Raw genomic sequence first — 56,731 nt, 5'->3', positions numbered from 1 at the left:
TGTCGATGAGTGCGGCGCCGAACACCTTGTTGCCGTTGGCGACGCCGACTCGTGTCAAGGGCAGGATGTGGCGTTCGATCGTTCGCAGCAGAGCATCGATGAGGCGTTCCTGGTGTCTCTCGGCCATGCCTGAATTCCCTTCCGCTTGCTCTCTCGGACGATCATCGCCGGTCCTTTGGGGAATGTGCAAGACCCCCGATATTTCTCAAACGACGGCAACGCGTCCGAATCGCAATCCGTGAATCGGTCGTCAGCTTCCGAAGACTTCCATCCCTATAATCGCCGAGGTCAATTGAGTTATCACGCCGCCGGACCGCGCAAAACCGGCGCAAGGCCTCAAATGTTTGACTTAGTTGGAAGTGGCTGGGGTGGCAGGATTCGAACCTACGGATGGCGGAATCAAAATCCGCTGCCTTACCACTTGGCGACACCCCATCCGGCGGCCTCGGCCGCGGTTCGCACGATATAGCCGCAACATGAGCCGACTGCAACAACGCTGCTACGACTTATCACGAGGACGAAGTCTGTCACATGCTGGCAATATCGCAGCGCTGGCGGCGGTTTTGCGAAGGGATCGGGGACGCGCAAAACCCCTGATCCACAAGTGTGATTTTGGGGCTTGCGGAGGCGGGGAGGGGAGGCTATACACCGCCCCACCAACGGTACGGAGTGTAGCGCAGCCTGGTAGCGCACCTGCTTCGGGAGCAGGGGGTCGCGTGTTCGAATCACGCCACTCCGACCATCTTTCCCGCAAATTCAAAGAGTTGCCAGCCGCTTTGCGCGGAGCTTCAGTAAGCCGCCTATCGGCGCGTGAATGCTTTGCCACGTTGCCAAGCAGGCTTGGTTGTGGGGGTAAGGGAAATCGTATCGCAATAACGATGTCTCACCTTGCTGCGAGCGCGGGCTCAGCGGTCGTCATGTTGGTGAAGGTGCGCATGGCATCGATGCTGCGGCGGGCAAAGCGATCGAAATCCGAGGGATTGTCGTGCTCGGCGACGAGCAGCGACGCACCAGTTGCGATCGCCGCTTTCCACAGCTTGGGCCAAGGCACAATGCCCGTCCCGACATCTGCCCAGCCGTCTTCATTGATGCGGCTGCCGCGTGGCGCGACATCCTTGACGTGGACGGCGGCGATGCGGCCGGCGTAGCCCTCGAGCCACGGTTGTGGATCAATGCCGGCAAGAGCCACCCAGGCGACGTCGACTTCGAGGTGCACGGCCGGATCGGCGGCAATGTGCTGGATCGGCATCGACCCGTCTCGAAGTGGCCGAAACTCGTAGTCGTGATTGTGCCAGGCAAAATCGAAGCCACGGGAGCGCAGCAGCCGGGCAATGCCGGCCAGGCGATCGCCGAAGTGCCGCCATTCATCGGTGATGGTTGGACGCACGTCTACTGGCACGAAGGGGCAGACGATCAGTCGCATGCCCAGCGTTTCGGCGATACGGCAGGCGGTGTCCGGGGCATCCTCCAACAGGTGCAGCGAAAAATGTCCGCTTAGGGCCGTAAGATCGCTTTCATCAAGGGATTCGCGGAGCGCCGCCGGATCTTCGTAGAGAATGTCTGTCGGTTCGACATTGGTATAGCCGAGCGCGGCGAGGCGCGGCAGATGATCCGTCACGGGTGGAAACAGCCGCGCCGAATGCAGCTGGATCGAAAACGGCAGGTCTCGCGCCACATTGTCCTCCCTGACCGGCCTTATCGGCAACGGTCGGCATCTCGACTCATGACATTGCGAAAGCCTCCCCTTCCACAATGCCCGACGTGCAATCGAAACGTTGCGAAGATTTCAGTGAAATACGAGGACGTCTGAATACCCAGCTCAACCGCGGGGATCGACCTTCGTTTTTCAAACTTCCAACCGTCTTCAGCAATCGATTTCATAGATGCTAACTTGGGCCATCCCACCGTGGCAAGCTATTCTTTATAGGGGTCGAAAAAACGGCGGAGTACATCCGGACGGCAGGGCGGCGCGCGAATCGGCGGTCAGCTGGCAGCTCGTAGCAGCCCCTGCGGCCGGCCGCCAACGTACACCTCGTGCACATTCCGCTCGCCGCCGAGCGTCATGAGGACGAACAGCTCTTCCTCCAGATCGCAGTTGCCCGCCGCGAGGCGATGCGCCATCGCCGGCGTGGCCGAGCTGTCGAGCACCACGAGATCGGCGTGCGCCCCGGGAGCTATGCGGCCTAGGTCCGGTTCGCCGAGCGCATCGGCGTTGCCGCGCGTCATCAGGTGAAAGGCCTCGATGGCCGAAAGCTTCTGTCCCTTGAGCTGCATCACCTTGTAGGCCTCTGCCGCCGTTGCCAGCATCGAGTAGCTGGTGCCGCCACCAACGTCGGTGGCCAGCGCGATCCGTACGGGATGGGAGCCGCCCTCAAGGCCCTTGTAGTCGAACAGACCAGAGCCGATGAAGAGGTTCGAGGTCGGGCAAAACACGGCGACGGCGCCGCTTTCCGACATGCGCAGGATCTCGCGGGACGTCAGATGGATTGCGTGCCCCATCAAGCTATTAGCGCCGACGAGGCCGTAGTGATCATAGACGTCGAGATAGTCGGCGCGGTCCGGGAACAGGCGCCGCACCGTGGCGATTTCCTCAAGATTTTCCGATAGGTGAGTCTGCACCAGACATTCCGGATGAGCCCGAGCAAGGCTGCCCAACGCTTCCAGTTGTTCCGGTGTCGAGGTGATGGCGAACCTGGGTGTGATGACCACCTTCTGGCGGCCGTGCCCATGCCAAGCAGCAATCAGCGCGGCCGTATCGTCATACGCCGATTGGGCGCTATCGAGCAGATCCGGCGGCGCATTTCGGTCCATAGCCGTCTTGCCGACGAACATCGCGGTACCCCGGCGTTCGCTCTCGGCGAGCAGCGCCTCGGCTGAGCCTTTATGGACTGAGCCGTAGCAGACCGCCGTTGTGGTGCCGTTGCGCAGGAGTTCGTCGATGAAGAAGCTGGCTTGAGCCGCCGCGAAATCCGGATCTCCGTAGCGCGACTCGGCGGGAAAGGTGTACCTCGTCAGCCATTCGAGTAGTTGTTCGCCGTAGGAGGCGATCACCTGCGTCTGAGGGAAGTGAATATGGGTGTCGATGAAGCCCGGCAGGATCAGCTTGCCGGAAAAATCGTGCAGGACGACGCCCTTGCCCCCTACGCGCCCAATCTCGTCGGCGTCGACAACATCGGTCACCCTTCCCCCGTCAATGACGATGACACCATCTTCAAGATAGGTATAGGCGTCCGCGTCGCCGGCCCCTTGCGGGCGCCGCTTGAAGCTCAACACACGACCACGTACCAGAGTGCGGTCAGAAGGAAGTCGATCGGAGAGTGTCAACGGGGGCTCCGTGAGGGAGGGGGAGGGCTAATGCCCATCTCACGGCTCAGAAGAGACGAGATATCCTACCGAGACAATAGAAAAGTCCGATCCGGCTACCTCTTTTCACTTATCGTCCCTGCCGGAAACCATGAGTGCGCCCATGCTTGACGACATCCAGATCGCCCGCGCCGCCCGTCTCAAGCCGATTCAGGAGGTGGCGGATCGGTTAGGCATCCCTGGAGACGCACTGATCCCCTACGGCCGCCATATCGCCAAGATCGAGCATGGTTTCGTGTCCGAGGCCCGCCAGCGGCCGCGCGGCAAGCTGGTACTGGTCACCGCCATAACGCCGACCGCCGCCGGCGAGGGCAAGACGACCACCACCGTCGGCCTTGGCGATGCGCTCTCCCGGCTCGGACGCAAGGCGAGCATTTGCCTGCGTGAGCCATCACTCGGTCCCTGCTTCGGCGTCAAAGGCGGGGCGGCGGGCGGTGGTCATTCACAGGTCGTGCCGATGGAGGCGATCAACCTTCATTTCACCGGCGATTTTCACGCGATCACCGCGGCACATAATCTCCTGTCCGCGCTGATCGACAATCATATCTACTGGGGCAGTGAGCCGCGACTCGACGGCCGACGCATGACCTGGCGGCGCGTCCTCGACATGAACGACCGCATGCTGCGCCATCAGGTCAATGGCCTGGGCGGCAGCGCCAATGGTTTTCCGCGCGAGGACGGCTTCGATATCACCGTCGCCTCGGAAGTGATGGCGATCTTCTGCCTGGCCACCGACCTTGCCGATTTGGAGCGCCGCCTCAAGCGCATCGTTATCGGCGAGCTCGACGCCCGCTCTTATGCCACGGCTGACCTTGTGAGCGCCGCCGGTGCCATGGCGGTGCTGCTGAAGGATGCGCTGCAGCCCAACCTCGTTCAGACGCTGGAGGGCACGCCAGCTTTTGTCCACGGCGGGCCTTTTGCCAATATCGCCCACGGCTGCAACTCGGTGATCGCCACGGAAACGGCGCTCGGTCTTTCCGATGTGGTGGTGACCGAGGCCGGTTTCGGCGCTGATCTCGGCGCCGAAAAATTCCTCGATATCAAGTGCCGCAAAGCGGGCCTGCAGCCCGACGCCGCCGTGTTGGTCGCCACCATTCGCGCGCTGAAGATGCATGGTGGCGTTGCCAAGGAAGATCTCAACGTCGAGAACGTCGCGGCGATGGAAGCTGGCTTTGCCAATCTGGCACGTCATCTGCAAAACCTGCACAAGTTCGGCCTCGACGTGATTGTGGCCATCAACCGCTTCGGCAGTGATACTGACGCCGAGGTCGCCCGTCTCAAGGCGTTATGCGCCGAAGTGGGGGCGCCGGTGGCGCTGGCCACTCATTTCGCCGACGGTGGCCGTGGCGCTGAGGATCTGGCGCAGGCCGTTCTCAAAATCCTTGACGCGCCTCGCCGCCAACCGTTTGCCCTTCTTTATCCGGACGACCTGCCGCTCGCAGCCAAGATCGAGACAGTGGCCCGCGAAATCTATGGCGCCGCGTCCGTCGAATACGACAGCCGTGCCGCTCGCAAGCTCGCCGAGTATGAGGAGCGCGGCTTCGGGGCCTTCCCTGTCTGCATCGCCAAGACGCAGTCGTCGTTCAGTGCCGACCCGCAACGCAAGGGCGCGCCGGTCGGTCATATCCTGCCGGTTCGTGACGTACGCCTTGCCGCCGGCGCAGAATTCATCGTCGCCATCTGCGGGTCGATCATGACCATGCCGGGGTTGCCGCGAGTGCCGGCAGCCAACCGCATTGGCCTTGACGGCGAGGGAAAGGTGGTGGGTCTCAGCTAGGTCATCAAGCACGCTCTTGTGATGTCCGGGCCTGCGGTTTGCGCTTTCGCACCGGGGGCAATGACCCTATTTCATGGGGGCAACGGTATGCTTTTCGAGCGTGATTTGGAGAGTACGATGTCTTTCGACCTAGGGCTTGAGCCACTTGCCGCATCGGGCCGCCTTAACTGCTCGGTCGAGCTGCAGGAGTATCTTTCAGTCGTTCAGCGCGGTCTCAAGGCCATTACCGGCAAGTGGAAGGGCGAGATCATGTGCCTTCTGTCGGAAGGCCCCAAGCGCTTCAACGAGCTGCGACGTGGTATTCCCGGCATCACCCAGCATATGCTGGCCGCGCAACTGCGCGACCTTGAAAAGTCCGGCCTCATCGTTCGTCACGATTATGAGCAGGCGCCGCCACGCGTCGAATACGAGATGTCGGAAGCCGGCAAGGCCCTGCGCACGGTTGGCGATGCTTTGCATGATTGGGCGAAAGCCTACGCGCCAGCCTCTGAGACCAGCGAGCACTAAGCCAAACCGGCGCCGCGCTACATGAAACGGAAGCGGGCGTGCCGGGGGTCGTGGCTCTCATGAATATAGATGGGCTCGCCTGTGAACTGCAGGCCGAGCTCATTTTCGCGTCTCCACATCACTTCGGCCCGGCGTAAGGATTGTTCCGTCGGGTCGAAAATGAAGAAGTCTTGCGGAATCTCGCGAGAATGCTCACAGCGCACGCGCATGCCACCGGAACTGGTGTCCCGCACGACGCAGTCGACGATATAGCGATAGTCGCCATAGACGATCTTCGCTGCCCGGAGCGTCCGCCGCCTTACCCCGTTTCGCTGCTCAACCGACATCACACATGTCCCACCTTGCGGGGAATGTTGGCAGTCACTGGTTAAGATTTGACGAAGCCAGCCTCCGGCTAGCGCCACTACCCGGGCCTCAAAGGCCGTTATCCCTGAAGTTCGGCTCGCCACGGCGGGTTGGCACCGGCCCGCGAACAGGTAATGGCAGCGCAACGCGTGCCGAAGGCGAGGGCGGCGGCGAGTTCGTCGCGGCTGATCGCTTCCAGCGCCGGTCGTGCGATCCGTCCCGCCTCCTTGAGCGCTACCAGGAAGGAGCCCTGGAACGTGTCGCCCGCGCCGATGGTGTCGACGACCTTGGTGACAGGCGCGGGGACCTCGACCCGACCGGCCGTCGGGTGCCAAGCAATAACGCCGTCACCACCACGGGTGACGATGAACAGCGCCGCTCCACCGGCCAGGATTTCCTTGGCCTTGCCCTCGAAGTCGTTGCCGCCGAACAGGAAGTCGAAGTCCATATCGGACATGCGGACGATATCGGCGGTCTTGGCGAACTCGGCCATGCGCGCCGTATAGGCAGCCTTGTCGCGCGTCAGCGTCGGGCGGCAGTTGGGATCGAACGACAGCGTCGTCTTACCCTTCGCCGCCTTGAACAGGGCGAGATACTGCGAAGCGACAGGTTCGTTGATCAGCGTGGTGGAGCCGACATGCAGCGCCTCGATGGCCGGGAAGGGGATGCTGTCGGGACGATAAGTCCACAAGCGCGCGGCGGTCGTCTCGTCGTAGAAGGCGTAATGCGGTTCGTTGTTCACGAAACGGACGAAGGCCAGTGTGGTCTCGTCGTCGGAATGGCGGACGTAGCGTAGCGATACGCCGGAGACCTTGAGGTGATCGGCGATCATCGCACCGAACATGTCGTTGGAAACGCCGCCGACGAAGCCGGTGAGCGCGCCGAGGCGCGACATGGCGACGGCGATGTTGAGGCAGGAGCCGCCGACCGCCGGCACGTAGGCATCCCGGCCGTCGGCCGACTTCACAGGCACGAAATCGATCAGCGCGTCGCCGCAGGCCAGTAACATGTGATTCCCCCGGGTTGCTGGGCACTCCGGTTTCAGTGCTAGCCAATCATCGAAGCGGCTTCAATCTCTCCGATTGGCATGGGGACTACTTCTGATCTGGTTGTGGTGTCCGGCAGGTCAGTAGCGGTCGATGGACAGGTCTCCCGTTTCGATGTCCGGCTTGCGACCGGAAATCAGGTCGGAGAGCGCCCGAGCCGAACCGCAAGACATCGTCCAGCCAAGCGTGCCATGGCCGGTGTTGAGCGAGAGGTTGCCATAGCGCGTAGCGCCGATGATTGGTGTGCCATCCGGTGTCATCGGCCGCAAACCCGACCAGTATTCCGCAGCCTTGAGATCGCCGCAGGGAAAAAGGCTGCTGGCGACGTATTCAAGCGTGTCGCGCCGGGTCGACGGCAGGTCGGTGCTATAGCCGCCAATTTCGGCCATGCCCCCGACACGGAGGCGGCTACCGAGCCGGGTGAGGGCCACCTTGTAGGTTTCGTCGAGCACGGTGGATATCGGAGCGTGCGTCTCGTCGGTGATGTCGGCGGTGAGCGAATAGCCCTTTACCGGATAAACCGGCAGCTTGAGGCCGATGGCCCGGCTGAGGATGGGCGACCAGGAGCCAAGAGCCAGCACGTAGTGATCGGCACTGATCCTGCCCTCAGAGGTGAGAATCGCGCTCACCGCGCCCCCAGAGGTCTCGATGCTGGAGATTGATACGCCATAGCGAAAGCGGACGCCCAACCCCTCGGCGATCTTCGCCAGTGCATTGGTGAAGAGATAGCAGTCTCCCGTCTCGTCAAGCGGCAGACGCAGACCGCCAACGAAGCTGTCCTTCACGGCGGCGAGCGCCGGCTCGGCACTGGCGACACCTTCCCGATCGAGGATTTCGAACGGCACGCCGTCCGCTGCGAGCACCTCTGTGTCGCGGCCCGCATGATCAAACTGCTTCTGTGTACGGAACAGCTGCACTGTGCCTTGCGAACGGTGGTCATAGGCGATGCCGGTTTCCTCGCGCAGCGCGATCAGACATTCGCGCGAGTAGCCGGCGATACGCAGCATGCGCCCTTTGTTGCGGACGTAGGCCGCCGAGGTGCAGTTCATCAGAAGCGACAGCATCCAGGGCAGCACGTGCGGATCGAGCGTCGGCCGGAGAATAAGCGGTGCATGCTGCATGAACAGCCATTTCATGGCCTTGAGCGGAATGCCTGGCGCTGCCCAGGGTGTCGAATAGCCTGGCGAGATCTCACCGGCATTGGCGAAACTGGTTTCGAGCGCCGGGCCGGTCTGACGGTCGTAGACGGTGACCTCATGCCCTGCCTTGGCGAGATAATAGGCGGTGGTGGTGCCGATGACGCCGGCGCCGAGAACGGCAATCCTCATGTGAATAATCCCTGCTTCACAAGTCCCCATGCGGCGAGTGGCCGGCGAAACCACCGTCTTCCGCGGCGTCTCTGGCATCGCGGAGGTCGACTACCGCATGTTTCCGAACTCTAGGAAGCTGGCCGGACCGGGTCCACAGCAAAAAGACCGCGGCTGGCGCTTGGGAGGGTTGCAGGATTCCGAGGTTCCTATCTGCAGACCGTTGTGCTTCTCCCTTCGCTTCATTCGAGAGGGCGCCTGTGCTATCGAAGGGTATGACTCGCATTCGTACCCTCCTGCGCCTGTCCGGCGTGCTGATGTCGGCGGCTCTTGTGGGCTGCTCTCTGCTCGGTTCCGACTCGGACTTCACGCCGCCGCCGCCGCGCGCCGCCACCTTCCGCATCACGGCTGCTGGCGTGCCGGGACTGCCTCCGGACACCGCCTTTTCAAAGAAGGCGATCGAGGCGCTGGAGCCTGGCTATGTCGTCTCGTCGGTGACTATGGCGACCGAGCAGAGCGAGAGCGTATCCGCCCTGGCACTGTTCCGAGAGGGATTGCAGGTACTGCAGGTATTGCCCGGCTCGGGTGGGCGTATCGGTGCGGTCCATGGCGTATCGGAAAGCCTGGTCGGTCCCAATGGCGAACGCATCGGCATGACCTTCCGCGAGACGCGCATGGATCGTGCGTCCTGTCGCGAGGGGCAGGGCAATTGGCTCGCCATGCCGATTTGCACGGCGCATGGTGCCCCCAATGTCACTTTCGTATTTGCCATTCCCGGCTATATTTCGGCCGGTGGCCTGCCCGACGATGCTACGTTGGCCGGTGCCACGTTGCAGCGCATCATCTGGGTGCCACCGGTGGGGTGATCCGCCTTCGCCATCGCGCAGCGGCTGATTTGTCCATGCCGGCGGACGGAGCTTACTCTGCCACGCTCGCTGGTGCGGGCGCCATGGTCTGATCGTTTGCCGCTTGGGCTGGATCAAACGGCTTTAGCTCGGCGAGATCGCCGATGATATCCGGAAACTGCGCGGCGATCGTCTTGCCCACATAGGCCTGCGGGTTGGAATGGGTTTGGGACTTTGCTTCCCAACCCCATACGAGGTCTCGCGCCCTGACGAACGCCCCTATCAGATTGTGCTTTTCAGCAAGTCCGTGCTGAAAAAATGCGCTTCCGAAATAGGTCCATCTGTTGGTGTCGTTGCAGCCAAATGAGACGTTTTCCGCCGACGCCGCGGTAAACACCGCCGAACGGTCATCCGAGAATAGCGGAACGAAGATGCCCGAGTGGCAGGCGGAAACAATGATGATGCGGTTCTTGATGCCGGCCCGATCCAGGGCGAACCTCAAGTCGAGCGGCCGGATCAAGCTTTGATGCGCATGCGGTCCATTCAGCGAAACGCCAATGGAGTTGCCGTGTGACGTGATGAACAGCACCAAGGCATCGCGCTCGGAATTCATGCGCGCGCCGACGGCATCAATGGCTCGCGAGAGTGTTTCGAGTGTCGCCACCGGCGTATTGAAGGTTTCTTCGCCGTTGACCAACCGGATAGCGTGTGGCCCCACCTGAAATAATCTGTCGAGAATGCCGGCCGCTGAGCCACTCTCACGATCAAACACCGCCTGCGGCATACCGCCCACCGAGATGGAAAATAGGGTCGGCTTGTCGGGATCCGCCGGGGCGATTTGAGCAAGGCTGCGGGTTGTCACCGAGGCCAGTTCCCATTCTGACCGATACCAGGTTTCTTCCGCCGCTTGCGCGGTCTCCGGATCGACATCCTCGGCCTCCTCATCGGAGGACAAGAGGTCGTCAAGTCGCGCCCAGATCGTGCGAGGCGCTGCGTTGGCGTAGGCCTCGGAGTAGAACACTGGCTCGAAGTGGATGACGAAAGGCGTGGCGGCGCTTACGGCGAAAAGGCCCAACGTCACGAGAATAGGGCGGCGCCAGTGGAACGGATCATAGGAGCGGACGACAATAACGGGGACGAGCAGTAGCCAGATGATTGGCAATTGTGTGATCGCGATGAAACCCAAGTAGGCAATCGAGCTACCATTGCTTCCAGTCCATCCGACAATTTTCAGGAAAAGATAGAGAACTATTGAGAGTGCGATCTGGACAACGGTTAGTCCCCACGCCGTAACGGCCGTCATGGGAAGAGAGTTGGGGCTGGCGAAAAACGCCAAGGCAGCCAGAACGTAGAGAGCATTGCTCGCGATCAGAACAACGAGCCCGTATTCACTGAAGCTCCAGTTCGCCTGCGAAATCAAATACTGGGCGGGCAGATCGGTTGCGACAAGCGCGAAGAATCCCAGGACGACCGGGATCGTCCCTATCGGAGCGTCATAAGGATCAAACCTGCGAAAAGACAGACAACGCAGGGCTGCACGCAAGAAAGCCATGTTCGCCCAGCCTCCGATCCTTCAGTTGCAACGAAATAGATGGCTTTGGCGACTTTGTGCAACCAATAGTATTTTCTATAGTAAACACAGTGGTTCATGCGCGCCGCTTCCCCGTAAATCGTGGAGGGGCGGCGCATTGGTGTGTCGTGACGGCAGTCAGAAAAAAGCGGCCGGGCTTTGCAGCCCGACCGCTTCGCTTTTCGAATAAGATCGCCAATCAGCAGAACTGGTTGACGATTGCTTCCAGCTGTTCCTGCTTGCCGCTCTTCGGCTCGGGATTGATGTTGTTCTTGGCAACATAATCCGTGAGGTCTTCAAGCGAACGCTTGCCGGCGAGAATGGCCTGGCCCTCGGCACCCTTCCAGCCCGCATAGCGCGCCTCAAGGTTCTTGGCGAGACGTCCGTCCTCAATGATGGCGGCGGCGTTGAGCAGGGCCTTCGCAGCGGCGTCCATCGAAGCGGCGTGAGCGATGACCAGATCCTCCGGATCGATCGACTGGCGGCGGACCTTGGCGTCGAAGTTGAGGCCGCCGGTGGTGAAGCCGCCCGCCTTGATGATCTCAAGCATGGCCAGCGTCAGCTCGGGGACGTTCATGCCGAACTGGTCCGTATCCCAGCCGAGACGGTCGTCGCCGCGGTTGAGATCGACCGAGCCGAAGATGCCGAGAGCACTGGCGAGCGCCAGCTCGTGCTCGAAGCTATGACCGGCCAGGATGGCGTGGTTCTGCTCGATGTTGACCTGGACTTCCTTCTCGAGGCCGTAGGCCTTGAGGAAGGAGAACACCGTGGCGACGTCAAAGTCGTACTGGTGCTTGGTCGGCTCCTTCGGCTTCGGCTCGATCAGGATGGCGCCCTTGAAGCCGATCTTGTGCTTGTAATCGACGACCATGGTCAGGAAGCGACCGAGCTGGTCCTGCTCCTGCTTGAGGTCGGTGTTGAGCAGCGTCTCGTAGCCCTCGCGGCCACCCCACAGCACGTAGTTCTGGCCGCCGAGTTCCTTGGTGATGTCGAAGACGTTCTTCACCTGCGCCGCCGAGTAGGCGAACACGTCCGGATCGGGGTTGGAAGCAGCGCCGCCCATGAAGCGACGGTTGGAGAACAGGTTGGCGGTGCCCCACAGGAGCTTGATGCCCGTCTCTTCCTGCTTCCTGGCGAAGATGTCGGCGATGGCGCGGACATTCTTGTTGGACTCGGCGAGAGTCTTGCCTTCCGGCGCCACATCGCGGTCATGGAAGCAGTAGAAGGGCACACCGAGCAGCTGGAACAGGTCGAAGGCGACGTCAGCCTTCACCTTGGCCAGCTCCAGTTCGTCGGAACCGTTGAACCACGGACGCAGGAAGGTGCCGTTGCCGAACGGGTCACCGCCGCCCCAGGCGAAGGAGTGCCAGTAAGCAACGGCGAAGCGCAGATGATCCTCCATGCGCTTGCCGAGCACGACCTGGTCCTTATTGTAGTAACGGAAGGCGAGCAGGTTGCGGCTTTCCGGGCCTTCGTATTTGACTGGCTTGATATTGCCCCAGAACGGATGGGTCATCGTCTTTCCTCTTTTTTGAACTCTGTCACCGATGAAAAATCACGCAAGCGCATTCCGTATGGCGGGATAGAGCGCGCGATACTTGGCGTAGCAGTCGGCATAGGCGGCAACGAGCGCCTTGTCCGGCTCGACGGTGCGGGCGATCGGCGGCGGCGTCAGCGTCTCAAAAGGATCGTCGCCGGTGGCGGCGATGCGGCCCAGACGGGCGGCACCGAAACCGCCGCCGTAATCGCCTTCGGCGGTGATGTCGAGCGGCCGGTCGAGCACCGCCGCCATGATTTGCAGCCAAGCTTCCGAGCGCGAGCCGCCACCGACCGCAAAGGCCCGGTCGATGTCGGTGCCGGCGTCGTTGAGCACGCGCAGACAGTCGCGGAAGGCGAAGGCGACGCCCTCGAGCACGGCTTGCGTCAGCTCGGCACGGCCGGAGGTGTGGCTCAAGCCGACGAATACGCCACGAGCGGCGGCATCGTTGTGTGGTGTGCGCTCACCGGACAGGTAGGGCAGGAAGGTGACCGGCGACGGCTTGGCCGGCTTCGGGTCGAGCCCCTTGGTCAGCTCCGGCGCCGGTGTTTCCAGCAGGTGCGACAGCCACTGCAGACTGTCGGTCGCCGACAGGATGACGCCCATCTGGTGCCAGGTGCCGGGAACGGCGTGGCAGAAGGCGTGCACGGCACCCTCGGTGTTGGGCGAGAACGAGGCGTTGGAGACGAACAGCACGCCCGACGTGCCAAGCGAAGCGAAGGCGGCGCCAGGCTTGACGGCGCCCATGCCCACGGCGCTCGCCGCGTTATCGCCGCCGCCGCCGGCCACCACCGGCGCCTTGGAAATACCCCAGCGGGAGACCAGCTCGGCGCGCAGCGCACCCGAGGACTCCGTACCCTCGACAAGGCGCGGCATATGATCGAGCGAAAGGTCGGTCGCGGCCAGCAACTCCTTCGACCAGGCGCGCTTGCCGACATCGAGCCATAGCGTGCCGGCGGCGTCCGACATGTCGGATACGTAGTCGCCAGTCAGCCAGAGCCGGACATAGTCTTTCGGCAGCAAGACCTTGGCTGTCTTAGCGAAAATCTCTGGCTCGTGCTTCTTCACCCAGGCAAGCTTGGGCGCGGTGAAGCCGGGCATGGCGATATTGCCGGCGATGGCGCGCAATTCGGGGCAGCGGGCCTCGAGCTCGCCGCACTCGGCGGCCGACCGCACGTCGTTCCAGAGGATGGCCGGGCGGAGCGGCTTGTCGGCCTTGTCGAGAAGCGTCGCGCCGTGCATCTGGCCGGAAAGGCCGATGCCTGCGACGGCCGAGAGTTCCTTTGGATGGCTTGCCTTCAACTGGTCGATGGCCTCTCGCGTCGCGGTAATCCAGCTGTCGCCGTCCTGTTCGGACCAGCCGGCATGCGGTCGTGACACTTCGAGTGAAGCCGAGGCCGTGGCGATGATTTTCTCGCCGTCGCCGACGAGGACAGCCTTCACCGACGATGTGCCGATGTCGAGGCCGAGATAGGTGGTCATGGGCTCCTCCCAGTTTTGTTTCAGGTCCGGCGCTACAGGAGATTGTCGCGCAGGAAGATGTCGATGCGAATCCGCTCCTGCTCGTCGATGATCTGCCAGTCCGACGTCAGCGACAGCAGCACGCGGGCCGCCGAACGCACTTCGTGACCGGGATCCTGGTTGATCACCGCGTCGATGGTCCCTCTCACCAGCGCTTCGCGGTTTTCCTCGATGAGCTCATGGGCGATGTAAACGATCTCGCGTGCCCGGCCGCTTGCCTCGAGCGCCGAGATGACACCGGCATTGCCGGCGCCGGCGTTATAGATGCCGGCGAGGTCGGTGTGCTGACGCAGGAGATCCTCGACCAGCTTGTGAACGCGGGCTGGGTCGTCGCGCCCTTCGCGGAGGGCGATGACATGGACGCCCGGAAAGTCCTGAGCGATGACCTGTTCGAAGCCGAAGCGCCGCTCGGCGTGGTCGCGCAGCGCCAGTGAGCCCGCCACCAGCGCTACCTTGCCTGTGTGGTTGGGCAGGAATCGGCCAATGAGTGAACCGGCGGTGCGTCCGGCAGCCGTGTTGTCGATGCCGATAAAGCGATCACGGCGCGAACTCGGAACGTCGGACACCAGCGTAACGACGGCGACACCGTCGGTCTTCAATGCGTTGATCGCCTCGCGCACGGCGGGATGGTCGAGGGCTGCGACCGCGACGCCTGCATAGCTTTCTTGCCGAATTTCCCTCAACGTATCGGCGAGGACCTCGCCGTCAAACACATCGACGTGGCGAATGTCGAAGCTAGCGCCCTTGTAGGGCAGCCAGTCGCTCAGACGCTGAATTGCCGATTCCAGGGCTTCGAAGAAGGGGTTATGGCCGCGCGGCAACACGAAGGCGAAGTGGCTGGTGGCGGGCTGAACCCGGCCGGCAAGGCTCGATGGCGCATATCCGAGCTGTCGGATGGCACTTTCTACCTTCTCAATGGTCACCGAACGTACGCCGTCGCGCCGGTTCAGAACGCGATCAACCGTCGCCACGCTGACGCCAGCAGCTTCAGCAACGGTCCGCAGGGTGATCTTCATTGAGGGGTCCAGCCTTCTAAATGATTTTTTTCACTCAATAAGGCTATGCAATTCCATCGTCAATGCGCAATAGGCTGGTTCAAACATTCATCCGATGAAAACAAAGCTTCGGTGAAATCGCGTGTCGAGACGACGCCGGCTTGCGGTCTGCCGGCGTCGCTTTTGCGACCTTATTTGGCGAGTGCGTCGAGGATACGGACCCAGGAGCGAATGCCGCCGTGGAAGCTCGACACTTCGTATTTCTCGTTCGGCGAATGGATGCGGTCGTCGTCGAGGCCGAAGCCGATCATCAGGCTATCCATGCCGAGAATTGACTTGAACTGCCCGACCACCGGAATGGAGCCACCGGAGCCGACCAGTGCCGGCGCCTTGTCCCATTCGGCTTCGAGCGCGGCCCGCGCCTTGCCCATCGCTTGCCCGTCGATGGCGAGATGGACAGCCGGGCTACCGCCATGCTCGCGGAACTCCACCTTGGCATCGGGCGGTAGTCGATCCTGGACATATTGGCGGAAAGCGGCGCGGATTTTCTGTGGATCCTGCCCGGCGACGAGACGGAACGATACCTTCGCCTCGGCGGTGGCCGGCAGCACTGTCTTGAAGCCGGGTCCGGCGTAGCCGCCGGCCAGCCCATTGATCTCACAGGTCGGCCGCGACCAGATTTTTTCGAGCACGGTCCGGTCGACCTCGCCGGCTGGCGTCGTCAATCCGGCGCCGCCGAGAAAGGCTGCTGGGTTGAAGCCCAGATTGTCCCAATTGGCCCTGAGTTCCGGCGAAATATCGGCGACGCCATCGTAAAAGCCGGGCACGGTGACGCGCCCCGCATCGTCATGCAGGCCGCCGAGAATTTTCGTCAGCACATGGAGCGGATTGAGCGCCGCGCCACCGAACGCACCGGAATGGAGATCATGGCTGGCGCAACGCAGCGAGATTTCTTCGCCGACGAGGCCGCGCAACATGGTGGTGACGGCCGGCGTTTTGCGGTCCCACATCTCGGTGTCGCAGACGAGCGCCACGTCGACGGAAAGCTCATCCCGGTTCGCCTCGAGGAAGGGGATCATCGAAGGCGACCCCGACTCCTCCTCGCCTTCCGAGAAGAAGGTCACGTTGATCGGCAGCGCGCCGGTCTCGGCGATCAGCGCCCGGCAGGCCTCAAGGAAGGTCATCAACTGGCCTTTGTCGTCCTGAGCGCCACGGGCAAGGATGCGCTCGCTACCATCGGGCTGCTTCTTCACGACAGGTTCAAATGGGGGCGAATCCCACAGTTCCAGCGGATCGACGGGTTGTACGTCGTAATGGGCGTAGAATAGGACGTGCGGTTTGTCGGGGCCAGCCTTGGTATAATGGCCGACAACCATGGGATGCTTCGGCGTCGACCGAACCGATGCGTCAAAACCCAGCGCGGTCAACTCGCCCACAAGCCAGGCCGCGGCGCGAGCGCAGTCGTCTTTGTAAGCCGGATCGGCGGAAATCGAGGGAATGCGCAGGAAGTCGAACAGCCGGCCGAGGCTTTTCGGGAAGTCGGCGTCGACGCGGGAAAGAACGGCATGAACGGACATCAGTGTCTCCAGGTAAGGTACGCCCATTATAATCTATTCATCCTTGATGCCACGAGCTCAAAGGGGTGTTCCAGCGGCAAAAGACTAAAACGCTTTATGAGCAAGCATTGGGATTGGGAATCACGTTGCTCTACGCCTAAGCCAGCAAACGACCTTCGCTTCTCCCGGTTTGGCACTCCCTCTCATGACCATTGGCAAAATTTTCCGCGTTTTAGGCTTTCCCTGTCGCCCCGGTCCTAAAATTCAGAGTAGTAAAATGCACCTCTGTAATCAGGGGCGGTGGCCGTTGGAGCTCCAAGGTGGATGGATTTCAACAAGATAATCGAAATGAGATTGTATCCAAAATCCAGTCTTTGTTTCTAAGTGAATACATACAATTTTTTCGATGTTATCTATCGATAAATTTCAACTAACAAGTTGATACTGAGGTTTAGTTCCGAAGAACTGCCTGGTTTAGGTTTATTGTACATGTGTGCGAAAGGTTATTTAAAGCCATTAATAGGATAAATGAAACTTGATCGGCTCTTTTGAAAACGAAGGGTATAGCAATTCGTGGGATATTGCCTTCTTTCGCGTTCAAAGCCTTTATCTGGCATCGAAGGTGCTCTAGAAGGAACCTGTTAGGTTGGTCATGCGGTTTCATGCGAAAAATAGCCGAAGCATGAAAACGCATGCAGTGAACTGACGACCTTTTAGGCGGCTGGGGGTAGGTCGAAACCATGAATACGCCAGACGACATACTGGCTGACGCAGTTGGCCTCCGCACATATTCCAGTGCAAACAAAATCTTCGAGGTCATTGAGCGCCGGCTTATAGGACATGGTGCCAGTCACGTGCTGGTCTCCGGCCTGCCGATGCCGGGTCGACCGGTGGAGCCGCTGGTTCTCCACATACGTTGGCCGGACATCCGTTCCGAACGGGGGCAGCTGATAACGATTAACAAGGGCGACCCGGTGCTTGAACGCTGCCGTGTTGCCCATCGGCCTTGTCTCATCGACGGAGTCAGCATTTCCGGACATTCCGATCTGGTGGCTGCCGCTGGACCAGAGGCCTCGGCTCGCATCGTTGCGGTGCCGATCACCTCGATCCCACCCTATCAGGCGGCCGTCATCGGTCTTGGCGAAGTTCTGTCGCTGACCGAGCTGGATCTCGTGGCTTTCGATTTCCTTTGCAACCAAGCCTTCAGGCGACTGAGAGCTCTTGGTTATCTGGTGGATTCCCGCCCCGGCGATCTATCGGCGCGCGAGCGGCGTGTCCTTGAGCTGACCGCGCTTGGCATGACGGCGCAGGAAATTGCCGACGCCCTCAATATTTCCCAGCGAACGGTGCACGCTCACCTCCAGAACGCAGGCGAGAAGCTGGACGCCGGCAATAAAACCCAGGCGGTTGTCGAGGCGTTGCGTTACGGGCAAATCTCACTCGCCAGCTAATGGCGCTTCGAGATATCAAGTTTTTTGGCTCGCCGGTTCGCCGGCGGGCTTTTTCTTTGGTCGGTTCGCGAAAATATCCCTCCCGTCCATAGGCAGCGTTGAGGCGGAACCGTCGTCCGGGTTAAACAGTCTTGGGCACCGAGCATACCGGGAAGGATTTGCGCATGTTGGAAGAGGGCAAGGTCTACATCGGGTCGGGCACGAGGCCGGAGTATCTGGAGCTTAAGCTCGCCAACAGACATGGCCTCATCACAGGCGCCACCGGTACCGGCAAGACGGTGACGCTGCAGGTGTTGGCCGAAGGATTTTCGGATGCCGGTGTCCCGGTATTCTGCGCTGACGTGAAGGGCGATCTTTCGGGGATCGGCGCCCCCGGCGAGGCCAAGGATTTCCTCGAGGAGAGGGCACATGCCATCGGCTTTTCCGATGAATATCGGCTCAGGGCGGCGCCTACCGTCTTCTGGGATCTGTTCGGCGAGAAGGGGCATCCGGTTCGCACCACTGTGTCCGAGATGGGGCCGCTGCTGCTGTCGCGTCTGCTCGAGCTGAACGAGGCGCAGGAAGGCGTACTCAATATCGTCTTCAAGGTGGCCGACGATGAGGGGCTGCTGCTGCTCGACATCAAGGACCTGCGTTCTCTGCTCTCTTATGTGGCGGAAAATGCCGACGCCGTGACCGCCAACTACGGCAACGTCGCCAAGGCGACGGTGGGCACCATCCAGCGGCAACTCCTGGTGCTGGAGCAGCAGGGTGGCGAGTATTTCTTCGGCGAGCCGGGTTTGCAGATCTCCGATCTGATGCAAGTGACCGGCGATGGCCGTGGCGCAGTCAACGTGCTGGCCGCCGACAAGTTGATGCAGGCGCCGCGCCTTTACGCCACCTTCCTCTTGTGGCTTCTATCGGAGCTGTTTGAGGATTTGCCGGAGGTTGGCGACCTCGACAAGCCCAAGCTCGTCTTCTTCTTTGACGAAGCGCACCTGCTGTTTGACGAAGCGCCGAAGGCATTGGTCGACAAGGTGGAGCAGGTGGTCAAGCTGATCCGCTCCAAGGGTGTCGGTATCTATTTCGTGACGCAGAACCCGCTGGATATCCCCGAAAGCGTTCTGGCCCAGTTGGGCAACCGAGTGCAGCACGCGCTCCGTGCCTATACGCCGCGCGAGCAGAAGGCTGTGAAAGTAGCGGCCGAAACCTTCCGGCCCAATCCCGGGTTCGACACCTTCACGGCGATCACCGAACTCGGGCAGGGCGAGGCGCTGGTTTCGATGCTGGAGGGAAAAGCAGTGCCTTCGATCGTCGAGCGAACGCTGATCCGTCCGCCGTCATCGCGGCTTGGACCGCTGACCCAAGAGGAGCGAGCGGCGCTGATGGCGGCGAGCCCGCTTGCCGGTGTCTACGACACGGCGGTCGATCGGGAATCCGCCTTTGAAGTGCTCAAGGCGCGCGCCAACGGTACGCAGCAGGCGCACGAGCCGGTCGATCCGCCCCGCACGACGCGCACAAGCCCAGGTTTCAGTGTGCCGGACTTCGGGTGGAGCCGCCGCCGGGAAAGCGCGCCAACGCCTGAGCCCCGGGACGATGAGCCTGCCCGTCGGCCGCGCCTTGATGAATACGAGAACGCGGCCGAGCGCCGTCGTCGTGAGGAGCGCGAGGAGCGGGCGACCAGAGGTGGCACCTATGGCTATGGCGGCCGTCAAACAGTAGCCGAGGCCGCCATCAAATCGGTGGTCCGCTCCGTCTCGAGCCAGGTCGGCTCGCAGATTGGCCGGGCGCTGGTGCGCGGCGTGCTCGGAAGCCTCCTGAAGTAGGGGCGGCGACCCGTATTTATTTAGTGCTGGCGCCGCGAGAGTCGGCGTCAGTTGGTGAAAATACCACGTAGACTTTGGAAATCCTGCCCGGTTCCTTACGATAAGTACGGAATCCCATGGCCTCATAATAGGCAAGGCCAAGATCGTTGTTCTCGCCTATTGTTGCGTCGATGTTCGGTAACTTCGCTTTTCGGGCTGCTTCTCGCGTGGCTTGGAATAGGGTCTTTCCGATACCTTGGCGTCCTGCGCCGAGTTTCACGTAAGTCCCAATGACGCCCCAACCAGGTGGCACGCCCCAGCTATTTCCTTCGGTGGCGAGCTTCAGCGACTGAAAGCCGAGGATGTCTCCCTTGTCGGACTCCACAACTGAGCATTCTATTCTATCGGGATGTTCGACATAGAACATGCGAACATGCTCGATCGAGCAAGGACGGTTACTTTTCCAGGCCGCGAGTATTTCCCGAAGAACAACGCTCATGCCTTCGGCGTCCGCCGGCAAAGCCGGTCTGACCTTCATGGTGGTGCTCCCTATTTTATCTTTATCCCGCCGGTGGCTCCTTGCGCGCCGCCGCCAGTGTTTCGATGCACTGGGTGACGTCGGGCGTGGCGAGCAGGTCTTCGAGCGGCGCGGTCATGCGGCGGCGCCAGTTGGGATGCTCGGTGATGGTTCCCGGCAGGTTGGGCTGCTCTTCGAGCGCCAAAATGTCCTCAAGGGGTGCGATGGCGAGGCGTGAGCGCGACCGCCCAATGTGACGGAGCGCCGCTTCGACCACCGGGTTTGGATCGTCGGGCTGTGGGCGCGGCTCGCTGCCGCCAAAAGTCGCCCAAAGAAGGCCTCGGTCCCACGCCCTTCGCTCGTCCTCCTTCTCACGGTTGGAAGCGAGCGGAAGGCGGCCGAGGTCTTCGGCCCAGTTGAGATCGTGGCCCGCCCACCAGCCGGCAACGGTGGTGGTGTCATGGGTACCTGTCATGGCGACGCTGTCCGGTGGGTAATCCTGAGGGCCGATGAAGCCATGGTCGAGCGCCCGTTCGAACCACAGAACGCGCATGCCGAACATGCCGGTTGCGTCGATCGCTTCGGCAAAGCCGCCAGGCTTGGTGCCGAGGTCTTCGGCGACGATGAGCGCCTTCGCCCTGTGTGATTCGAGAGCGGCGAGGCGTGTGAGATCGTGGAATGGATAGGTGAGATAGGCACCATCGGCCGACGAGCGCCCTTCCGGCATCACCCATAGGCGCGACAGACCGAAGGCGTGGTCGATCCTGAGGCCGCCGGCGCGGCTCAGTGCCGACCGGAGGGTGGCGATCCAAGCCGCATAGCCGCTTTCAGCGAGGCCGCGCGGCGAGAAGGTGGTGAGCATCCAGTTCTGCCCGAGCGGGCCAAGCGGATCGGGTGGCGCGCCGATGGTGAGACCGTCGAGCAGGTGATCGCGCTGGCTCCAGCTGTCGCTGCCACCGGTGTGGACGCCGACCGCTAGGTCGGCCAGAAGGCCGATGCCCATGCCTGCCGCTTTGGCATGGCTCTGCACCGCTGCGAGACTCTCGTGGGCTAGCCACTGGACGAACAGATGAAAGGTGATCTCGTCCGGATTTTCGGCAGCAAACTGGCGTACCGTTGCGCCGTCGGGGTCATGAAACGGCGTTGGCCACGTCCGCCAGCCATCAAGGCCGCGTGCCCGAAATCGCACATCGAGCGCGTCGAAGATGGCATGACGGCGCAAGGCCTCGCCACCGGCGAGGCTGTCTTTGACAACGCGGGACCTGATCTCGGGCGCCAAGCTGTTGAAAACCGTCCGGAGCTGAGCGAGGCGCGCCGGTAGGGCGTTCTCCCAGTCAATCAAGGTGTCGCCGGCGTCGCCCGGCGGCAAGGGTGGCAAGCCGACCAGCGCCGGGTCACCCATGGCGCCGTTCAGGAATAATCGGCTTGAGGGCGAGTAGGGGCTGAAGCCAATGCCATGGCCGGGGAACAGGGCATGGACAGGATTGATCATCACGACATCGGCGCCACGGGCGGCAAAGCGCCCCACCGCGTCGTCGAGATGGCCGAAATGGCCGAACGGCTGTGGCGTCAAGCCACGAAGTGAGGGAATCTGGATCGAAGGCCCCCAGACGCGGCGTTCTCCGAGCTCGTCGATACCGTGGCAACGGGACGGAGCGACAGCGAGCGTCAACGCGTGCGCTCCGATGGAAAGGCGGTAGTAGCCTGGCTCGGCGATCGCTGGCAGATAGCCTCCCTCTATCGGCAATGCGCGGCTTGTTCCGTCCTCGGCGATGACATCCGCGCGGGCGAGGCTGGAGGGAAGCTGTATCGGCCGACCGACGTCGGCAACCAGAAGGGAGGGCGGACGCTGGCGCTCATCCTCGATCCTCGCAAGACTTTGGGCGATCGCGGCCGCGCTACCGGCGGGATAGCCAAGAGCGGTGGCGATGGCGCCGAGGGCTTCATCGCTCACCTCCTGCTGCCGGCCGGCGACGTCCCACCAGATTCGTACCAGGCCGATTGCCGCGGCGAGCGCGTGAAGCTCGGTCATGTCTGCCCCCTGATGCCGCGGCGGGATCTTCGCCCGACGTTGCCGAAAACACTGCTAAAACCTGCGGATAGGACGTTAGCGAGACGAGGTTACGAAGAGGGTAATCACCCTGTCAGAGCTTTGTCAGACCGGTAAGATCGGAAAGTTCGGCCGCCGGCCGCATGTCGGGATATTCGTCGAGCGCGCCGGTGCGGTTGATCCAAACTGTACGGAAGCCGTACTTGGAGCCGCCAGCCACGTCCCAGCGGTTGGACGACTGGAAGGAGATGGCGCTTGGGAAAACGCGGAAATGCGTCGTTGCCATTTCATAAACGCGCGGGTCGGGCTTGTAGCAACCGATCGTGTCCACGGACAGCACGTCGTCGATGATGTCGCCGAGACCGGCGGCACGGATCGCCCTGTTGAGCATCAATGGACTGCCGTTCGATAGGATGGCGATGCGGGTGCCTGCAATTTTCAGGTCGCGCAGCACCGCCGGCACCTCGGGAAAGCAGTCGCAGCTGCGATAAGCTTCGAGCAGCTTCTCGCGCAGGTCCGGATCCACCTGCGGATAAACGGCGAAGGCAGCGTCGAGCGCGTCTTTGGTCAAGGCCCAGAAATCCTTGTAGGCGCCGGTCGCCGACCGGATCCAGGAGTATTCGAGCTGCTTGGTGCGCCATAGCTCGGACAGGCGCTGTGCATCCGGGCCAAGTTCGGCGGCGTGCCGGCGAACAGCCGAGTGGACGTCGAACAGCGTGCCGTAGGCATCGAACAGGAAGATCGGATGGTACATGCCGCTGTCTCCACTCGCAGCCGTCGATTCGTGAATCCAGCGGCTTTCGCAACTTCGGTATCGGATATATTCGGTTATCTTGAAACCGGCAAAACAGACATGCGGAAAAGCCTGCAGAGGGGCGGGTTTTCATCCGGTCGTTGTCACATCGCCGCGTTGCCGGCGATATGACAACGACCGCAACCAGAAACGGAAGGACAGTATCGTGGCGTGGTCTCAAACGTGGACGTGGTTGGACGGAAAATGGCACGAGGGCAACGTGCAGATCATGGGCGTCAGGACGCATTCTTCCTGGCTCGGCTCGTCAGTGTTTGATGGCGCCCGCTATTTCGAAGGTGTTGCGCCCGACCTCGACCTTCATTGCCAGCGCGTCAACCGCAGCGCCATCGCCATGGGCCTTGATGCCCTCCGCCCAGCCGAGGAGATAGAGGCTTTGGCCCGCGAGGGCTTTGCCCGCTTCTCAGGCGACGCGGCGCTCTATATACGGCCGATGTACTGGGCCGAGGATGGCGGTTTCATGGGCGTGCCGCCGGAAGCCGAATCGACCCGCTTCTGTCTCAGCCTTTACGAGGCGCCGATTCCCTCGATCGACGAGGGCTACGCGGTGACCACCACACGCTACCGCCGCCCGTTGCCCGAGACGGCGCTGGTCAACGCCAAGGCCGGATGCCTCTATCCCAACAATGGCCGCGCCATGCTGGAGGCCAAGGCCAAGGGCTTCGACAACGCGGTATTGCTAGACGTGCTGGGCAATGTCTGCGAACTCGGCACGGCAAACCTGTTCATCGCCAAGGACGGTGTCGTGATGACGCCGGCGGCTACCGGCGTATTCCTTGCCGGTATCACGCGCTCCCGCATCATCCAGCTTTTGCGCGACGATGGGTTTGACGTCCGCGAATGCGTGCTGAAAACCGAGGATCTGGCCGCGGCCGACGAGATCTTCGCGGCGGGTAACTATGGAAAAGTTACGCCGATCCTGCGCTTTGAGACACGCGAGTTCCAGGTTGGCCCGGTGACTCGGCGGGCTCGTGAACTCTATTGGGCGTATGCCCACGCCTGAGAAAAGGGGCGGCTTTCCTTGGCCCGTCCTCTTGAAAATGCCGTCGTTGAGACGAACATCAGGGGGGATGTGACCCGAGCTGCGCAAAGCCGCCGGCTCGAATACCAAGATGTATTGAAAATGTCTCTTGGTATTCTGCTTGTCGATTTCTCACGCCACTGATGCGAATGAGAAATCGACAATGGTTCACTGAGCGGATGCGTCAGCATCATCGCGAATTGGTATAAACCGTGAGGAGGCAAATATGCGGATGACAGCGGCTGCCGGACTGATGATTGCGCTTTCGCTTGGCTCCGCCCTTCCAGTGGCGGCCGCCTCCTTTATCGCCCGACCGACCGAGGCATTGGCCTGCCCGGACGGCGCGGGCGGCGGAAATCTCTGGCAGGGCTATTTCCACGGGCGCAAGGAGGTCGACCACGGCTGGATGAAGTACGAGGATGCCGCCGAGCGTCGCTGCTTCAAGACAGAAAAATTCTGCCGCAACTGGCTCTACAATATGCAGAGCGAGTATAGCGAAAACGTGTGGTCGGCCGTTTGTACTCGTAGCGGCGGCTGATGATCAACGGTCACGTGATGGCTGTGCCGCTGGTGCACGCGGCCGCCGTGAGCGCTTGACGACAACCGGAATGACGGGCGCCGCGCGTTCGCCCACCAAGTCTCCATAAACGGCCTCATTAGCATTGTGGCGGAAGCCGATATGGGTAATCAAGAAGCCGAGATCTTCGGGCGGCGGCGGCATGCCGAGAGGTGCATCCGGCAAGAGGCCTCGGCTCCGCAGCGAGGCAGCCTCACGCAGCGCCAGCAGCCGCTCTTCCGAAACGATTTCCGCGGACTGCCCCGACCGGCGCTCCGGGCCTCGATAGGTGGGATCATTGCGCCGCCGGCGATCGGGACCGAAATAGCCCGATCCGGTCTTTACATAGACGCGAGGGCGCCCGAAGACCGTCAGCAAGCGCTCGGCAAGATAGTTGGACGACATCGGCTTGACCGCGATCTCGTCGATCCCGGCCATCACCGCCTTTTGTACGTTCTGCCGGCTGGCATGACCGGTCATCAGCAGGATTGGCACCATGCGGTTGATGATGGCGCCGCCATGACGGATGCGGTCTGCGAAAGCAAAACCATCCATTGGCTCCATACCGAGGTCAGACATGACCAAGTCGACGTGCCGGTTGGTCAGGAATTCGAAGGCTTGATCGGTACTGGAGAATTCGTGGACATTGCGAAAGCCGAATTCGTTGAGCATGCCCGCCACAAAACGGCGAAAACGGGGGCTGTCGTCGACGATGATGATCGTCCGAGCGATGAATTCCGTCAGTTTAGGCATGGCGCCCCGTCAACCGTTGCACAACTTGAATTAAATAAACCGGAGAGCGAAACACCCCGGTTCCCACCACGATAGTGATAGTGGCTCGCTCTGCGTCGGACAATACATATTGCTGGATAAAGCTAGGGCCCCGGACGCTCCGGGGCCCTGATAAGAACGCTCCGCATCACAATCGGCGGGCGCGAAAGACTGCCAGCTCAGCTAGCCTTGGCGTAGAGTTCGGCGACGAACTCCCAGTTGACCAGGTTATCGAAGAAGGCTTCGAGATACTTCTGACGCAGGTTGCGATAGTCGATGTAGTAGGAATGCTCCCACACGTCGACGCCGAGCAGCGGCGTTGCGCCAGCGACCAGCGGGTTCTCGCCATTCGGCGTCTTGGAAATAGCAAGCTTGCCATCCTTGAGCGACAGCCAGGCCCAGCCGGCGCCGAACTGCGTCATGCCCGCCTGAATGAAGTCCGCGCGGAACTTGTCGAGACCACCGAGGTCCTCATTGATCTTCTTGAGGAGCTCGCCAGGAATGGCACCGCCGCCGTTCGGCTTCATCCACTGCCAGAAATAGAAGTGGTTGTAATGCTGGGCGACGTTATTGAAGACGGCGGGATTCTTGCCGAAGGAGCCCTTCACGACCTCTTCGACGCTCTTGCCTTCCCACTCGGTGCCCTTGATCAGGTTGTTGCCATTGTTCACGTAGGCGAGGTGATGCTTGTCGTGGTGATACTCAAGCGTCTCGCGCGACATGTAGGGGCCAAGCGCATCATAGGCGTAGGGAAGGTCGTTCAGCTCGAAAGCCATGGTCGTCTCCTCAAAAAGCGCGTTCTAAAACGGAGCATCTCCGCTTGGCGGTGGTGCATGCAGAATAGATAGTCACTTTTCCTGATATCGGCAATGAGACACGAGTCGATTCATGGCTCCCATGCACCATTCGGTGAGCAAAACGAATTAGTTAGCTCTGCCCATCACCTTTAATGCGAAGGCATATTCGAGAGCCGTTTCCTTCAATTCGTCGAAGCGGCCGGATGCGCCGCCGTGGCCGGCGTCCATGTTGACATGCATCACCTGCGCATTGTCGTCGGTTTTGAGCGCCCTGAGACGGGCCAACCATTTTGCCGGCTCCCAATAGGTAACGCGCGGGTCGGCGAGCCCCGCCAGCACGAACATCGGAGGATAGTCCTGTGTCATGACGTTTTCATAAGGACTGTAGGATGCGATGAGCTGGAAGTCGTCGATGCTTTCGAGCGGATTGCCCCACTCGGGCCATTCCGGCGGGGTAAGCGGTAGCGTCGCGTCGAGCATGGTGTTGAGCACGTCAACGAAGGGAACCGCGGCCATCACCCCACCCCAGAGCGAAGGCGCCCAGTTGGCGACCGCCCCCATCAGCATGCCGCCAGCCGAGCCACCGTGGGCGACGATGTGGCCCTCCGAGGTGAAGCCCTGCTCGCAAAGATAACGGGCCGCTGCGATGAAGTCCTTGAAGGTGTTGGGCTTGTTTTGACGCTTACCGGCGAGGTACCAACGGTGTCCTTTTTCGTTGCCGCCGCGAATATGGGCGATGGCATAGACGAACCCGCGGTCCACCAGTGACAGGATACGCGTCGAAAACGACGCGGGAATAGCGATACCGTAGGCACCATAGCCGTAGAGAAGGCAAGGCGCTGAGCCGTCGAGCGGCGTATCGGCGCGGTAGAGCAGGGTAACCGGTACGCTCTCGCCATCGGCCGTAGGCGCCATGACGCGGCGCGTCACGTAGTCGGAAGACTCGTGACCGGAGGGCACTTCCTGCGTCTTCCTCAGAAAGCGCTCGCCGGTCTCCATGTCGTAGTCGTAGACCTGCGCCGGCGTGGTCGGTGAGGAGTAGGTGAAGCGGACGACGCTGGTGTCGAACTCGTAGGACCCAGATAGCCCGAGCGAATAGGCCTCCTCGGGGAAAGTGATGGAATGCTCGTGACCACTCGATAGCTCGCGGATGACGATGCGCGGCAGGCCGCCCACCCGCTCAAGCCGCACCATCCGCCCCTGAAAGACGGACATCGACAAGATAAGTCGACCCGGCTCGTGGGCGACGACGTCGATCCAGTTGTCGCGGCCCGGGCTTTTAAGCGGCGCATTGACGATCTTGAAGTCCTCGGCGCCGTCGGCATTCGTCAGAATATAAACGCGATCGTCGCCATCATCCTCGATCGAATACTCGACCTCGGTCTCCCGTGCCGTCACCAGGCGCGGCGGGCTGTCCGGCGCGGCGGCATCGATAAGGCGCACCTCGGCCGTCTGATGGTCATGGGAATCGATGACGATGAAACGGCCAGACTGGGTTTTGTCGACACCGCAGAAAAAGCCGGGATCTTCCTCGACGTAGACGATGATGTCTTCTGAGGCCGGCGTACCGATCACATGGCGCAGGACCTTCTCGGTACGGTGGTTGTCGTTGATGAAAGTATAGAAAAAGGAGCGAGAGTCGGCCGCCCAGGCGACACCACCGGAGGTGTTGGGAATCTCGTCGGGGAGGTCGGCATCGGCGTCGAGATCGCGGACGCGGATCACATGAAATTCCGAGCCGGTGTCATCGACGCTATAGGCAAGCAGCTTGTGGTCGGGGCTGTGGCTTGCTCCTCCCAGGCTGAAATAGGGCTTGCCGCGAGCGAGCTGGTCGGCGTCGAGCAGCAATTCCTCCGGGCCTCCGTCGCGTAGCGTGCGGACGAGGCGGGGATGCTGGGCACCGGTGAGATAGCGGCTGGCGTAGGCGTAGGGCCCGTCCGGCAGCGGTACCGACGAGTCGTCCTCGAGGATGCGGCCGCGCATCTCTGCCACCAGAGCCTCCTGCAGGCCCACGGTGTCGGCCATGAAGGCGTCGCAGAAGGCGTTCTCTGCCTCGAGATGAGCGCGGATGGCCGGGTCGAGCAGATCCGGGTCGCGCAGAACATCCTGCCAGTTGTCGGCGCGAAGCCAGGCATAGTCATCGATGAGATCGACGCCGTGGATGGTCGTCACAACAGGCCGCTTCTCGGCGCAAGGGGGCTTCATCTCGGTCATGGACGCTCCGAAAACTGCAAAAACGGCTGGAGGGATATCCCCAAAGATGGCGGCGGGGCAACAGTCAAACACGCCGTCAAGCGATCAGGTTCCGACAATATCGAGATCCGACGTACCTTGCCGGTCCTCGGTTTCGACGATCCAGCAGTCGCTGTCGAATCGTCGTTCGGATTGCAAGCGCGCGTCGATCTCCGATTCCAACGCGCCTGCGAGCAGTGTTTCGAACATGCGGCCACCGGCCACGGACGGGTCGATATCGTCGAAATAGATTTGCGGTGCCGGTCCATAGAGATCGGCGGTACCGTCGAGATGGGACACCTTGACGAAAATGGCACCGGCTTCCGCCGCGCCCCTGCGAACCACCGCCGTGAAAAAGCCGGCGTCGTTGCGCCGGCGAACATAGGCAGAGACGAAGAAGTCGGAGGTGATGCGGGCCATTGCCATGCTCGAAGGCGGAACCTGCCGTTCAAATCACGGTCCGGCGCCTGGAGCAAGGGCTGTCTAGCCTGGTGACATCGATCCTGCTTTTGGCAAGCGAGCACTCAGTGCCGTTGGTGCTCGATCCAAAAATTGCGTTTATGCCTAGAGACCGCCAACTTTGACGAGCTGGGCGACGAACGCCTCGTCGATCGCTCCGCTCTGCGGCAGGTTGTAATAAGCCTGGAAGCGCTTGATGGCTTCGCGTGTCTCGGTTGACATCAAACCGTCCATTGCAACCGGGCCGAAGCCCTGTTGCGACAGCGAGCGTTGAATGCGCGCCAAGTTTGGATCGGCGGCGGTCCCCGCTGACGTCGTATTCGAGGTCGCCACCACCGGCACCGGGCTCGCAGCGGAAAGGCTTGGCGCAGCACTCGCAACCGGGGCGGCGGGTTTACCAACCGGCGCCGTGGAAGCGATGAGTTCGGCAATGCCATCGCTCGAAACTGCCGCTGTCGGCGTCTCCGTGGGAACAGGCTGCGCGGCGGCCGCGGCGCCTGGTTTGGGAGGCGGCAGCGGTGCGACGGAAGTCGCCGGTAGGGAGGCGACGGTCACCGGATCGGCTGCAACGGCGGCTTCCCCGTTGAGGCTGCTCTTCGTCCGAACGGAACGTATGGCCAGAAGGACATTGTTCGACGGTACGCCCGTCGGCGCTAGACGGAAGGCTCGTTCGAAGGTGAGGATGGCCTGCGATGTTTGCGGACCATCGATGCCGTCGACTTCGCCTTTGTAGTAGCCGAAGTCCTTGAGACCCTGCTGGATGTCTGCAATCAGACTATGGTCGGTCGCGCCGACCGTGGAGCCGTCGGTCGACCGAAGTACAGGTGGCTGCGCGACCACGACATCGGCCGGCGCGGCAGGACGAGTACCAACGAACAGGGGGGCCGGATGGGCGCGGGGCTGCAGCACGAGGGCGTTGGTCATGATGGCAATGGCGATGGCCGTTATCATCAGGCCACCGACGGTGGCCATCGGATTGCCGACGGCTCCCCGAAACAGGAGGGCAACAAGTCCCGTTTTGTCCTGGGTCTTGCGTCCTGCCATGTATTAGGCCCTCCGCGCCACGCGCTGGATCTGATCAACATCCAGAACGCGGGAAAGTGGTTCAACGCCATCGCGTGACGGCTGCATCGGCAGCAGAACCGTGACGGTGGTGCCTTTGCCAAGGTCGGAATCGATCATCACCTGGCCGCCATGCAGCGCCACGAGCCCCTTTACAACTGACAGTCCAAGGCCAGTTCCGGCCTGCTTGCGGTCGTAACCGGTTTCGGCCTGGAAGAAGGGACTACCGACGCGGCCGAGGTCCGTTTCTGCGATGCCTATGCCATTGTCGCGAACCGCGATGGCCATGCGACGTCCCTGGCGGCGGACCGAGCAAACCACAAGGCCACCCTGGTTCGAGAACTTCACCGCATTGGACAGAAGATTGAGAACGATCTGACGACAGGCTCGCGGATCGGCGACCAGTTCCGGCAGGTTTGGCTCGATATCGCACGCCAGTGTAAGGCCAGCTTTTTCCGCCTGCGGGGCCATCATCTGGCGGCAGCGGTCAACCAGCGGACCGACACGAAAAGCCTCCGGATTGACGTCGAAGGAGCCGCATTCGATCTTCGAGAGATCGAGAATATCGTTGACCACCTGCAGAAGATGTTCGCCGGATTCTTTGATGAGACCGGAATATTCCCGCTGCCGATCGAATTCGAACTTGCCGAACAGCTCCTGGTTGAGCATGTCGGAGAAGCCGATGATCGCGTTGAGCGGCGTCCGGAGTTCGTGACTCATGTTGGCCAGGAAGCGGGTCTTGGCGAGATTGGCTGCTTCCGAATCCGCACGCAGGTGCTCAAGCTCCACTTCGTGCAGCTTACGCTCGGAAATGTCGCGCGTGACAGTCACCACAGCATCGTCGCCTTGCTCGTCTGCAAGATGACGCATGTGTGACTCGACCCAGATCCAGCCGTCGGTGTCCTGTTCATCGCCACAGCGCAGGCGATACTCGACGCGCGCGGCGCCCTGGTGCAGCGCCACGGAGACGGCGGACAGATAGGCTGGGCGATCACCGATGTGGACCCGGCGAAACAGGCCCTCGGCCATAAGGTCAGCCGGTCGCACCGACATGAGGCGCATGGCAGCGGGGGAGGCGAACGTAACGTCGCCCGAGGGATTATGGCACGTCACGAGGTCGCTCATCGCCTCGGCGAGCAGGCGGTAGCGCTGCTCCTGGCGGGCGATGGACAGCGATGTGGCACGCTCCCGCCGCTCGATTGTGATGGCTACACCCAAGGCGTAGCCGAGAGCGACCACACAGGCGAGAAAGTTCATGTTCGTGCTATTGCCGGCAAAGGCAAAACTATGTCCTGCCCCACCGGTGGCGGTAAGGATGGCGATCAGCAAGAAGCCTGCCCCACTGATCAACGCGGCACCGGTTACGGTCGAGCGGCGTCCGGACAACGCGGCCTCGACGGGGGCTATGGCAAACCAGACGACCGCGAACGAACCAAGGCCGCCGGTATGAAGGGCAACCCAGACGGCAACCATGGTCAGGATGGCCGCGGACATGAGGAATCCCAGAGCCAGGCGGCCCGTGCGGGAAACGAACAGGGCGACGAGGATTTCCAGCCCGAGGATCGACAGAGTGGTCGCCGTGAACCCCGCTGATGACGCATCGATGGCGAGCGCTGGCGGAATCAGGCCGAATGCGGAAAAGCCGCTGATAAGATGCGAGGCGATGAAACCCCTATGCCTGTTGACCTCAACCGGGTCGTCAACCACCGAGCTATGTACAAGGTGATCGAACGAGCGCTCCAGTGCGGCTCTGATCTCTCGGTTACGCAACACGCATCCCCATCGCAGGCGGCTCGGCAACCCTAGCGGGAACAATCCCGAGGTCGCCGCCGGCATGCCGACCCTGAATTTCCGAAGACTCCCCGTTGTCGGCGGGTAGGATTCGGGTACGGGTCATTTGTCTTTTCTGAAACCACGGTGCCACGTGCGCCTTTATGGAATGTTGATGGGGGGCACGACGCGAGGGGGTGAGACGCCCTCAAAAAGGGATTTGGTCGAAAAGATCGAATTCACGGTTAAGCGTGGGTGAACAGCCTATGCCGACAACCGGAAACTCGCGATAAACCTCATGATTTCGTGTTGGTTCGTCGCAGGCGGGGTCGATTGATAAAATTGGACTCAAATTTTCGTCGAATTTCTGTGTGATTTGAATGATCGGTCTAATTTGATCCTAAAACGTCCCTGCTAGATCGGGGAACATGAAACGGACAGCGACGGTTTCAGCCGCGAAAGATCCGAACGCCCCGCAAAGGGCGATGAACAACAGGGAAGTGCAACATGATGTTTCTTCTCAGGACGGCATTCTGGTTGTCCGTCGTCATATTCCTGATCCCCGTTGATCACACGGCTGAGCAGCAGGCTCAGACGGCCAGGGTACAGCCCATCGGCGCGCTCGAAGCGGCAACCGCCGCCCAGGCGACCTTCTCGGATATGAGCGGCTTTTGTGGCCGCAACCCCACCGCCTGCGAGATTGGTGGGCGGGTCGCCACGACCTTCCTACTGAAGGCCCAGACTGGCGCCCGCATGGTCTACGACTTCATCGATCGTTCGCTCGCTGACAAGGCCAGTACATCGAGCGTCAATCACGGGACGCTGACTTCTAACGATCTCGCCCCCGCTTGGCGCGGCCCGGGCAAGGCGCCGCAGGGTATTTGATTCGCCTGTCGGCCTTCCGCCCGCCGCCATTATTTCCCTGCCCGGCGACCACGTTCGCTGGGAACTCGACCGCCGTGACCCCTGGTCCGGCGGTCTCTTTCTTTACCACCGCCAGCGGTCTATACCGAGGCGGCGCGACAGACATGGAGACGGAACGTGGCGACGACCCTCGAGGAAATCCGGGAAAACTTCTCGCTTCTCGACGATTGGGAAGATCGCTACCGCTACGTCATCGAACTCGGCAAGGAGCTGGAGCCGCTCGCCGAGGGCGATCATAGCGACGATAACAAAGTGCGCGGCTGCGTCAGCCAGGTTTGGCTCAAGCCTCATCTTGCCGACGACAAGGTTGATCCGGTGCTGACCTTTGTCGGCGATTCCGACGCCCTGATCGTCAAGGGGCTGATTGCCATCCTCCATGCCACCTACTCGGGCAAGCACGTCTCTGAGGTGCTATCAATCGATCCCGAAGCGATCTTCAATGAATTGAACCTTCGCGAACACCTGACGCCCCAACGCTCCAATGGACTGAGGTCCATGGTGGAGCGGTTACGCAAGATTGCCCAGGAAGCCAAGGTCTAAGACGCCACGCCAGAGCCGGAATGTCGACGGGCTGCCCAGACAACGATTTAGCGGCAGGCCATCGTCAGTGGTGTCAAGGCGAGGGAAAAAGAAAAGCCCGACCATATGGCCGGGCTTGTCATCATTCGTCAGGCAAAACCGATCAGCGGGTGCGGCGACGCTGCTGACCAAGTCCCATCTTCTTGGCGAGGTCCGAACGGGCCGCAGCGTAGTTGGGAGCGACCATCGGGTAGTCAGCCGGCAGGCTCCACTTCTCGCGGTATTCTTCCGGCGACATGTTGTAGTGAGTGCGCAGGTGCCGCTTGAGCGACTTGAACTTCTTTCCGTCCTCAAGGCAGATGATATAGTCGTTGGTGACCGACTTCTTGACCGGGACGGCCGGGCGAACCGGCTCAGCTTCGACTTCCTGCGGAGCACCACCCTGCACGCGGTTAAGAGCGCCCACAACGTCGAAGATTAGGTTCGGCAGTTCCGCGGCCGGAACGGAATTATTTCCGACGTAAGCGGCGACGATATGCGCGGCAAGGTCGATTATCGTCAGGTCGTCTTCCATCTCGCTCATCTTGGTACCTGTCCTGCTTGAATTTGGATATTTCTGTTGCGTCTCGTTAACTTCTCCGCCAGGCGAAAACTTTTCAACGAATTCTACCTGCAAAACCGCAACAAACCCATGATCTGCTATCGGACACCTCATTACAGCGCTTCAAAAATGAAAACAAGTGGAACTTAGACAAGGGCGGCGCCAATACGATGAAAACCGCTTTTCCCAACAGCGAATGCTAGGAAAACTCCCGCAAGACGCTTACTGCACACTAAAGTTGCCTGTGCCTTGATGGGGTGTCGCTGGAGCGACGCGCAAACTCGTGTTTGGGATAGTTAACCGACACGTCGAGGCGAGCGAATCGTCACGTTTTTCCCGAGGCGTCACCGTGCAAATAGTCCGGTGCGATCAGAAAAGCGCAAGATCTGTCAAAAAACGAGGGGCATGCAGCAATCATGAAGCCGAATATGCGGCTCTATGAATACTTGTCCTTCAGGCTCGATCGCGCTTGACCTGGGGCATTTCCACCGGCCTCTCGCTCTGGCCGGTCCCGGCTGTCGCCGCGCGAACAGGTGTGCCCGTTTGACTTTGCGGCACGTGAACGGGGGTGTGCTTTGTCGTGAGGGCGGCACCGCGCCAACGGTCAACCAAGAGCAGCGCGGAACGAAGCGACACCATCTCATAGAGGTCGACGAGGCGTTTGACGTCGAAGTAGTTGCGCGTGTCTTCGACACCAGAGAAAAGAATGACCCGTGTGGCGATCCCGGTGTCAATGCCGGCTGCCTTCAGGCAGATCGACAGCGGTTCGCCGCCTGAATCGGCGAGCAATCGCACCAGGAAAGCAGCGTCCAGACCAGTGAGATCAGACAGGATACGCGACATGGCCTCGGTGTTGCGCTGCAGACAGGCACGAGCAAGCGTCGCCACTTTGTCCGGGTCGGGCATCGGTACGCGCGGCAGAGGCCGACGAGCGGCGAACTCTCGGAGAGCGGCGATTTCCAGCGCCTGTATGACGCGGCGGCGGCCGCGACCGTCGAGGTCGAGGAACAAATCGATAAGGTCCGTGTCCTGCACGTCATCCATGCGTGCAGCGAGAAGTCTGGCCAGCCGCGGATTGCCGCGCGCGCTTTCGATCATATACCGCAGAGCATTGGCTGGAAGTTTGATGCTCATGTTACCGGCGAGCGCCGGCAGGCCATCGGCGCGTATGCGTTCGAGCAGAGCGTCCACGACGGCGGGTTGGAGGTTCTTTCGAGCGGCGATCATTTCGAGATGACTAGGCGAGGCGGTCGCTGTCAGCGCCAGTAACTGTCCCTCGGATATGCTTTTCGATTTTTCCAGCATCACCGATGAAACGGGAAATATATCGTGGAGCAACGCCCGCATAACCGACGACGGCACTTCGCTGTAATCGGCGAGCAGCGTGGCAATCCGAATGCGATCCTGGAGCGCCGTCACCTTGAGCAACTGGGCCGCGAGCTCTTCATACATGGCGATTTCGGAGCGCGTATGAGCGGGTTCCGACACGTAAAGTTCGGTTGCATCTTTGAGAAGGGAACGGGATCGTGCGCCGTCAGAGCCTTTGACGAGGCCGAAAATGCCGCTTGAAAAGGGGGGCGACGCCATTTCAAAGCTATCCCGAACATGAGGATTTCGCCGACCGACCTTGGCAATAACAGTCGCTCGTCGAACATCGTGACAATGCCGCTCAAATCGTAAACCATTTGTTAACTCTGGCGTCCGAAAGATGGTTATGCGAGGCGAAAGTGCTTGAGGACGATAATCGTCCTGGCACGTTAGTCCCCATGAGCCGGTTCGGCCTTGGAGAGTGCCGTGGGTAAGGTGATAGCTTTCGGTCTGCCAATGCTTCGTGCACGTCGAAAACCGATGACCGGTTTTTGCGAGGTGACCGTTTTACCGACCCGTGCCGGCAAAGATGAGGATCCGGGAACGTCGCCAAAATCTCCAAAAACGCGGGCGGTTCGTAAGCCGCGTGGAGTATCGCGCAGACCGGTGTCTGCCTGAAGCAAGCTATCTCCGTCGCCATCGTCGGGCTTGCGTCAGACTCCCGAATCCGGGAGAGTCTTCTCGGAGTGACCGGAGAAGCATTGTGGCGGCGTGTTTATGTGACTGGAGAGCTGGTGGATTGCTGGCTCTGGTTGTGATCACGGTAACCGCCTGCGGCCGTCCGACCGGTGATTTCGGGCGAGCCGAACCCTCCTTGCTGCACGATACGCTATTGCCGACGGCAGGCGATCTGGTGGCATCGCAGGCGCGCAAGGAGCCGGTTTCCGCCTTTCCTCTGACTGACGACGAGATCGAGCTGCGAAATCGGGCCTGGGCCTTCGTTCGCGCGCCGCATGTTCGCGACTGGTGGCTCGATACGCTGGTCGAAGGCGAGAGGACGCGCATCCTGCCGGTCCTGAAAGGTGGCCAGGCCATGTCGCCTGAGACAGCCGCCATGTTCCCTCAGATAGCCTTGCCGCTAATCGCCCCTGCCTACGATCGTAGCCGCTATCATGCCTATCTCTTGTCGGATGGTCGTATCTCCACGGAAACGCTGTGGGCTCGAGTCATTGACGATGCCGGTGCCGATACCGCACTGATCCCGCCATTCTGCGCAGTTGCCGCGCGTGTGCGGCGCGACGATGTCGAGCGGCTCGGTGCGCTTAGGCGCCAGCGTCTCGTCGAGGCGGGGCTCCACGAGGGGGCAGAGGCGAGGGTATGGGAAAACGAGGAGACTATTGCCTGGGTTTGGCAGGCTTTGGGGAATAGGGCAGCTTCCTATCGCTACGCTATTGATCATTTCGAGGTCGAGGCACCCTCTGGTCAGCTGCCAGCCGCCAACCGCGCCTACGACACGCTCGTCTCGTCAAAATGCTTTGGTGCGCCGTCGATCCGCACCGCAATGCCACGCGGGCCGGAACGCCACTCCCGTCTGATGACCGCCCCCGACCCCTTCGACGAGCCGGTGCCGCAGAAATAGCTCGCGGTCAGTCGGGGAGAGCCGGCCGGCATGTGAGCCCATCAACGGCCTCTTCGGCGCGATTGCGGTCTTCGATGTCGCCGGCGAACAGGCGGACCAGAACGAAGCCGGTATCGACGGGCAACGACATGGTCTGGATCGAATCGATGCCCGCCGCCTGACGGGCGGTATCAAGGGCGGCGGTGCGACCGACGAGAAGATCGATGTCGCTTCCACGCAGGTCTTCCCGGGACAGGGTCGAAAGAATCCGCCCATCGTCGGCCATCGCCGCGATCGACCAGTAAATAGGCGGCATCGCGCCGCTGAGCCGCATCGGACCTGTGTCGTCATCGAAGCGGCAAACAGCGTTGACAAAGGCGGGGTCCAGGTCGGCGGCTGTGTTGCTGTCGCCGACGCGTGACAGCTTGCCATCCATCTTGCTGAAATCGACACCGGTAAACGCAAGGTCGCGTGAATGGCTGGGGGCGAGGAGCACCGCGCCAATGTGTGTGAGCCCGGCGATGCAGAACATGGCGGCAAACCAGCGGAGGCCAGTGTCGATCATGACGCTGCTCCTCCTTCGCAGCCGAGAGAGGTCACCGTTGGAAGTTGTTCGGCCCCCGGCGCACGGGTCGCAAGAGTGGGGGAATAAAGACGCAGCGTCAGGCGGAGATTGGAAAGTCCGGTGGTTGCGACAAAGTCGCCAGGCCGAACATCACGCCCGATCGAGATGCGGATTTGCCGCTCCGCTCCGAAAGTCATGGCATCAAGTGAGGTGAAGCCGAAGCGGCGGGCCGGATTGTCGGGGAGGTGGCCGTTTCGGTCGGAGACCGCCAGCGTCCAGAGTACGCCCTGGGGCATCGGCCCGGCGATCAGATAGGCACAGGCTGCTTCGAGCGGCTGGTTGTCGGCGCTGACCTCGGTGATGAGTTCGATGCCCTCGCTCGGCCCGAGGCCGCCGCCGCCACGTCTGATAGCCCGAGCCGCTTCATAGGGATTGGTTATGGCGCCATCATTTTGCATCGACCATTGGCCAATGCTGCGCCCCCCTTCGAAACGAAGATTACCCACGGCCCACCAAGCCGAGACGAGGCCGAGAAGGATGCCGGTGAGCATGACCAGGATGAAGCGGAGAGTAGCGAGCACTGGTGCCGACCGGTCAGCGAGGGGCCGCGGCGTCAGAAGCGCCGAGCAGCGAAAGGCCGTTGAGAAGGACGCTGGAGCGTCCGACAACGGAAGGGGGGACGAGGGTAAGCGGCTCGCCTGCGACTGCCGGCACAAGCGCGGCTTCGCGGGCTCTCGCTGCCGGGACCCGCGCGCGCATGCTGGCGCCGACGTCGCGGATCACGGACACCGCCGCCGGTGTCAACGATTGCGGCGAAATCGCAGTTTCCGACGGTACCGCGGCCACAGCTGCCGGCTTATTGGTTGAGGCCATAAGATCGGCTGGCACCGGCACACCTGGGATAGGCTTGAATGCGAGGCCGTTATGGATCGGCTCCATGATGGCATGCCAGGTGATGGCGGGCAGAGTGCCACCGGTCATGTTGGCGGTAGAGGTGTAATCGTCATTGCCGAACCAAACCGAAGCTGCGTACCAACCGGTGAAGCCAACGAACCAGGCGTCGCGGTAGGCCTGCGTCGTGCCGGTCTTGCCGGCCTGCATCTGGCCAGGAAACTTCGCCTTGCCGCCGGTGCCGGCGCTCACCACGGTCGACAGCACGCTGTTCATCTCGTAGGCGATCTCCTCCGGCAGGACTTGTTCGGGCGGCGGCTCGTCGCGCGCCCGATCATAGGTGACGATACCGGCGCGAGTCTTGGTCCATTCGATGGCGTAGGGCGTCGACTTGAGGCCGCCGGTAGCGAAACCAGAATAAGCACCGACCATGTCGATGGGTGTGACCTCGGCCACGCCCAGTGGCAGGGCGCGCGTAATCTTCAGTTCCGTGCGGATGCCGAGCTTGTGGGCTGTTTCGACGATCTTGCCGCGTCCAAAACTCTCGGCCAATCGCACCGGCACGGTGTTGATCGATTTGGCGATGGCGGTTCGAAGTGAAATTCGACCGGCATAGGAGCGGCCGTAGTTGCGCGGGCTCCAATTGCCGATGGTGATCGGTGCATCCGAAATCATGTCGTCCGGGGCGTAGCCGTTCATGAAGGCCGTAGCGTAGACGAAAGGCTTGAAGGATGAGCCGGGCTGGCGCAGCGCATAGACGGCACGATTGAACAGGCTTTCGCCATAGTCGCTGCCGCCGACCATGGCGCGAACCCCGCCGTCGAGGCTCTGTACGACGGTAGCTGCCTGCTTCACCTTATACTGCTGGCCATATTGCCGAAGGCTGTCGGCTATGGCCGCGTCGGCCGTCTTCTGGATCATAGGATCGAGCGTGGTGCGAACGGTGATCGTGCGATCGCCGGGCGGCGCGATGCGCTTCACTTCCTCAAAGGCCCAGTCGAGGAACCAGTCGGGCGCGTTGCCGGTCGCCGACGGCACCGGCGTGGCCGGATTGCGCCGGGCCGATGCCACCTGCGCTTCGGTCATGAAGCCGGCCTCGACGAGATTGGACAACACCTGGTTGGCGCGGGCGCGCGCAGCGGCGATATTGTTGTTGGGCGAATATTTCGTCGGGGCTTTATAGAGACCGGACAACATGGCGGCCTCCGACAGCGTCAGCGACTTGACCGACTTGCCGAAATAAAACTCCGATGCCGCCGCGACGCCGTGCGTACCGCCGCCCATGTAGGCGCGGTCGAGGTAGAGCTTCAGGATCTCATCCTTGGACAGCTGAGCCTCGAGCCAGAGAGCGAGGTAGGCCTCGTTGATTTTGCGCTGGATGGTCCGCTCGTTGGAAAGGAACAGGTTCTTGGCGAGCTGCTGGGTGATGGTCGAGCCACCTTGAACGACACCGCCTGCCTTGGCATTCGACACGATGGCGCGGAAAGTGCCCAGCGGGTCGATGCCAAAATGGTCGTAGAAACGCCGGTCCTCAGTGGCCAGCGTTGCCTCGATGAGATAGGGCGGCATCGCCGAAATCGGCACGCTGTCGTCGAGGAACATGCCGCGCCGGCCGATGGTGGCGCCGGTCTTGTCCTCGAAGGTCACCGCGTAGTCGCCGCGTGCGCGCCAGTCGCCCTCCGTCGCCTTGAAGGCCGGAATGGCAAATACCAACAACACGATGAAACCCGCGGCGCCTAGCGTCATTCCTTCGGACGCAAGTTCGAACAATGCGCGTTTCCATCCGCGCATGCGGATCAGGCTGGAATAGTCTGTCAGGGTGCCCCAGAGCCGCGAGAAACCTTGCGAAAAGTTCCAGGCAGCCGAGTCCACAAAGGCGTCGATTCGGAGAAGCCAGAGGCGCCAGCGCGGATTACTCTTGAATTCCGGCACGGTAGAGCCCAAGCGTTAGGGATGTTCGGAAGCCGAAAACTAACCTTTTCTGGCCCCGGTTACCAGATCGCAGAGAAAAAGATGGCCGACGATACCGGTAAAGATGAGGCACTGCCTTTTTGGCGCACCAAAAGCCTTGAAGAGATGACGGACACGGAGTGGGAGAGCCTGTGCGACGGCTGTGCCCGCTGCTGCCTCAACAAGCTCGAGGATGAGGATACCGGACGCGTCGTCTACACGGACGTCGGCTGCTCGCTGCTCGACGGCGAAAGCTGCCGCTGCCGCGATTATGCCCATCGCTCCGAGACTGTGCCCGAATGTGTCCGTCTGACGCCGCGCGAAGTGCGGACACTTTCTTGGCTACCGGCAACCTGCGCCTATCGCCTCGTGGCCGAAGGGCGTGACCTCTACGACTGGCACCCGCTCGTTTCCGGTGATCCGGAAAGCGTCCATCTCGCTGGCGTTTCGGTGCGCGGCAAGACGGTACGTGAGCAGGACTGGCCAGTGGAAGAGTGGCAGGACCGCGTCGTCACATGGCCGACGCGGCTTCCCGGTCTCCTGGGTCGCAAGAGGCGAAGGCGAGCATAGGCCACGCCCGTTAGGCCGTGGATCACTCGCCGACCATGGAGACTCATGACGACTCATAGAGGTTCATGCAGAGTCATGACCCTCCATGTTTGTCGCATCGCTTACGCGAATCAATCGATGGCGACGAGCACATCTGAAGCCTTGACCACCGCCTTGGCGGCGTCGCCGACCTTAAGGCCGAGTTCGTCGACGGCCTCGTTGGTGATCGATGCCGTGACCTTGGCGCCGCCGGTGACTTCGAGAACGACGTGGGCGGTGGTGGCGCCCTTGGTGACCTTGACGACCTTGCCTTCGAGGACGTTGCGCGCGGAAATTTTCATGCGTGTATTCCTTGTTCGAGCCGGCTTTTCGGCGGAGATGCAGCGCCTCTACTGAACGCTCGCGACGCGCAGATTACGACGAATCCAGCTTTCCGCGATGTCAGAAAGGCGACAACTCGACCAATGTCGGCGCGATATTTGCACACATCTTGAGCGGGATACGCCAGACGCGGGTCTTCTCCATCGCCGGGTCTGCCAGTAACTGGCAAAGGCGCTGACGATGTGACAGAGAGCGGAACAACGATCGTTCGGGAAAGGCCGGCGGAATATGGTGAGCATCGACAAGAGCGACGACAGCAGGCACGGGATCTGGGATGACGTGCAAGCCATCGCCATGGGCACATTCTTCGCCGCCGTCGGTATCGAGTTCTTCCGCGATGCCCATCTTGGCACCGGCGGCACGGCCGGCGTCGCTTTTTTAATCCACTACGTCACCGCCTTCGGAATCGGGCCGGTGATCTTCCTCTTGAACCTGCCGTTCTACGCCTTCGGCTGGGTAACGCTCGGTCGCGAGTTCACGCTGAAGACCTTCGCGGCGGTCGCGCTGCTCTCGCTTGAGAGCTATTTCATGCATGATGCCTTCGCCATCGGCTACAGCGCGCCTTGGTTTTCGGCGATCGCTGGAGGTGCGCTGACTGGCGTCGGCATGCTGATCCTGTTTCGCCACAAAGCTAGTCTCGGCGGCATCGGTATCCTCGCCGCCTTTGTTCAGGAACGACTCGGCTGGCGGGCTGGCAAATTTCAGCTCACCACCGACCTTTGCATACTCGCAACGTCCTTCCTGGTGCTCGACTGGTGGCACGTTGCGTTGTCGGTGCTCGGCGCCGTGGTCCTCAACCTCGTGCTGGCGGTCAACCATAAGCCGGGGCGCTACAACGGCTATTGAGTCGCCCATGCGGACGTCACGCCGACTTGCGGCGCGGTACCGGCACGGGATCCGCCGCGTCGGCTACTTCTCGCCAAGCCGGCATCACGCCCTCTATCTCTCGCCATTCCTTGAGGAGTACCCGGCGACGACGCGGATAGCGGATGCCAAGGTCGATGGCCTCCGCCATACGGTCGACGCGGAAATGGCGGAAGTCGGCCCTGAGTTCACACCAGGCTGTTAGAACGCGCACCCGCTCGAAGAAGGCCACGGCGATCGGCCAAACGACGCGTCGCGAAGCGATGCCCTTCTCGTTGACATAGGAAAATTCGAGCCGGGTCTCGTTGCGGATGGCCCCGCGTACCAGCGACAGATCAATGCCGTCGCGGTTGGCGTTCCACGTCGGCGCGACGATCAGGCCGGTGGCGTCCATCCGGTCGGCGAGGTCGGCCGGCAACACCGCGGCGATCTTGGCGAGCGCATTTTCGGCCGACGACGCGAGCCGCTCGTCGGCACGCGTCGCCGCGAGACGGGCGCCGAATACCAACGCTTCGATCTCGTCTTCGGTGAACATAAGCGGGGGCAGCATGAACCCGGGCTTCAGCACGTAGCCGACGCCAGCCTCGCCGTCGATCGGCGCACCCTGGCCGATCAGCGCCTGAATGTCGCGATAAAGGGTGCGCAGCGACACGCCGAGTTCGGCCGCCAGCTCCGATCCGGCGACGGGACGGCGGCGGCGGCGTAAGGCCTGGACTAGGGTGAGAAGGCGCTCGGCGCGGGACATCGGACGACCCACAAGTTGGGTAACGGATTCGGACAACAAATGAGGGCTAATCATGCCAGCACCCACGGTCTCAGTCCAGAACAATGATCCTGTTTTGTTCTGAAGTGGGTGCGTCGTGCCGATCCGCGAGTGATTGTCGATGTACCGTTTCCCGGCCGCGATGGCCGCTGTCAATGATGCTGGGGGCCGAATGGATGTGCTTGCCATCCGTCTTTTGAACGAGGCGAGTTGGTCAAATGGACCTCCTCGATCCAGTCCTGACCGCAGGGCGAGGGGGCAGCCTCTTTCCGAACGAATGGCGAAGCGGGTAGCTTTCTTCCGTAGGGGGTGTTTGGAATATCAATCACTGCCAAGCTTTTGATGCAATGCCGCGACAGGATCATGACGGCTGCGCTGGCGCTCGCCGGTGACGTGGGCCGCATTGGCTAGATGGCTGCTCGGACCTCCCTTGCCGAATCTGGCGATGAGGATTGTCGCCGAAACGGAAGACGGCCTTCGAGTGGTGCAGCATCGGCTCGCGCAGAGAGGCGACGGTCGGTTCGAAGCCCCCAGCTATGTCGACCTTCTAAACCCGAGGCGTTGTTTGTCGACCCAAGGCATCCATCCCGCGGTGGCTCGGTTGCGAAGACGTGCGCGGCCGGGGTCACACTCGCGAGCTTGATCGGGGCGTCGCCTACGCAGGGCACTCTTTGGCTTTCCTATTTTAATCAACTAAAAATAGTTTCAACCACATTGGTAAATACGACTGTGCTCGGCATCTGCCGAGGTAGCTATATCCGAGATAAGGCGTTCGCATTCGGTGTGATGCAGGTCGGTCTGCCAATGCGGTGCGCACACGCGACGGACAAGCCCGCAGGGCAGGACTGTAGCAGCTCCATTCCCTCGTCGTCCCGAGGGGCTATCAACGCTGTCGCTAGCAGTCGATGTTCTCCGTGCCGACCTCCTCCCGCTCGACAGCGATTGACTCCAATGCAATGGCGCCGGCGGGGGTGGACGGCAAGACGAGTTCCGATGCGAACAGGGCAGCCTTTGGCCGGCGACATGGCTCTGAAGAGTGCCTGAATTGGATGCTTCTTCGGGCCGCCCGCCCGTCTTGAACATAGTGTGCCGCGTTTGGGATGGGAGCCACGCCCGCGCCCGTTGGATAGGAGAAGTCGCCTTTCGACTTCATGATCTCGGTGCTTTTGCATCGCGAGCGGGCTATTTGAATCACTGCTTTAACCAGAGACGCGTCACTTCAACAGCTGTTTGCAAGGGATTCGGAAGACTCACATATTTGCTTCATGTTGAATCAACATCTAAGCCGAATTCAGATGGCTTGTGCGGCACTTCTGAATCAGAATCTGAGACGGCGGAATCAGTCTGTGAGCTTGGTGATTCAGTTTCCGAAGTCGCAGAAATCGGCCTTTTAAGCGGTTTGGCAGAGTCCGTCCCCTCGTGTTCCCCGGGGGTCAACGAGCCGTCGCTTTCCTGACCTACGACTCCGGATCGGCACGGCGACGTGTTCGCACAGACGCGCGTCCTAGGTGCCAAGACGGCTTGCGGATCTTGAGCGAAATTGCTCCCGCGTTGTCGCTGGTCCGTCCGCTGGAGGCGCCGCTGGATAGGCCCACTGCCACTGCCGCCTGTGGCCCATCGTCGACTCGTGTCGTCGCCTTGGTCGATCGACATATCGCCGCCGCGTCTCTCCGGCGCCGCCGTTGCCGATAAGGACCGACCTGCGGCGGGCTGTTCCGCTGGCAAGATCTGGCGCCACCAGTCGTCGAATCGATGCTCGACGATCAGGCTTCGCTATGCATCTATAAGTTGTAGTTGCCTTGCGGGGTTCCGAGTCACGTTGGCACCCGAGTTTTCAATCGTCGTCCGATCGGCTTCGGACGATGCGCGTAGGCGCGGTGAGATTGTTGTGGCCGCCGCGTCGTCGCCATGGGCGCGCACTCTCATCGCCGTCTGGACCTGCCAAGTTGCCATCTCGTGAAATCTTGCAGCGCCAGGCCCACCCCGCTTGCGCTGCGTGTCTCTATACAATCTGGCCCCGCGTATCGGTCCCCGTTCGCCGCGAGCGTTTCGACCCCTGGGAAAGAACGGCTCCAACGCAAGGTCGGGCGAGAAGGGGAGCTAGGGATGCGGCCGGAATTGTTGTTGCCGTCGACCTGAGCTCTAGCTTGTCTGTTTGATAAATTGAACGTATGGCGCCCGGATAAACGCCCCTGTGGTGACTTCAATGTCACGACATTGGATGGCGAAAAGCGCGGTCAGTTCGGGAGGAGAGGCTGACGAAGCTAGCCCGCGCCGTCGGACGGGGACGGCGCGGGCTATAGCGCTGAGGCCCAACGAGGAGGGGTGTCAAGCCACGGCGCATTTGGTCGCGGCGACAGCGGCCGCGATTTCTTCCTTGAGCAGAGACCGGTGGCGCTTGAGATCGGCGAGGACATCTGGCTCGGCCGGTTCTTCCAGCGTTTCGATGCGGAAAATGCGCCGATTGATCTCTTGATAGGCACTGGCGAGGTCGCAGAAGACCGCATCAAACAGCATGAGCTGCTCAATGGCGTTCCAGCTCTGCGGGAATTCCAACGAAAGCTCGTGCGGGATGCTCATTTCTCTGCCCCCTCTTCTCATCGACTTGAGGCTAGGCTCCTTGTGGCAACAAGGCCTTGAGATGGATCAAAAGTCGTACTCGTGCCTTCCACCAACAGGGGTTTCCCTATGGCCTGTTCAAAAGGAATGGTTTTTGCCAAAGAGGCCCGAAACCAGTGCTGGCGCGCTGGCTCGGCGCGGCGGTATCGGCCCGAAGTGCGCCGCCGTCGTGCAAGAGTCGGGCAATCGTTATCGGCAAAAGCATGAATGGCGGGCGCTGCCTGTGTTCATGGACCGTTCAGCCTCGGAGCGATAACCTTCAGCCCATGAACACTAATCGCAAGCGATTCCGTCTCGCCCTGGCGTGTCTCATGATGTTGCCAGTCGTAGCGGGACATGCCGCTGAGGCGCGTTGCCTCACACCGGCCGAGGCGCAGGCCGTTGTCGGAAAAGGGGCGGTTCAGAGGCTGAGCGTCATCGCCCGCGTCGTCGGTGGGGAAATCGTCGATGCCCGGCTCTGCGAGGGCGGCGGATTGCTCATCTACCAGCTCGCCGTCATGCGCGATGGCGGGAGAGTTGACAACATCACGGTCGACGCCACGTCGGGCCAGAGGCTTCGCTGAACCGGGAAGACTGAGAATGCGGATTCTTGTGGTCGAGGATGACCGCGATCTAAGCCGACAGCTGGTAACTGCCTGTCGCGATGCCGGTTATGCCGTCGATGCCGCCTTCGACGGCGAAGAGGGGCATTTTCTCGGCGATACCGAGCCTTATGACGCGGTGATCCTCGACATTGGCCTGCCCAAGATGGACGGTCTCAGTGTGCTCGAGGCGTGGCGGAGGGATGGCCGGCTGGTACCGGTTCTTCTACTCACCGCCCGCGACCGCTGGAGCGACAAGGTGGCCGGCATCGATGCCGGCGCCGATGACTATGTCGCCAAGCCGTTTCACATGGAGGAAGTTCTGGCTCGCCTAAGGGCGCTGACGCGCCGCGCCGCCGGCCGTGCGTCCAACGAGGTGGAGGTCGGCCGGGTCCGGCTCGACGTCAAGGCTGGACGCCTCACCGTCGATGGCAACCCGATCAAGCTCACCTCGCATGAGTTTCGCCTCATTCAGTATATGATGCTGCATATGGACAAGGTGATCTCGCGTACGGAGTTGGTGGAGCACCTTTACGATCAGGACTTCGATCGCGACTCCAATACCATCGAGGTGTTCGTCGGCCGACTGCGCAAGAAGATGGGGATCGACTTTATCGAGACGGTGCGCGGTCTCGGCTACCGTGTCGCGTCCGGAAAATGAACGCCCGCTTCAGAAAGTTGGGCGAATGGATGACGAGTTCGCTGGCCCTGCGGTTGATGCTCACGTCGGCTCTTTGGGCGACGATTGCGCTGGCAGCCTTCGGTTGGCTCCTTACCGAGCTCTACAGGGCGAGCCTTATCCGTTCGTTTGACGAACGCATCATCGTTTACGAGAAGACGCTGGCCGGCGTTGTCGCCTCTACGCCCGATGGCGGGGTGCCCGATCCGGGCACCATGGGCGATCCCCGTTTCGGACGCTACCAGTCCGGCTGGTACTGGCTGGTGGTCGATGCCAAATCGCAGTCCAGCGTTGCCACCAGCCAATCGTTGTTCGGTGAGGTGCTGGCGCTGCCTCCGCCGCCCAACAATGGCGTGGTGGTCACCAACGACGCAAGCGATCCCGCCGGCATCGCGCTCCGCCACGCTACGCAGCGTATCTTTCTCAGCAACGGTCGGATGTTCGATCTGCACGTTACCGGCAATGTGGCCGAGCTTGCCGATGAAATCTCCACCTTCCGCTTTCAGGTGTTTGCAACGCTCGCCGCCTTTGCGCTCGGTCTCGTTGCCGCCGCCGGTCTGCAGGTCAGCTTTGGCCTGAGGCCACTCGCTGCCATGAGCCGTCGCCTCGCCGACATTCGCGAAGGCCGGGCCAATCGCCTCGAAGGCCGGCTACCGCGTGAGATCGCCGCGCTCGGCAAGGAACTCAATGCTCTCATCGATACCAACAGTGCCATTGTCGATCGGTCGCGGACGCAAGTCGGCAATCTGGCCCACGCGCTCAAGACGCCCCTCGCGGTGATCCTGAACGAGGCCCGTGCCGAAGGGGGCCCTTTGGCCGAAAAGGTCGTCGAGCAGGTGACGGTGATGCGGGCCGAGGTCGACCGCTATCTGGACCGGGCGCGGCTCGCCGCCGATCGCAAGGTGGTTGGAGCGGTGGCCGACGTCCGCCATTCGCTTGAGGCGCTGATCCGTGTCCTGTGCCGCGCCTATCCCGATCGTAGCCTCTATTTCGATGCTCAGGATGCCGGGCATCCAAAGGCCCGCATCGAACGGCGTGATCTCGAGGAACTGGTCGGCAATCTGATGGACAACGCCTGCAAATATGGTCGCGAACAGGTCCGCGTCGCACTGTCGGTTGACAGGGCCGACCGTGACAGGCCGATGGTGGAAATTCGCGTCGAGGACGATGGTCCCGGGTTGCCGCCATCGGCCTATGCCGAGGTGCTCGGCCGTGGCAAACGACTCGACGAGACATTGCCAGGGTCTGGTTTCGGTCTCGCAATCGCTGCCGAGATTGCCGAGACCTATGGCGGGTCGCTGGTGCTCGGCAGGGCAGGCCTTGGCGGACTGGCAGTGACCTTTCACATCCCGTTGAGCTGAACTGGATTGACAGGGCACTTGGCGATAAGGGCAATAATTGGAAACATAGGAGGCCGATGGCGGCGAAAATTAGCAATAATCAAAATTCGGCCATGATTTCAGGCCATTACAAGTATCAAGGATGATTCGTCCCATACCATTGGTCCATTCCCGGAGACCGTAGAGATGCTGTTGAAGAAACTTGTGATCGTCGGCCTTGCGGCTTCCATGCTGGCCGGATGCGCCACCGGAGGCGGCAACCAGAACGCGACGCTTGGCACGCTGGCCGGCGCTGTTGGTGGTGCCGCCCTTGGTTCGGCTTTTGGCCAGGGTAGCGGCAAAGTGGCGGCGATCGCCGCTGGCGCGCTGGTTGGCGGCTTCCTGGGAAATCAGATTGGCGCCTCTCTTGATGCTGAGTCGCAGCGCTACAACTACACCGCGAGCGTTCAGGCGCTCGACACGGGTGCTCCGCAGCAGTGGCAGAACCCGCAGACCGGCGTTTACGGCACCGTGAATCCGGGTCCGGTCGCCTATGTCAACAATCGCACCTGCCGTCCCTACACCAACACGGTGTACATCGACGGTCAGCCGCAGGTCGCCCGCGGTACTGCTTGCCGCAATCCGGATGGCAGCTGGCAGGTTGTCGGCTGATCCAGGCTCCGATCCCGATGTCGTCTTCGAAAGGCCGGCTCCTGTAGCCGGCCTTTTCGTATCCCCGCCTTAAGCGTCGTTCGTTACCAGTCGTCAACCATCTTGCGGCAGGATGATTTGGTAAATGAGCGGTTTACGGGATTCGACATGGACGGACGCACGACGGTGACCGACAAGGCCGAAACTTTCCTGCGAGGTTTGACGCCGCGGGCACGCGGCATGCTGGTCCGCCGGCTGGAAAGCAACCACGCGGTTCCCGTGGACATCGATGCCCGCCAGCGCCTCATTCTCGAAGCGGCCCGCTCTATCGCGGAAAGCCGTAGCGTTGCAAAGCAGGCAACGGAAGCCGGACCGCCGGATATGCGCCGGCTGATCTTCGCTGCCTTCGAACCGTACGTGATCGAGGAAAGGCTGACGTTCCCGGGGCGCGGCTTCGTCACCGCTGCGACGCTGTCCCATCTGTGGGCTTACGCATGTACGGAGCTTCTGCCCACCCAATTCGTCGCTTGGGACAATCTCTCGACCGCGCCGCGATTACCCGACGCACCGGCTTACCAACAAATGGCCGCGCAACTGGAAACGCGTCTTTTCGAGGCGCTGGCGCGTCATATCCAGGCGATTGCCGACGAACCGAAATTGCAGCAGCGGTTCATGTCGCGCATCGGCGGCGAGGTGGCCCGCCGCGAAGTGGACGACATGATCGCTGTCCGCGATCGTCTCAACGACCTGCCGACCTTGAGCGCGGCCATCGTGCACCTGCTCGACTCCGGCTCTGCCGACATGGGACTTCTCGAGCAGATTGCCACCTATCTTACCAAATATCCGGAGACTGCCGGTTGGGTGGCAGGCGGCGTCTTTCGGCGTCAGTCGTCCGTGGCTCCCCTCGTCGCCTTTGCCAAGCTTCTGGCCCGTGGCGAGACGGCCCGGCGGGTTCGCACCACCCCGGCGGCGGCGGCCTTCGTCGATCTTGGGCTTGCCGCTGCCGACCGTGCTGAATCGCGCTTCCTGTCCAGTGTCCGTGGCAGCCGCGATGCCGCCGACGCCGTCGCCCAAATCGGTGCGTTCCGATCGATTCTCAACGAGCTCGCCACCGGCCTCGACATTGACAATGATGGCTGGTGGCAGCAGCGGGTGGTGGCCATCAAGCGGCGCTTCTCTGAGATGCTGTTCGCGGAGTTCGATAAGCTGCTGCCGGCCATGCGCCGTGCGTTTCGCGTGCAGGAGGCTCCTTATCCCGGCCCGGCCGACGGTGCCGAAGCGGTCTTCCTGTGTGCCATTTTCGCTGGGGCAAGCAAGTCCCGCGATACCCTGGCGATCAACGGCCTGATCGGTCGTCTGACGCCATTGGTCGATCAGGCGATCGAGCTTTATGCCCATGATTTGCCAACAAGACTGCGCAATCTCGACGGAGAGGCGCGGGCTGTGGCGCTGTCGGCGGTGGACCATCTCATCAAGGCCGCCGGCTTCCTCTACGGCGAGGATTACGCCTCCCACCTTCGTCGCAGCAAAGAGCAGCAGCTCAAGACGTCGCGGCCGGCGGCATGACCGGCTGACCGCTTTTCTGGAATCCTTCTCAAATTCCCCCAGAAGTCCATTGAGAAACGGCTGGCGTTGCCCTATTCGGCATGGGGGCATCGGAGTACCGGCGCGAAGGCCGGCGGCTCGGGAAAGAACGAAGGATGGTTTTCTGGGTCTTGCTGGCACTGATGACGGCGGCGGTCGTTCTGGTTGTCATTGCTCCACTCGCGCGGCCGGCCGGCGCTTTTTCGGTCGCCAGCGGCGAGGAGATGCGCGTCTATCGCGATCAGCTGAATGAACTCGATCGCGACCGAGAACGGGGTGTGATCGGCGGCGAGGAGGCGGATGCCGCCCGCACCGAGATCGGCCGCCGCCTGCTTGCAGCCAGACGCGCGCCGGCGGCCGCTGCCGCGCCGAGGCCCGCCGCCAATCGGTTCGTCGCGCTGATGACCGTCGTTGCCATTCCCGCGATTGCATTGCCGCTTTATCTTTTCATCGGCCAGCCGGACATGCCCGATGCACCGCTCGCCGAACGCTTGTCGGCAGCGCCCGCGTCCGGCAACATTGCCGACATGGTTGGCCGCGTTGAAAAGCATCTTGCCTCCAACCCCGACGATCTCTCCGGTTGGCGCGTCATCGCCCCGATTTATGCCCGCATGGGGCGGCTCGACGACGCCGTGAAGGCTTGGGGGAAGCTGATCGACGCGGGCGAGGGTGACGCAGAAACTCTGGAAAACTATGGCGCCGGCTTGGTCGACACCAATGACGGCATCGTTTCTCCCGACGCCCAGTCCATCCTGGCACGCGCCGTCGACGCCGGTCCGGATCGCGCTCGCGCGCGTTTCTATTATGCCGAGGGGCTGCGACAGGCAGGTTCGTTCGAGGAGGCTCTGCATCAGATCGACGAGCTGATACGCCGTTCGCCGGCCGACGCGTCCTGGCTCGTCACGGTGCGCGGAAAGCGCGGTGAGATCCTGGCCGCGCTCAAGAAGCCAGCCGATACGCCAGAGCCGGCCACGCTTCCTGCTGCCGGAACAGGCGTCGACAAGGCAACGATCGAGGGCATGGTCGACGGGTTGGCCGCCCGGCTTGCAGCCGATCCAGACGATCGAGATGGCTGGATCCGGCTGATGCGTTCCAATCTGGTGCTCGACCGCCCCGACAAAGCGAAAGCAGCGCTCGCCGACGCCCGCAAAGCATTTTCTGGCAATGCCGAGGCGCTGGCGGCGATCAATGCGGCTGCGGGTGAGTTCGGCATCGACAAGCAGGAAGGACAATGACGATGGTCATGACGCGCAAGACGCGGCGTCTCATCCTGATCGGTACGGTCGGCGCGATTCTCGCCGCCGCCGTCGGCCTCGTCCTTTTTGCGCTATCGGGTGAAATCACGCTCTACAAGACACCGACCGAGATATCCCAGCAACCAATGACGGAAGGCCGGCGCCTTCGGATTGGTGGTCTTGTCGAAGTGGGGAGCGTCGCCCGTAAGGACGGTGGACAGGTGGAGTTCAAAGTGACCGACACCGCCAACGCCGTGCCTGTCACCTACACCGGTCTGCTGCCCGATCTGTTCAAGGAAGGTCAGGGTGTCGTCGCCGAAGGAAAGCTCGATGCGGCTGGTCTTTTTCATGCCGATACCGTGCTCGCCAAGCACGACGAGCGCTACATGCCGAAGGAAGTCGTCGATGCGCTGAAGGCACAGGGCGTCTGGGAAGAAGGTCAGCCGGGCGGGCCAATGCCGGCCACGGCGAAAAACTAGGCGAGGGCGGCATGATCGTTGAATTCGGCCATTTCGCTCTGATCCTGGCGCTGGCTGTGGCTGTCGCGCAGTCGGTCTTGCCGATCGCCGGCTTCTTGCGCCGCGATCCGGCATTGATGGCAGTGGCGCCACGCGCCTCGATGATGCAGCTGCTGCTCGTGGCCATTGCCTTCGCGGCGCTCACCTACGCCTATCTGGTCTCCGATTTCTCTGTCCTCAACGTCGTCGAGAATTCCCATTCGGAAAAACCATTGATCTTCAAGATCTCCGGAGTCTGGGGCAATCACGAGGGCTCCATGCTGCTGTGGGCGCTGATCCTGGCGCTGTTCGGCGCGGCGGTGGCAATGTTCGGTGGCAACCTGCCGCAGACCCTCAAGGCCAACGTGCTCGCCGTTCAAGGCTGGATCAGCACGGCTTTCCTGGCGTTTATCCTGACGACCTCCAATCCCTTTCTGCGTCTTGCCGAGCCGCCGATCGAGGGCAAGGATCTCAACCCAGTTTTGCAGGATATCGGCCTCGCCATCCATCCGCCGCTGCTCTACCTCGGCTATGTCGGCTTCTCCATTGCCTTTGCCTTCGCCATCGCGGCGTTGATAGAAGGACGGATCGATGCCGCCTGGGCGCGCTGGGTACGACCTTGGGTGCTCGCCGCCTGGATCTTCCTCACCGCCGGCATCGCCATGGGGTCCTATTGGGCCTATTACGAACTCGGCTGGGGCGGCTTCTGGTTCTGGGATCCTGTCGAGAATGCCTCACTGATGCCTTGGCTGGTCGGCACGGCACTCCTGCATTCCGCCGTTGTCATGGAAAAGCGCGAAGCGCTGAAGGTGTGGACGGTGTTGCTCGCCATCCTCGCCTTCTCTCTGTCGCTACTCGGCACCTTCCTTGTGCGCTCCGGCGTCCTGACGTCGGTGCATGCCTTTGCCACCGACCCGACGCGCGGCGTGTTCATCCTCGCCATCCTCTGCCTGTTCATCGGTGGCGGGCTCGCCATGTTCGCTTTCCGCGCTGGCACCCTCAGGCAAGGAGGCTTGTTCGCGCCGCTGAGCCGTGAGGGCGCGCTCGTCCTCAACAACGTGTTCCTGACGGTGGCGGCCGGCGTCGTGCTGTTCGGCACGCTGGTGCCGCTGATCGTGTCGGCCTTTGGCGGTGCCATCTCAGTCGGCGCGCCCTATTTCAACACGGTGTTCGGCCCGTTGTTTGGCGTAACGCTGCTGGTCGTGCCGTTCGGGCCACTTCTGGCCTGGAAGCGCGGCGATCTCCTCGGTGCCCTCGAACGCCTTTGGCTGGTATTTGTCATCGCAGTGCTGATCGGCCTCGCCGTCGCTTGGCTGAACGGGGTGACGCACCTTCTTGCCGCCGTCGGTCTCGGTGTCGCCGTCTGGGTGCTGGTCGGCGCGTTCGCCGAACTCTGGACGCGTGCCCGCTTCCGCGAGGTCGGACTTGCTGTCGGTTGTCGGCGCCTTGCCGGATTGCCGCGCTCGGCCTTCGGCACGGCGCTCGCCCACGCTGGCCTTGGCCTGACTTTGCTCGGCATCGTCTCGACCTCCGCCTTCCAGAGCGAGGCCATCCTGGAGATGAAGCCGGGCGACACCACCGCTGTCGGCGGCTATTCGGTGACCTTCGACGGCATCCGAAACACCGCCGGTTCCAATTACTCCGAGCTGGTCGCCACCATGACGGCGCGGAAGGGCGGCACAGTGCGTTTCGTCGTCGAGCCGTCGCGCCGGTTCTACACCGCGCGCCAGATGCCGACCACCGAAGCCGGCATCCGCACGCATGGCCTGTCGCAGTTCTACGTGACGCTTGGCGGCGAGGGGCGTGAGACCGGCTCGGTCGTGGTGCGCATTTGGGAAAAGCCGCTGGTGACGCTGATCTGGCTTGGCGCTCTCGTCATGATGCTCGGGGGCGGCTTGTCGCTCACCGATCGCCGCCTGCGCGTCGGAGCGCCGAAGCCGGCTCGCCGGGCAGCGCCCGCTGTGGCCGCTGAGTGATCGAGGGAACCCGATGCGCCTTCTTGCTCTCTTCGCGCTCCTCCTCTCGCTCGCCGGTCCGGCCTTCGCAGTCGATCCGTCCGAACGGCTGGCTGACCCGGCGCTTGAAGGGCGCGCTCGCCTGATCTCGGAAGAGCTGCGCTGTCTCGTTTGCCAGAATCAGTCGATCGACGCCTCCGATGCCCAACTTGCCAAGGATCTGAGAGTCCTGGTCCGCGAGCGCATCGCCGCCGGTGACAGCGACGATGCGGTCCGCGATTTTCTGGTCGCTCGCTATGGCGAATTCGTTCTGCTGAGACCGCGCACCCATGGCGTCGGCCTCCTGTTGTGGGTGTTGCCGCCATCTCTGCTGCTGCTCGCCGCTGGCGGACTTTTCGTTGCCTTCCGGCGGCGGACCGTATCCTCCGGTGCCGAACGCCTCTCCCCCGAGGAGGAGGCGGCTCTGACCGCGCTGGCGCACGAAGACGACGGGCCTCCAAATATTTGAAATAAGGCGACTTTTCGACGGGCTTCCTTACAAAAGTTTAATCCGCTCGCAATCTTCAGGTTAGGGACGCGGTGGCTATATGTCACCATCGAGACCGGATCGATAGCCGGTTCCCCGAGAGTTCATTCCCTGGAGATCGTTCCATGCTCAGGACTACCGACAAACCGACCAGATCCCGCGTCAAGGCACTGCTGCTGGGGTCGGTCTTCGCGCTGGCCCTCGGTGGCATCGTCGCCAGCGAGACGGCCTTGATCTTCGGCAACAGCGCGCAGGCCCAGAACCTGTCCCAGCCGCAGACCAGTCAGCCGGTCTTCTCCTTCGCCGACATGGTGCAGCGCGTCCAGCCCGCCGTCGTCTCCATCCGCGTCAAGACCGATGAGACCGTCGGCCAGGGCGATAGCGATGTCGAGGGCATGCCGCCGGGCCTTACGCCCGACAGCCCGTTCTACGATTTCTTCAAGCGCTTCGGCATGCCGGGCGCGCCCGGCAATCGTAACGGCTCACCGCAGCATCGCTACGGGCTGGCCCAGGGCTCCGGCTTCTTCATTTCGGCCGATGGCTACGTCGTTACCAATAACCACGTGGTCGAGAATGCGACCGACGTGAAGGTCGTGACCGATAATGGTACCGAACATGCTGCCAAGGTGATCGGCACCGATCCCAAAACCGATCTCGCCCTCGTCAAGGTCACTGACGGCAAGGACTTCCCGCATGTTTCCTTCGCGGCGAGCGAGTCGCGCGTCGGTGACTGGGTGGTCGCTGTGGGTAACCCGTTCGGTCTCGGCGGCACTGTGACGGCCGGTATCATCTCGGCCCGTGGCCGCGACATTGGCGCCGGCCCCTATGACGACTTCTTGCAGATCGACGCGCCGATCAACAAGGGCAACTCGGGCGGTCCGGCTTTCAATGCCGGCGGTGAGGTAATCGGCGTCAATACCGCCATCTATTCGCCGTCGGGTGGTTCGGTCGGTATCGGCTTCGCCATCCCGGCCCACACGGCGCAGCAGGTCGTCGCCTCGCTGATGGATAGCGGCAAGGTTGTTCGTGGCTGGCTCGGCGTGCAAATCCAGCCGGTGACCGACGAGATCGCCAGCTCGATCGGCCTCGACAAGGCCCGTGGCGCCTTGGTAACCGAACCGCAGACCGACTCGCCAGCCAGCAAGGCCGGCATCAAGGCGGGCGACACCATTCTTGCCGTCAATGGCCAGCCGATCGAAGATGCCAAGGATCTTGCCCGCAAGATTGCCGCCTTCCCGCCGAAGACGGTGGTGGATGTGACGCTCTGGCGCGATGGCAAGGAGCAGCCCGTCAAGGTCGATCTCGGCGAATTGCCGAACGACCAAGTGGCCTCCGCCAAGTCCACCGATAGCGGCTCTGACGAGCATACCTCGCTCGGCGACTACGGCTTGACCCTCGCACCGGCCAATGCCGTGGGAGCCGGTGACAGCGGTGCCGCCATCACCGACGTCGATCCCAATGGCAAGGCTGCCGACAAGGGGCTGCGTCAGGGGGACGTCATTCTCGAAGCGGGCGGTCAGGCCATTGAAGGCCCGCGCGACGTGTCCAAGGCGATTTCCGGCGCGGAAAAGGCCGGTAAGAAGGCCATTCTTCTGCGCGTGAAGTCCGGAGATAGCGTTCACTTCCTTGCTCTTCCCCTGGGGAAGTGAGCCGCTGATCTCCATCCCCCGTGTCGGCGAGCGGGCTCGGCGCTCGCCGACACAAACTTTTTGAATCTGGTTGGCGAGCGGGCTCGGCGCTCGCCGACACAAACTTTTTGAATCTGGTCGGCGAGCGGGCTCGGCGCTCGCCGGTACAGATTTTCGAACCTGACCGGCGAATGACTTTGGTGCCGGCGTGCTTTTTCCTTGCGCCGCCGCGCACCGACGCTAAACAACAGTCAACGACACCTTTGCGGGGCGGGTGACATGCGCATTCTGGTGATCGAGGACGACAGCGAAGCGGCGGCCTACCTCGTCAAGGCATTGGATGAGATGGGGCACGTTGCCGAACACGCCGCCGATGGCGACGCTGGCGCCTTCATGGCCGAGGAAGGTGGTTTCGACGCGCTGATCGTCGATCGCATGCTGCCCAAGCGCGACGGCCTTTCCATCATCGAGGACATGCGGCATCGCGGCGATCATACGCCGGTGCTGGTGCTCTCGGCGCTCGGTCAGGTCGACGATCGCGTGCGTGGCCTCAGGGCCGGCGGTGACGACTATCTTACCAAGCCCTACGCCTTCACCGAGCTGCTTGCCCGCATCGAGGCGCTCGCCCGACGCAATCGACCGGCCGACGTGGAGACAACCTATCGCGTCGGCGATTTGGTGCTCGACCGCCTGTCGCATACCGTGACCCGCGCCGACAGCGAAATTCCTCTGCAGCCACGTGAATTTCGTTTGCTGGAATACCTGATGCGCAATGCCGGGCAGGTGGTCACTCGGACCATGCTGCTCGAGAACGTCTGGGACTATCATTTCGATCCCCAGACCAACGTCATCGACGTCCACGTCTCCCGCCTGC

General features: G+C 61.8%; 51 protein-coding genes and 2 tRNA genes (2 of these 53 only partly in view). 24 read left to right on the top strand and 29 right to left on the bottom strand.

What is annotated here, in order from left to right:
* Positions 1-127, bottom strand: partial view of a deaminase gene (locus AB6N07_RS20010; protein ID WP_370674813.1) — the start only. Its footprint begins 470 nt before the window's first position; only the first 127 of its 597 coding nucleotides appear in the window; the start codon lies at positions 125-127; its stop codon lies off the left edge, out of view.
* A gap of 233 nt (positions 128-360) precedes the next feature.
* Positions 361-435, bottom strand: a tRNA-Gln gene (locus AB6N07_RS20005).
* 230 nt (positions 436-665) lie between these two features.
* On the opposite strand from AB6N07_RS20005, the gene AB6N07_RS20000 reads away from it, so the two are divergent.
* Positions 666-742 (top strand) — tRNA-Pro (locus AB6N07_RS20000).
* Between the two features lie 141 nt (positions 743-883).
* On the opposite strand, the gene AB6N07_RS19995 is transcribed toward AB6N07_RS20000, so the two are convergent.
* Positions 884-1,675 (bottom strand): sugar phosphate isomerase/epimerase family protein, encoded by a 792-nt coding sequence (locus AB6N07_RS19995; protein ID WP_370674812.1) that lies wholly within the window; start codon positions 1,673-1,675, stop codon positions 884-886.
* A gap of 308 nt (positions 1,676-1,983) precedes the next feature.
* A complete protein-coding gene (gene guaD, locus AB6N07_RS19990) occupies positions 1,984-3,324 on the bottom strand; it encodes a guanine deaminase (RefSeq protein ID WP_370674811.1) in 1,341 nt (446 codons plus the stop codon).
* Positions 3,325-3,466: 142 nt separating this feature from the next.
* Between guaD and AB6N07_RS19985 the strand changes: the two genes are divergently transcribed.
* Both AB6N07_RS19985 and AB6N07_RS19980 read left to right on the top strand, forming a co-directional pair.
* Positions 3,467-5,140 carry a formate--tetrahydrofolate ligase gene (locus tag AB6N07_RS19985; RefSeq protein ID WP_370674810.1) on the top strand — a complete coding sequence of 558 codons (1,674 nt, stop codon included), beginning with the start codon at positions 3,467-3,469 and terminating at the stop codon, positions 5,138-5,140.
* 117 nt (positions 5,141-5,257) lie between these two features.
* Positions 5,258-5,647, top strand: a complete 390-nt coding sequence (locus AB6N07_RS19980) for a winged helix-turn-helix transcriptional regulator (RefSeq protein WP_370674809.1) — start codon at positions 5,258-5,260, stop codon at positions 5,645-5,647.
* A 17-nt stretch (positions 5,648-5,664) separates the two neighbouring features.
* Here AB6N07_RS19980 and AB6N07_RS19975 read toward each other — a convergent pair whose 3' ends face one another.
* The 3 genes from AB6N07_RS19975 to AB6N07_RS19965 all read right to left on the bottom strand — a co-directional run bounded on the left by AB6N07_RS19975 (position 5,665) and on the right by AB6N07_RS19965 (position 8,366).
* On the bottom strand, positions 5,665-5,973 hold the full coding sequence (locus AB6N07_RS19975; RefSeq protein ID WP_370674808.1) for a PilZ domain-containing protein: 309 nt from the start codon (positions 5,971-5,973) through the stop codon (positions 5,665-5,667).
* A gap of 98 nt (positions 5,974-6,071) precedes the next feature.
* On the bottom strand, positions 6,072-7,001 hold the full coding sequence (locus AB6N07_RS19970) for a carbohydrate kinase (RefSeq protein ID WP_370674807.1): 930 nt from the start codon (positions 6,999-7,001) through the stop codon (positions 6,072-6,074).
* 117 nt (positions 7,002-7,118) lie between these two features.
* Positions 7,119-8,366, bottom strand: coding sequence for a D-amino acid dehydrogenase (locus AB6N07_RS19965; RefSeq protein WP_370674806.1), 1,248 nt, complete (start codon positions 8,364-8,366; stop codon positions 7,119-7,121).
* A 254-nt stretch (positions 8,367-8,620) separates the two neighbouring features.
* Between AB6N07_RS19965 and AB6N07_RS19960 the strand changes: the two genes are divergently transcribed.
* The gene (locus AB6N07_RS19960) at positions 8,621-9,211 is read left to right on the top strand and encodes a DUF1131 family protein (RefSeq protein WP_370674805.1); all 591 of its coding nucleotides are present in this window, start codon (positions 8,621-8,623) and stop codon (positions 9,209-9,211) included.
* Between the two features lie 52 nt (positions 9,212-9,263).
* On the opposite strand, the gene AB6N07_RS19955 is transcribed toward AB6N07_RS19960, so the two are convergent.
* The 5 genes from AB6N07_RS19955 to AB6N07_RS19935 all read right to left on the bottom strand — a co-directional run bounded on the left by AB6N07_RS19955 (position 9,264) and on the right by AB6N07_RS19935 (position 16,393).
* Complete coding sequence (locus AB6N07_RS19955) at positions 9,264-10,742, bottom strand: C13 family peptidase (protein ID WP_370674804.1); 1,479 nt, start codon at positions 10,740-10,742, stop codon at positions 9,264-9,266.
* Between the two features lie 217 nt (positions 10,743-10,959).
* Positions 10,960-12,276, bottom strand: a complete 1,317-nt coding sequence (gene xylA, locus AB6N07_RS19950; RefSeq protein ID WP_370674803.1) for a xylose isomerase — start codon at positions 12,274-12,276, stop codon at positions 10,960-10,962.
* 39 nt (positions 12,277-12,315) lie between these two features.
* Positions 12,316-13,779 carry a xylulokinase gene (gene xylB / locus AB6N07_RS19945; RefSeq protein WP_370674802.1) on the bottom strand — a complete coding sequence of 488 codons (1,464 nt, stop codon included), beginning with the start codon at positions 13,777-13,779 and terminating at the stop codon, positions 12,316-12,318.
* 32 nt (positions 13,780-13,811) lie between these two features.
* Complete coding sequence (locus AB6N07_RS19940) at positions 13,812-14,834, bottom strand: LacI family DNA-binding transcriptional regulator (protein ID WP_370674801.1); 1,023 nt, start codon at positions 14,832-14,834, stop codon at positions 13,812-13,814.
* Positions 14,835-15,004: 170 nt separating this feature from the next.
* Positions 15,005-16,393, bottom strand: coding sequence for a M20/M25/M40 family metallo-hydrolase (locus tag AB6N07_RS19935; RefSeq protein ID WP_370678284.1), 1,389 nt, complete (start codon positions 16,391-16,393; stop codon positions 15,005-15,007).
* A 716-nt stretch (positions 16,394-17,109) separates the two neighbouring features.
* Between AB6N07_RS19935 and AB6N07_RS19930 the strand changes: the two genes are divergently transcribed.
* Positions 17,110-17,820 (top strand): response regulator transcription factor, encoded by a 711-nt coding sequence (locus AB6N07_RS19930; protein ID WP_370674800.1) that lies wholly within the window; start codon positions 17,110-17,112, stop codon positions 17,818-17,820.
* A 164-nt stretch (positions 17,821-17,984) separates the two neighbouring features.
* The gene (locus tag AB6N07_RS19925) at positions 17,985-19,625 is read left to right on the top strand and encodes a helicase HerA-like domain-containing protein (RefSeq protein ID WP_370674799.1); all 1,641 of its coding nucleotides are present in this window, start codon (positions 17,985-17,987) and stop codon (positions 19,623-19,625) included.
* A gap of 16 nt (positions 19,626-19,641) precedes the next feature.
* Here AB6N07_RS19925 and AB6N07_RS19920 read toward each other — a convergent pair whose 3' ends face one another.
* From AB6N07_RS19920 to AB6N07_RS19910, 3 genes are all read right to left on the bottom strand, one after another.
* A complete protein-coding gene (locus tag AB6N07_RS19920) occupies positions 19,642-20,142 on the bottom strand; it encodes an N-acetyltransferase family protein (RefSeq protein WP_370674798.1) in 501 nt (166 codons plus the stop codon).
* 22 nt (positions 20,143-20,164) lie between these two features.
* On the bottom strand, positions 20,165-22,153 hold the full coding sequence (malQ, locus tag AB6N07_RS19915) for a 4-alpha-glucanotransferase (protein ID WP_370674797.1): 1,989 nt from the start codon (positions 22,151-22,153) through the stop codon (positions 20,165-20,167).
* A gap of 112 nt (positions 22,154-22,265) precedes the next feature.
* Entirely contained in the window at positions 22,266-22,925 is a 660-nt protein-coding gene (locus AB6N07_RS19910) for a haloacid dehalogenase type II (protein WP_370674796.1), read from the bottom strand.
* Positions 22,926-23,127: 202 nt separating this feature from the next.
* Between AB6N07_RS19910 and AB6N07_RS19905 the strand changes: the two genes are divergently transcribed.
* The gene (locus AB6N07_RS19905; RefSeq protein WP_370678283.1) at positions 23,128-23,985 is read left to right on the top strand and encodes a branched-chain amino acid aminotransferase; all 858 of its coding nucleotides are present in this window, start codon (positions 23,128-23,130) and stop codon (positions 23,983-23,985) included.
* A 244-nt stretch (positions 23,986-24,229) separates the two neighbouring features.
* Positions 24,230-24,541, top strand: a complete 312-nt coding sequence (locus AB6N07_RS19900; RefSeq protein WP_370674795.1) for a hypothetical protein — start codon at positions 24,230-24,232, stop codon at positions 24,539-24,541.
* A 3-nt stretch (positions 24,542-24,544) separates the two neighbouring features.
* Here AB6N07_RS19900 and AB6N07_RS19895 read toward each other — a convergent pair whose 3' ends face one another.
* The 6 genes from AB6N07_RS19895 to AB6N07_RS19870 all read right to left on the bottom strand — a co-directional run bounded on the left by AB6N07_RS19895 (position 24,545) and on the right by AB6N07_RS19870 (position 31,650).
* Entirely contained in the window at positions 24,545-25,312 is a 768-nt protein-coding gene (locus AB6N07_RS19895; protein ID WP_370674794.1) for a response regulator, read from the bottom strand.
* A 197-nt stretch (positions 25,313-25,509) separates the two neighbouring features.
* Positions 25,510-26,106 carry a superoxide dismutase gene (locus tag AB6N07_RS19890; RefSeq protein ID WP_370674793.1) on the bottom strand — a complete coding sequence of 199 codons (597 nt, stop codon included), beginning with the start codon at positions 26,104-26,106 and terminating at the stop codon, positions 25,510-25,512.
* A gap of 147 nt (positions 26,107-26,253) precedes the next feature.
* Positions 26,254-28,341, bottom strand: coding sequence for a S9 family peptidase (locus tag AB6N07_RS19885; RefSeq protein WP_370674792.1), 2,088 nt, complete (start codon positions 28,339-28,341; stop codon positions 26,254-26,256).
* Between the two features lie 84 nt (positions 28,342-28,425).
* Entirely contained in the window at positions 28,426-28,779 is a 354-nt protein-coding gene (locus AB6N07_RS19880; protein ID WP_370674791.1) for a DUF1491 family protein, read from the bottom strand.
* 144 nt (positions 28,780-28,923) lie between these two features.
* Positions 28,924-29,862 carry a peptidoglycan-binding protein gene (locus AB6N07_RS19875; RefSeq protein ID WP_370674790.1) on the bottom strand — a complete coding sequence of 313 codons (939 nt, stop codon included), beginning with the start codon at positions 29,860-29,862 and terminating at the stop codon, positions 28,924-28,926.
* 3 nt (positions 29,863-29,865) lie between these two features.
* A complete protein-coding gene (locus AB6N07_RS19870; RefSeq protein ID WP_370674789.1) occupies positions 29,866-31,650 on the bottom strand; it encodes a sensor histidine kinase in 1,785 nt (594 codons plus the stop codon).
* Between the two features lie 507 nt (positions 31,651-32,157).
* Here AB6N07_RS19870 and AB6N07_RS19865 point away from each other — a divergent pair.
* A complete protein-coding gene (locus AB6N07_RS19865; protein ID WP_370674788.1) occupies positions 32,158-32,535 on the top strand; it encodes a DUF5330 domain-containing protein in 378 nt (125 codons plus the stop codon).
* A gap of 156 nt (positions 32,536-32,691) precedes the next feature.
* Positions 32,692-33,114, top strand: coding sequence for a SufE family protein (locus tag AB6N07_RS19860; protein ID WP_370674787.1), 423 nt, complete (start codon positions 32,692-32,694; stop codon positions 33,112-33,114).
* Positions 33,115-33,256: 142 nt separating this feature from the next.
* On the opposite strand, the gene AB6N07_RS19855 is transcribed toward AB6N07_RS19860, so the two are convergent.
* Both AB6N07_RS19855 and AB6N07_RS19850 read right to left on the bottom strand, forming a co-directional pair.
* Positions 33,257-33,676, bottom strand: coding sequence for a MucR family transcriptional regulator (locus tag AB6N07_RS19855; RefSeq protein ID WP_370674786.1), 420 nt, complete (start codon positions 33,674-33,676; stop codon positions 33,257-33,259).
* A 471-nt stretch (positions 33,677-34,147) separates the two neighbouring features.
* Positions 34,148-35,146, bottom strand: a complete 999-nt coding sequence (locus tag AB6N07_RS19850; protein ID WP_370674785.1) for a DUF2336 domain-containing protein — start codon at positions 35,144-35,146, stop codon at positions 34,148-34,150.
* 655 nt (positions 35,147-35,801) lie between these two features.
* On the opposite strand from AB6N07_RS19850, the gene AB6N07_RS19845 reads away from it, so the two are divergent.
* Complete coding sequence (locus AB6N07_RS19845) at positions 35,802-36,641, top strand: hypothetical protein (RefSeq protein ID WP_370674784.1); 840 nt, start codon at positions 35,802-35,804, stop codon at positions 36,639-36,641.
* Positions 36,642-36,648: 7 nt separating this feature from the next.
* On the opposite strand, the gene AB6N07_RS19840 is transcribed toward AB6N07_RS19845, so the two are convergent.
* Genes AB6N07_RS19840 through AB6N07_RS19830 form a run of 3 tightly spaced genes read right to left on the bottom strand, consistent with a single transcriptional unit; the run spans position 36,649 to position 40,008 of the window.
* Positions 36,649-37,185, bottom strand: coding sequence for a hypothetical protein (locus AB6N07_RS19840; RefSeq protein ID WP_370674783.1), 537 nt, complete (start codon positions 37,183-37,185; stop codon positions 36,649-36,651).
* Entirely contained in the window at positions 37,182-37,766 is a 585-nt protein-coding gene (locus tag AB6N07_RS19835; RefSeq protein WP_370674782.1) for a DUF1214 domain-containing protein, read from the bottom strand. The genes AB6N07_RS19840 and AB6N07_RS19835 overlap by 4 nt, the downstream gene beginning before the upstream one ends.
* Before the next feature lie 13 nt (positions 37,767-37,779).
* Positions 37,780-40,008: a transglycosylase domain-containing protein gene (locus AB6N07_RS19830; RefSeq protein ID WP_370674780.1), complete on the bottom strand. Its 2,229-nt coding sequence runs from the start codon at positions 40,006-40,008 to the stop codon at positions 37,780-37,782.
* Positions 40,009-40,089: 81 nt separating this feature from the next.
* Between AB6N07_RS19830 and AB6N07_RS19825 the strand changes: the two genes are divergently transcribed.
* On the top strand, positions 40,090-40,596 hold the full coding sequence (locus AB6N07_RS19825) for a YcgN family cysteine cluster protein (RefSeq protein ID WP_370674779.1): 507 nt from the start codon (positions 40,090-40,092) through the stop codon (positions 40,594-40,596).
* A 110-nt stretch (positions 40,597-40,706) separates the two neighbouring features.
* On the opposite strand, the gene AB6N07_RS19820 is transcribed toward AB6N07_RS19825, so the two are convergent.
* The gene (locus tag AB6N07_RS19820) at positions 40,707-40,916 is read right to left on the bottom strand and encodes a molybdopterin-binding protein (RefSeq protein WP_370674778.1); all 210 of its coding nucleotides are present in this window, start codon (positions 40,914-40,916) and stop codon (positions 40,707-40,709) included.
* Positions 40,917-41,184: 268 nt separating this feature from the next.
* Between AB6N07_RS19820 and AB6N07_RS19815 the strand changes: the two genes are divergently transcribed.
* Positions 41,185-41,802, top strand: a complete 618-nt coding sequence (locus tag AB6N07_RS19815) for a YitT family protein (RefSeq protein WP_370674777.1) — start codon at positions 41,185-41,187, stop codon at positions 41,800-41,802.
* Positions 41,803-41,818: 16 nt separating this feature from the next.
* Here the strand turns inward: AB6N07_RS19815 and AB6N07_RS19810 are convergent, their stop codons facing one another.
* Together AB6N07_RS19810 and AB6N07_RS19805 are read right to left on the bottom strand one after the other, a co-directional pair.
* Positions 41,819-42,565, bottom strand: a complete 747-nt coding sequence (locus AB6N07_RS19810) for a helix-turn-helix transcriptional regulator (protein WP_370674776.1) — start codon at positions 42,563-42,565, stop codon at positions 41,819-41,821.
* A 2,346-nt stretch (positions 42,566-44,911) separates the two neighbouring features.
* Complete coding sequence (locus AB6N07_RS19805; RefSeq protein ID WP_370674775.1) at positions 44,912-45,163, bottom strand: YdcH family protein; 252 nt, start codon at positions 45,161-45,163, stop codon at positions 44,912-44,914.
* A gap of 350 nt (positions 45,164-45,513) precedes the next feature.
* Here AB6N07_RS19805 and AB6N07_RS19800 point away from each other — a divergent pair, with 350 nt between their 5' ends.
* From AB6N07_RS19800 to AB6N07_RS19750, 11 genes are all read left to right on the top strand, one after another.
* Complete coding sequence (locus tag AB6N07_RS19800) at positions 45,514-45,765, top strand: PepSY domain-containing protein (protein ID WP_370674774.1); 252 nt, start codon at positions 45,514-45,516, stop codon at positions 45,763-45,765.
* A 16-nt stretch (positions 45,766-45,781) separates the two neighbouring features.
* Complete coding sequence (locus tag AB6N07_RS19795; protein ID WP_370674773.1) at positions 45,782-46,444, top strand: response regulator transcription factor; 663 nt, start codon at positions 45,782-45,784, stop codon at positions 46,442-46,444.
* A 29-nt stretch (positions 46,445-46,473) separates the two neighbouring features.
* Positions 46,474-47,823, top strand: a complete 1,350-nt coding sequence (locus AB6N07_RS19790) for an ATP-binding protein (protein ID WP_370674772.1) — start codon at positions 46,474-46,476, stop codon at positions 47,821-47,823.
* A 165-nt stretch (positions 47,824-47,988) separates the two neighbouring features.
* Complete coding sequence (locus AB6N07_RS19785) at positions 47,989-48,453, top strand: RT0821/Lpp0805 family surface protein (RefSeq protein WP_370674771.1); 465 nt, start codon at positions 47,989-47,991, stop codon at positions 48,451-48,453.
* A 147-nt stretch (positions 48,454-48,600) separates the two neighbouring features.
* Positions 48,601-49,998, top strand: a complete 1,398-nt coding sequence (locus AB6N07_RS19780) for a hypothetical protein (RefSeq protein WP_370674770.1) — start codon at positions 48,601-48,603, stop codon at positions 49,996-49,998.
* 134 nt (positions 49,999-50,132) lie between these two features.
* A complete protein-coding gene (gene ccmI / locus AB6N07_RS19775) occupies positions 50,133-51,251 on the top strand; it encodes a c-type cytochrome biogenesis protein CcmI (protein WP_370674769.1) in 1,119 nt (372 codons plus the stop codon).
* A gap of 8 nt (positions 51,252-51,259) precedes the next feature.
* Positions 51,260-51,730 (top strand): cytochrome c maturation protein CcmE, encoded by a 471-nt coding sequence (ccmE, locus tag AB6N07_RS19770; RefSeq protein WP_370678282.1) that lies wholly within the window; start codon positions 51,260-51,262, stop codon positions 51,728-51,730.
* Between the two features lie 11 nt (positions 51,731-51,741).
* Positions 51,742-53,724, top strand: a complete 1,983-nt coding sequence (locus AB6N07_RS19765) for a heme lyase CcmF/NrfE family subunit (RefSeq protein WP_370674768.1) — start codon at positions 51,742-51,744, stop codon at positions 53,722-53,724.
* A 13-nt stretch (positions 53,725-53,737) separates the two neighbouring features.
* On the top strand, positions 53,738-54,211 hold the full coding sequence (locus AB6N07_RS19760; protein ID WP_370674767.1) for a cytochrome c-type biogenesis protein CcmH: 474 nt from the start codon (positions 53,738-53,740) through the stop codon (positions 54,209-54,211).
* Positions 54,212-54,354: 143 nt separating this feature from the next.
* A complete protein-coding gene (locus AB6N07_RS19755) occupies positions 54,355-55,878 on the top strand; it encodes a Do family serine endopeptidase (protein WP_370674766.1) in 1,524 nt (507 codons plus the stop codon).
* A 258-nt stretch (positions 55,879-56,136) separates the two neighbouring features.
* Positions 56,137-56,731, top strand: the 5' portion of a protein-coding gene (locus AB6N07_RS19750; RefSeq protein WP_370674765.1) for a response regulator transcription factor. It continues 125 nt past the right edge of the window; only the first 595 of its 720 coding nucleotides appear in the window; it begins with the start codon at positions 56,137-56,139; the stop codon falls past the right edge of the window.

This window comes from Pleomorphomonas sp. PLEO, assembly GCF_041320595.1.
In the GTDB taxonomy this organism is placed as follows: domain Bacteria; phylum Pseudomonadota; class Alphaproteobacteria; order Rhizobiales; family Pleomorphomonadaceae; genus Pleomorphomonas.
This window is presented reverse-complemented; position numbering and strand designations above follow the sequence as displayed.

What these genes read in the sequence shown, in the direction of transcription:
- AB6N07_RS19985 (WP_370674810.1), top strand. Translation starts at nt 3,467, where the DNA reads ATGCTTGACGACATCCAGATCGCCCGCGCCGCCCGTCTCAAGCCGATT.
- AB6N07_RS19980 (WP_370674809.1), top strand. Translation starts at nt 5,258, where the DNA reads ATGTCTTTCGACCTAGGGCTTGAGCCACTTGCCGCATCGGGCCGCCTT.
- AB6N07_RS19975 (WP_370674808.1), bottom strand. Translation starts at nt 5,973, where the DNA reads ATGTCGGTTGAGCAGCGAAACGGGGTAAGGCGGCGGACGCTCCGGGCA.
- AB6N07_RS19970 (WP_370674807.1), bottom strand. Translation starts at nt 7,001, where the DNA reads ATGTTACTGGCCTGCGGCGACGCGCTGATCGATTTCGTGCCTGTGAAG.
- AB6N07_RS19965 (WP_370674806.1), bottom strand. Translation starts at nt 8,366, where the DNA reads ATGAGGATTGCCGTTCTCGGCGCCGGCGTCATCGGCACCACCACCGCC.
- AB6N07_RS19960 (WP_370674805.1), top strand. Translation starts at nt 8,621, where the DNA reads ATGACTCGCATTCGTACCCTCCTGCGCCTGTCCGGCGTGCTGATGTCG.
- AB6N07_RS19955 (WP_370674804.1), bottom strand. Translation starts at nt 10,742, where the DNA reads ATGGCTTTCTTGCGTGCAGCCCTGCGTTGTCTGTCTTTTCGCAGGTTT.
- xylA (WP_370674803.1), bottom strand. Translation starts at nt 12,276, where the DNA reads ATGACCCATCCGTTCTGGGGCAATATCAAGCCAGTCAAATACGAAGGC.
- xylB (WP_370674802.1), bottom strand. Translation starts at nt 13,779, where the DNA reads ATGACCACCTATCTCGGCCTCGACATCGGCACATCGTCGGTGAAGGCT.
- AB6N07_RS19940 (WP_370674801.1), bottom strand. Translation starts at nt 14,834, where the DNA reads ATGAAGATCACCCTGCGGACCGTTGCTGAAGCTGCTGGCGTCAGCGTG.
- AB6N07_RS19930 (WP_370674800.1), top strand. Translation starts at nt 17,110, where the DNA reads ATGAATACGCCAGACGACATACTGGCTGACGCAGTTGGCCTCCGCACA.
- AB6N07_RS19925 (WP_370674799.1), top strand. Translation starts at nt 17,985, where the DNA reads ATGTTGGAAGAGGGCAAGGTCTACATCGGGTCGGGCACGAGGCCGGAG.
- AB6N07_RS19920 (WP_370674798.1), bottom strand. Translation starts at nt 20,142, where the DNA reads ATGAAGGTCAGACCGGCTTTGCCGGCGGACGCCGAAGGCATGAGCGTT.
- malQ (WP_370674797.1), bottom strand. Translation starts at nt 22,153, where the DNA reads ATGACCGAGCTTCACGCGCTCGCCGCGGCAATCGGCCTGGTACGAATC.
- AB6N07_RS19910 (WP_370674796.1), bottom strand. Translation starts at nt 22,925, where the DNA reads ATGTACCATCCGATCTTCCTGTTCGATGCCTACGGCACGCTGTTCGAC.
- AB6N07_RS19900 (WP_370674795.1), top strand. Translation starts at nt 24,230, where the DNA reads ATGCGGATGACAGCGGCTGCCGGACTGATGATTGCGCTTTCGCTTGGC.
- AB6N07_RS19895 (WP_370674794.1), bottom strand. Translation starts at nt 25,312, where the DNA reads ATGCCTAAACTGACGGAATTCATCGCTCGGACGATCATCATCGTCGAC.
- AB6N07_RS19890 (WP_370674793.1), bottom strand. Translation starts at nt 26,106, where the DNA reads ATGGCTTTCGAGCTGAACGACCTTCCCTACGCCTATGATGCGCTTGGC.
- AB6N07_RS19885 (WP_370674792.1), bottom strand. Translation starts at nt 28,341, where the DNA reads ATGACCGAGATGAAGCCCCCTTGCGCCGAGAAGCGGCCTGTTGTGACG.
- AB6N07_RS19880 (WP_370674791.1), bottom strand. Translation starts at nt 28,779, where the DNA reads ATGGCCCGCATCACCTCCGACTTCTTCGTCTCTGCCTATGTTCGCCGG.
- AB6N07_RS19875 (WP_370674790.1), bottom strand. Translation starts at nt 29,862, where the DNA reads ATGGCAGGACGCAAGACCCAGGACAAAACGGGACTTGTTGCCCTCCTG.
- AB6N07_RS19865 (WP_370674788.1), top strand. Translation starts at nt 32,158, where the DNA reads ATGATGTTTCTTCTCAGGACGGCATTCTGGTTGTCCGTCGTCATATTC.
- AB6N07_RS19855 (WP_370674786.1), bottom strand. Translation starts at nt 33,676, where the DNA reads ATGAGCGAGATGGAAGACGACCTGACGATAATCGACCTTGCCGCGCAT.
- AB6N07_RS19850 (WP_370674785.1), bottom strand. Translation starts at nt 35,146, where the DNA reads ATGTATGAAGAGCTCGCGGCCCAGTTGCTCAAGGTGACGGCGCTCCAG.
- AB6N07_RS19840 (WP_370674783.1), bottom strand. Translation starts at nt 37,185, where the DNA reads ATGATCGACACTGGCCTCCGCTGGTTTGCCGCCATGTTCTGCATCGCC.
- AB6N07_RS19825 (WP_370674779.1), top strand. Translation starts at nt 40,090, where the DNA reads ATGGCCGACGATACCGGTAAAGATGAGGCACTGCCTTTTTGGCGCACC.
- AB6N07_RS19820 (WP_370674778.1), bottom strand. Translation starts at nt 40,916, where the DNA reads ATGAAAATTTCCGCGCGCAACGTCCTCGAAGGCAAGGTCGTCAAGGTC.
- AB6N07_RS19815 (WP_370674777.1), top strand. Translation starts at nt 41,185, where the DNA reads ATGGTGAGCATCGACAAGAGCGACGACAGCAGGCACGGGATCTGGGAT.
- AB6N07_RS19810 (WP_370674776.1), bottom strand. Translation starts at nt 42,565, where the DNA reads ATGTCCCGCGCCGAGCGCCTTCTCACCCTAGTCCAGGCCTTACGCCGC.
- AB6N07_RS19805 (WP_370674775.1), bottom strand. Translation starts at nt 45,163, where the DNA reads ATGAGCATCCCGCACGAGCTTTCGTTGGAATTCCCGCAGAGCTGGAAC.
- AB6N07_RS19800 (WP_370674774.1), top strand. Translation starts at nt 45,514, where the DNA reads ATGATGTTGCCAGTCGTAGCGGGACATGCCGCTGAGGCGCGTTGCCTC.
- AB6N07_RS19795 (WP_370674773.1), top strand. Translation starts at nt 45,782, where the DNA reads ATGCGGATTCTTGTGGTCGAGGATGACCGCGATCTAAGCCGACAGCTG.
- AB6N07_RS19790 (WP_370674772.1), top strand. Translation starts at nt 46,474, where the DNA reads ATGACGAGTTCGCTGGCCCTGCGGTTGATGCTCACGTCGGCTCTTTGG.
- AB6N07_RS19785 (WP_370674771.1), top strand. Translation starts at nt 47,989, where the DNA reads ATGCTGTTGAAGAAACTTGTGATCGTCGGCCTTGCGGCTTCCATGCTG.
- AB6N07_RS19780 (WP_370674770.1), top strand. Translation starts at nt 48,601, where the DNA reads ATGGACGGACGCACGACGGTGACCGACAAGGCCGAAACTTTCCTGCGA.
- ccmI (WP_370674769.1), top strand. Translation starts at nt 50,133, where the DNA reads ATGGTTTTCTGGGTCTTGCTGGCACTGATGACGGCGGCGGTCGTTCTG.
- ccmE (WP_370678282.1), top strand. Translation starts at nt 51,260, where the DNA reads ATGACGCGCAAGACGCGGCGTCTCATCCTGATCGGTACGGTCGGCGCG.
- AB6N07_RS19765 (WP_370674768.1), top strand. Translation starts at nt 51,742, where the DNA reads ATGATCGTTGAATTCGGCCATTTCGCTCTGATCCTGGCGCTGGCTGTG.
- AB6N07_RS19760 (WP_370674767.1), top strand. Translation starts at nt 53,738, where the DNA reads ATGCGCCTTCTTGCTCTCTTCGCGCTCCTCCTCTCGCTCGCCGGTCCG.
- AB6N07_RS19755 (WP_370674766.1), top strand. Translation starts at nt 54,355, where the DNA reads ATGCTCAGGACTACCGACAAACCGACCAGATCCCGCGTCAAGGCACTG.